General features: G+C 72.0%; 51 protein-coding genes and 1 pseudogene (1 of these 52 cut by a window edge). 23 read left to right on the forward strand and 29 right to left on the reverse strand.

Annotation, left to right across the window (positions count from 1 at the left end):
- Nucleotides 1-404, reverse strand: a 404-nt coding sequence (locus tag AXK61_RS26020; protein WP_414929972.1) for a transposase, incomplete at its 3' end; no start/stop codon positions are given.
- On the reverse strand, nucleotides 289-684 hold the full coding sequence (locus tag AXK61_RS25595) for an IS5 family transposase (RefSeq protein WP_068743160.1): 396 nt from the start codon (nucleotides 682-684) through the stop codon (nucleotides 289-291). The genes AXK61_RS26020 and AXK61_RS25595, both read right to left, overlap by 116 nt.
- 49 nt (nucleotides 685-733) lie before the next feature.
- On the opposite strand from AXK61_RS25595, the pseudogene AXK61_RS00015 reads away from it, so the two are divergent.
- Together AXK61_RS00015 and AXK61_RS00020 are read left to right on the forward strand one after the other, a co-directional pair.
- A pseudogene (locus tag AXK61_RS00015) lies at nucleotides 734-949 on the forward strand (SRPBCC family protein); the annotation flags it as partial.
- Complete coding sequence (locus AXK61_RS00020; protein ID WP_068569759.1) at nucleotides 946-2190, forward strand: APC family permease; 1245 nt, start codon at nucleotides 946-948, stop codon at nucleotides 2188-2190. The pseudogene AXK61_RS00015 and the gene AXK61_RS00020, both read left to right, overlap by 4 nt.
- Here AXK61_RS00020 and AXK61_RS00025 read toward each other — a convergent pair.
- From AXK61_RS00025 to AXK61_RS00055, 7 genes are read right to left on the reverse strand one after another with little or no spacing between them, the layout of a single operon-like run.
- On the reverse strand, nucleotides 2162-2731 hold the full coding sequence (locus AXK61_RS00025) for a YdcF family protein (RefSeq protein WP_068569758.1): 570 nt from the start codon (nucleotides 2729-2731) through the stop codon (nucleotides 2162-2164). The genes AXK61_RS00020 and AXK61_RS00025 overlap by 29 nt on opposite strands.
- Complete coding sequence (locus tag AXK61_RS00030; RefSeq protein ID WP_068743162.1) at nucleotides 2716-4299, reverse strand: alpha/beta hydrolase family protein; 1584 nt, start codon at nucleotides 4297-4299, stop codon at nucleotides 2716-2718. Before AXK61_RS00030 ends, AXK61_RS00025 begins: the two co-directional genes overlap by 16 nt.
- Nucleotides 4286-5281 (reverse strand): CgeB family protein, encoded by a 996-nt coding sequence (locus AXK61_RS00035; RefSeq protein ID WP_068743164.1) that lies wholly within the window; start codon nucleotides 5279-5281, stop codon nucleotides 4286-4288. Before AXK61_RS00035 ends, AXK61_RS00030 begins: the two co-directional genes overlap by 14 nt.
- Nucleotides 5278-6498, reverse strand: a complete 1221-nt coding sequence (locus tag AXK61_RS00040) for a lipopolysaccharide biosynthesis protein (RefSeq protein ID WP_231855326.1) — start codon at nucleotides 6496-6498, stop codon at nucleotides 5278-5280. Before AXK61_RS00040 ends, AXK61_RS00035 begins: the two co-directional genes overlap by 4 nt.
- Entirely contained in the window at nucleotides 6495-7634 is a 1140-nt protein-coding gene (locus tag AXK61_RS00045) for a glycosyltransferase family 4 protein (RefSeq protein ID WP_068743165.1), read from the reverse strand. Before AXK61_RS00045 ends, AXK61_RS00040 begins: the two co-directional genes overlap by 4 nt.
- A complete protein-coding gene (locus AXK61_RS00050; protein WP_231855328.1) occupies nucleotides 7631-8695 on the reverse strand; it encodes a glycosyltransferase family 4 protein in 1065 nt (354 codons plus the stop codon). Before AXK61_RS00050 ends, AXK61_RS00045 begins: the two co-directional genes overlap by 4 nt.
- Nucleotides 8692-9645 (reverse strand): amino acid--[acyl-carrier-protein] ligase, encoded by a 954-nt coding sequence (locus AXK61_RS00055; RefSeq protein WP_068743168.1) that lies wholly within the window; start codon nucleotides 9643-9645, stop codon nucleotides 8692-8694. Before AXK61_RS00055 ends, AXK61_RS00050 begins: the two co-directional genes overlap by 4 nt.
- Nucleotides 9646-9787: 142 nt before the next feature.
- Between AXK61_RS00055 and AXK61_RS00060 the strand changes: the two genes are divergently transcribed.
- The 3 genes from AXK61_RS00060 to AXK61_RS00070 are packed head-to-tail and all read left to right on the forward strand — an operon-like array spanning nucleotide 9788 to nucleotide 11520.
- Nucleotides 9788-10024 (forward strand): acyl carrier protein, encoded by a 237-nt coding sequence (locus tag AXK61_RS00060; RefSeq protein ID WP_068569753.1) that lies wholly within the window; start codon nucleotides 9788-9790, stop codon nucleotides 10022-10024.
- Nucleotides 10025-10030: 6 nt separating this feature from the next.
- Nucleotides 10031-11137 (forward strand): glycosyltransferase, encoded by a 1107-nt coding sequence (locus AXK61_RS00065; protein ID WP_068743169.1) that lies wholly within the window; start codon nucleotides 10031-10033, stop codon nucleotides 11135-11137.
- The gene (locus tag AXK61_RS00070) at nucleotides 11134-11520 is read left to right on the forward strand and encodes a holo-ACP synthase (RefSeq protein WP_068569751.1); all 387 of its coding nucleotides are present in this window, start codon (nucleotides 11134-11136) and stop codon (nucleotides 11518-11520) included. Before AXK61_RS00065 ends, AXK61_RS00070 begins: the two co-directional genes overlap by 4 nt.
- Here AXK61_RS00070 and AXK61_RS00075 read toward each other — a convergent pair.
- The gene (locus tag AXK61_RS00075; protein ID WP_068569750.1) at nucleotides 11517-12887 is read right to left on the reverse strand and encodes a sugar transferase; all 1371 of its coding nucleotides are present in this window, start codon (nucleotides 12885-12887) and stop codon (nucleotides 11517-11519) included. The two genes, AXK61_RS00070 and AXK61_RS00075, sit on opposite strands and share 4 nt — an antisense overlap.
- 110 nt (nucleotides 12888-12997) lie before the next feature.
- Here AXK61_RS00075 and AXK61_RS00080 point away from each other — a divergent pair, with 110 nt between their 5' ends.
- Together AXK61_RS00080 and AXK61_RS00085 are read left to right on the forward strand one after the other, a co-directional pair.
- On the forward strand, nucleotides 12998-14422 hold the full coding sequence (locus tag AXK61_RS00080) for a condensation domain-containing protein (RefSeq protein ID WP_068743171.1): 1425 nt from the start codon (nucleotides 12998-13000) through the stop codon (nucleotides 14420-14422).
- Nucleotides 14423-14481: 59 nt separating this feature from the next.
- Entirely contained in the window at nucleotides 14482-15342 is an 861-nt protein-coding gene (locus tag AXK61_RS00085) for a class I SAM-dependent methyltransferase (RefSeq protein ID WP_068743173.1), read from the forward strand.
- A 25-nt stretch (nucleotides 15343-15367) separates the two neighbouring features.
- On the opposite strand, the gene AXK61_RS00090 is transcribed toward AXK61_RS00085, so the two are convergent.
- From AXK61_RS00090 to AXK61_RS00105, 4 genes are all read right to left on the reverse strand, one after another.
- The gene (locus AXK61_RS00090) at nucleotides 15368-15979 is read right to left on the reverse strand and encodes an LGFP repeat-containing protein (protein WP_068569747.1); all 612 of its coding nucleotides are present in this window, start codon (nucleotides 15977-15979) and stop codon (nucleotides 15368-15370) included.
- 64 nt (nucleotides 15980-16043) lie between these two features.
- Entirely contained in the window at nucleotides 16044-16811 is a 768-nt protein-coding gene (locus AXK61_RS00095) for a thioesterase family protein (RefSeq protein ID WP_068743175.1), read from the reverse strand.
- Nucleotides 16812-16948: 137 nt separating this feature from the next.
- Nucleotides 16949-19228, reverse strand: a complete 2280-nt coding sequence (gene katG / locus AXK61_RS00100) for a catalase/peroxidase HPI (protein WP_082789154.1) — start codon at nucleotides 19226-19228, stop codon at nucleotides 16949-16951.
- A 105-nt stretch (nucleotides 19229-19333) separates the two neighbouring features.
- The gene (locus AXK61_RS00105) at nucleotides 19334-20617 is read right to left on the reverse strand and encodes a serine hydrolase (protein WP_068743179.1); all 1284 of its coding nucleotides are present in this window, start codon (nucleotides 20615-20617) and stop codon (nucleotides 19334-19336) included.
- Nucleotides 20618-20645: 28 nt separating this feature from the next.
- Here AXK61_RS00105 and AXK61_RS00110 point away from each other — a divergent pair, with 28 nt between their 5' ends.
- On the forward strand, nucleotides 20646-21341 hold the full coding sequence (locus AXK61_RS00110) for a lysoplasmalogenase (protein ID WP_068743181.1): 696 nt from the start codon (nucleotides 20646-20648) through the stop codon (nucleotides 21339-21341).
- 48 nt (nucleotides 21342-21389) lie between these two features.
- The gene (locus AXK61_RS00115; RefSeq protein ID WP_068569951.1) at nucleotides 21390-22217 is read left to right on the forward strand and encodes a MerR family transcriptional regulator; all 828 of its coding nucleotides are present in this window, start codon (nucleotides 21390-21392) and stop codon (nucleotides 22215-22217) included.
- Between the two features lies 1 nt (nucleotide 22218).
- Here the strand turns inward: AXK61_RS00115 and AXK61_RS00120 are convergent, their stop codons facing one another.
- On the reverse strand, nucleotides 22219-23157 hold the full coding sequence (locus AXK61_RS00120; RefSeq protein ID WP_068569742.1) for a DUF808 domain-containing protein: 939 nt from the start codon (nucleotides 23155-23157) through the stop codon (nucleotides 22219-22221).
- A gap of 157 nt (nucleotides 23158-23314) precedes the next feature.
- Between AXK61_RS00120 and AXK61_RS00125 the strand changes: the two genes are divergently transcribed.
- Nucleotides 23315-25552, forward strand: a complete 2238-nt coding sequence (locus AXK61_RS00125; RefSeq protein ID WP_068743183.1) for an NADP-dependent isocitrate dehydrogenase — start codon at nucleotides 23315-23317, stop codon at nucleotides 25550-25552.
- A 52-nt stretch (nucleotides 25553-25604) separates the two neighbouring features.
- Here the strand turns inward: AXK61_RS00125 and AXK61_RS00130 are convergent, their stop codons facing one another.
- Nucleotides 25605-26210 carry a TetR/AcrR family transcriptional regulator gene (locus AXK61_RS00130; RefSeq protein WP_068743185.1) on the reverse strand — a complete coding sequence of 202 codons (606 nt, stop codon included), beginning with the start codon at nucleotides 26208-26210 and terminating at the stop codon, nucleotides 25605-25607.
- 139 nt (nucleotides 26211-26349) lie between these two features.
- On the opposite strand from AXK61_RS00130, the gene AXK61_RS00135 reads away from it, so the two are divergent.
- Nucleotides 26350-27717: a flavin monoamine oxidase family protein gene (locus AXK61_RS00135; protein WP_068743187.1), complete on the forward strand. Its 1368-nt coding sequence runs from the start codon at nucleotides 26350-26352 to the stop codon at nucleotides 27715-27717.
- 4 nt (nucleotides 27718-27721) lie between these two features.
- Here the strand turns inward: AXK61_RS00135 and AXK61_RS00140 are convergent, their stop codons facing one another.
- From AXK61_RS00140 to AXK61_RS00160, 5 genes are all read right to left on the reverse strand, one after another.
- On the reverse strand, nucleotides 27722-28549 hold the full coding sequence (locus AXK61_RS00140; protein WP_068569738.1) for an SDR family NAD(P)-dependent oxidoreductase: 828 nt from the start codon (nucleotides 28547-28549) through the stop codon (nucleotides 27722-27724).
- Between the two features lie 3 nt (nucleotides 28550-28552).
- Nucleotides 28553-29755 (reverse strand): lipase family protein, encoded by a 1203-nt coding sequence (locus tag AXK61_RS00145; protein WP_414929973.1) that lies wholly within the window; start codon nucleotides 29753-29755, stop codon nucleotides 28553-28555.
- Nucleotides 29756-29787: 32 nt separating this feature from the next.
- Complete coding sequence (locus tag AXK61_RS00150; protein WP_068569736.1) at nucleotides 29788-31200, reverse strand: MFS transporter; 1413 nt, start codon at nucleotides 31198-31200, stop codon at nucleotides 29788-29790.
- 77 nt (nucleotides 31201-31277) lie between these two features.
- A complete protein-coding gene (locus AXK61_RS00155) occupies nucleotides 31278-32111 on the reverse strand; it encodes a PaaX family transcriptional regulator (protein ID WP_068569735.1) in 834 nt (277 codons plus the stop codon).
- Nucleotides 32112-32171: 60 nt separating this feature from the next.
- The gene (locus tag AXK61_RS00160; protein WP_068569734.1) at nucleotides 32172-32582 is read right to left on the reverse strand and encodes a RidA family protein; all 411 of its coding nucleotides are present in this window, start codon (nucleotides 32580-32582) and stop codon (nucleotides 32172-32174) included.
- Nucleotides 32583-32709: 127 nt separating this feature from the next.
- On the opposite strand from AXK61_RS00160, the gene AXK61_RS00165 reads away from it, so the two are divergent.
- Genes AXK61_RS00165 through AXK61_RS00185 form a run of 5 tightly spaced genes read left to right on the forward strand, consistent with a single transcriptional unit; the run spans nucleotide 32710 to nucleotide 39025 of the window.
- Nucleotides 32710-33540, forward strand: a complete 831-nt coding sequence (locus tag AXK61_RS00165; RefSeq protein WP_068743189.1) for a fumarylacetoacetate hydrolase family protein — start codon at nucleotides 32710-32712, stop codon at nucleotides 33538-33540.
- 31 nt (nucleotides 33541-33571) lie between these two features.
- Nucleotides 33572-34039, forward strand: a complete 468-nt coding sequence (locus AXK61_RS00170; RefSeq protein ID WP_068569732.1) for a cupin domain-containing protein — start codon at nucleotides 33572-33574, stop codon at nucleotides 34037-34039.
- Nucleotides 34036-34950, forward strand: a complete 915-nt coding sequence (locus AXK61_RS00175) for an acyl-CoA thioesterase (RefSeq protein WP_068743192.1) — start codon at nucleotides 34036-34038, stop codon at nucleotides 34948-34950. The genes AXK61_RS00170 and AXK61_RS00175 overlap by 4 nt, the downstream gene beginning before the upstream one ends.
- A gap of 13 nt (nucleotides 34951-34963) precedes the next feature.
- Nucleotides 34964-36619 (forward strand): AMP-binding protein, encoded by a 1656-nt coding sequence (locus AXK61_RS00180; protein WP_068743194.1) that lies wholly within the window; start codon nucleotides 34964-34966, stop codon nucleotides 36617-36619.
- A gap of 33 nt (nucleotides 36620-36652) precedes the next feature.
- On the forward strand, nucleotides 36653-39025 hold the full coding sequence (locus tag AXK61_RS00185; RefSeq protein WP_068743518.1) for a bifunctional salicylyl-CoA 5-hydroxylase/oxidoreductase: 2373 nt from the start codon (nucleotides 36653-36655) through the stop codon (nucleotides 39023-39025).
- A gap of 72 nt (nucleotides 39026-39097) precedes the next feature.
- On the opposite strand, the gene AXK61_RS00190 is transcribed toward AXK61_RS00185, so the two are convergent.
- Nucleotides 39098-39865 (reverse strand): cyclase family protein, encoded by a 768-nt coding sequence (locus AXK61_RS00190; RefSeq protein ID WP_068743196.1) that lies wholly within the window; start codon nucleotides 39863-39865, stop codon nucleotides 39098-39100.
- 164 nt (nucleotides 39866-40029) lie between these two features.
- Here AXK61_RS00190 and AXK61_RS00195 point away from each other — a divergent pair, with 164 nt between their 5' ends.
- On the forward strand, nucleotides 40030-42204 hold the full coding sequence (locus tag AXK61_RS00195; protein WP_068743198.1) for a thiamine pyrophosphate-dependent enzyme: 2175 nt from the start codon (nucleotides 40030-40032) through the stop codon (nucleotides 42202-42204).
- Entirely contained in the window at nucleotides 42204-43853 is a 1650-nt protein-coding gene (locus AXK61_RS00200) for an indolepyruvate oxidoreductase subunit beta family protein (protein WP_068743200.1), read from the forward strand. The genes AXK61_RS00195 and AXK61_RS00200 overlap by 1 nt, the downstream gene beginning before the upstream one ends.
- A gap of 80 nt (nucleotides 43854-43933) precedes the next feature.
- On the opposite strand, the gene AXK61_RS00205 is transcribed toward AXK61_RS00200, so the two are convergent.
- The 3 genes from AXK61_RS00205 to AXK61_RS00215 are packed head-to-tail and all read right to left on the reverse strand — an operon-like array spanning nucleotide 43934 to nucleotide 47922.
- A complete protein-coding gene (locus AXK61_RS00205; RefSeq protein ID WP_068569722.1) occupies nucleotides 43934-45538 on the reverse strand; it encodes a phytoene desaturase family protein in 1605 nt (534 codons plus the stop codon).
- On the reverse strand, nucleotides 45535-47106 hold the full coding sequence (locus tag AXK61_RS00210) for a flavin-containing monooxygenase (protein WP_068569721.1): 1572 nt from the start codon (nucleotides 47104-47106) through the stop codon (nucleotides 45535-45537). Before AXK61_RS00210 ends, AXK61_RS00205 begins: the two co-directional genes overlap by 4 nt.
- A 12-nt stretch (nucleotides 47107-47118) precedes the next feature.
- Nucleotides 47119-47922, reverse strand: coding sequence for an SDR family oxidoreductase (locus AXK61_RS00215; protein ID WP_068569719.1), 804 nt, complete (start codon nucleotides 47920-47922; stop codon nucleotides 47119-47121).
- Between the two features lie 192 nt (nucleotides 47923-48114).
- On the opposite strand from AXK61_RS00215, the gene AXK61_RS00220 reads away from it, so the two are divergent.
- Together AXK61_RS00220 and AXK61_RS00225 are read left to right on the forward strand one after the other, a co-directional pair.
- Nucleotides 48115-49077 carry an AraC family transcriptional regulator gene (locus tag AXK61_RS00220; protein WP_068569718.1) on the forward strand — a complete coding sequence of 321 codons (963 nt, stop codon included), beginning with the start codon at nucleotides 48115-48117 and terminating at the stop codon, nucleotides 49075-49077.
- A 37-nt stretch (nucleotides 49078-49114) separates the two neighbouring features.
- A complete protein-coding gene (locus AXK61_RS00225; protein WP_068743202.1) occupies nucleotides 49115-49741 on the forward strand; it encodes a LysE family translocator in 627 nt (208 codons plus the stop codon).
- Here AXK61_RS00225 and AXK61_RS00230 read toward each other — a convergent pair whose 3' ends face one another.
- Together AXK61_RS00230 and AXK61_RS00235 are read right to left on the reverse strand one after the other, a co-directional pair.
- Nucleotides 49742-50620, reverse strand: a complete 879-nt coding sequence (locus tag AXK61_RS00230) for a 3-hydroxyacyl-CoA dehydrogenase family protein (protein ID WP_068743204.1) — start codon at nucleotides 50618-50620, stop codon at nucleotides 49742-49744.
- A gap of 15 nt (nucleotides 50621-50635) precedes the next feature.
- Nucleotides 50636-51550 carry a hypothetical protein gene (locus AXK61_RS00235; protein WP_068743206.1) on the reverse strand — a complete coding sequence of 305 codons (915 nt, stop codon included), beginning with the start codon at nucleotides 51548-51550 and terminating at the stop codon, nucleotides 50636-50638.
- Between the two features lie 84 nt (nucleotides 51551-51634).
- Here AXK61_RS00235 and AXK61_RS00240 point away from each other — a divergent pair, with 84 nt between their 5' ends.
- Complete coding sequence (locus AXK61_RS00240; RefSeq protein ID WP_068569711.1) at nucleotides 51635-53179, forward strand: 5-oxoprolinase subunit B/C family protein; 1545 nt, start codon at nucleotides 51635-51637, stop codon at nucleotides 53177-53179.
- 17 nt (nucleotides 53180-53196) lie between these two features.
- On the opposite strand, the gene AXK61_RS00245 is transcribed toward AXK61_RS00240, so the two are convergent.
- Both AXK61_RS00245 and AXK61_RS00250 read right to left on the reverse strand, forming a co-directional pair.
- Nucleotides 53197-54066: a short-chain dehydrogenase/reductase gene (locus AXK61_RS00245; RefSeq protein ID WP_068569709.1), complete on the reverse strand. Its 870-nt coding sequence runs from the start codon at nucleotides 54064-54066 to the stop codon at nucleotides 53197-53199.
- 20 nt (nucleotides 54067-54086) lie between these two features.
- Entirely contained in the window at nucleotides 54087-55586 is a 1500-nt protein-coding gene (locus AXK61_RS00250) for a flavin-containing monooxygenase (RefSeq protein WP_231855332.1), read from the reverse strand.
- Between the two features lie 66 nt (nucleotides 55587-55652).
- Here AXK61_RS00250 and AXK61_RS00255 point away from each other — a divergent pair, with 66 nt between their 5' ends.
- Nucleotides 55653-56249, forward strand: coding sequence for a TetR/AcrR family transcriptional regulator (locus tag AXK61_RS00255; RefSeq protein WP_068743210.1), 597 nt, complete (start codon nucleotides 55653-55655; stop codon nucleotides 56247-56249).
- Between the two features lie 47 nt (nucleotides 56250-56296).
- Nucleotides 56297-56515: the 5' portion of a hypothetical protein gene (locus tag AXK61_RS00260; RefSeq protein WP_156485506.1), read on the forward strand. 153 nt of this gene lie beyond the right edge of the window; only the first 219 of its 372 coding nucleotides appear in the window; its start codon is at nucleotides 56297-56299; its stop codon lies off the right edge, out of view.

The following is a 56515-nucleotide window of genomic DNA, read 5'->3' on the forward strand; positions in this document are numbered from 1 at the left end:
TGTCCCTTCTGGTCGTCGGGTTCGGGGATGACGGCCTTGATCCCGCGCGCTCGCAGGTGAGCACGGATCGCCCGCGATGAGTAGGCCTTGTCGCCGCGGACAGCGTTCGGGCGGGTGCGTGGCCGGCCTCGCGTCCGGCCGACACGCAGCAGGTTCATCAATGGCAGGAACATCGGTGAGTCACCGGCCTGACCGGCCGTGAGCAGAGTGACCAGCGGCAGTCCGTTACCGTCGACGAGCTGGTGGATCTTCGTCGAGAGCCCACCGCGAGAGCGGCCGACCGCGTGATCAGGCGGCTCGATTCCTGGATTCGTGTAATTCGATCCAGCCCCCTGTGAGGCGCGTGGTGTTCGTCGCGTGCTGATGAGCGCGGGCGATGGTCGAGTCCACCGATAGTGACCAATCCACCAGTCCCGCAGCATCTGCGGCAGCGGTCAGCTTGGCATGCACCTGATCCCAGGTGCCCGTCTTCGCCATCCGGTGATGCCACGTCCACACCGTCTGCCACGGCCCGAAGGTCTCCGGCAGATCACGCCAGGCGATGCCGCATCGATACCGGTAGATGATCGCCTCGACCATCGTCCGCGCGTCCGAGAATGGGCGCCCCTGCCGACCGGTCCGCGCCGGCAGCATGCCCTCGATCAACGACCACTGAGCATCCGAGAGCACCTGAAACCGCGACATGAAATCAGCGTCTCAGGAACCGACCCCGATCATTGTCAGACACGCCCTAGTCGCGTGGCGGCCGGCACCCGTCGGCGAGCCCGCACCGGGGCACCTCTGGCGCTGGGAGCTCGCGCCGTTGGCGGACGGCGGCACCCGCGTCACGCACACCTACGACTGGACGCAACTGCACGACGAGCAGCGCCTGCCCCGCGCCCGGGCTACCACCGCGGACCGTCTGGCTGCGTCGCTCGACCGGCTCGCGACGCGCACCGAGAACGGGTGACCGATCCGGTTCTTCGTCGCACGCTGGGCATCGGCGACGCCGTCGTCGTCGGCCTGTCGGCGATGGTCGGGGCCGGTGTCTTCGTGGCCTTCGGGCCCGCCGCCGCCGCGGCAGGGGCCGCGCTGCCGGCCGGGCTCGCGGTCGCGGCCGCTCTCGCCTACTGCAATGCGAGCAGCTCCGCGCGGCTGGCCGCGCTGTATCCGCAGTCGGGCGGCACGTACGTCTACGGGCGGATGCGCCTCGGTCCGTTCTGGGGCCATCTCGCCGGCTGGAGCTTCGTGGTCGGCAAGTCCGCGTCCTGCGCCGCGATGGCCCTGACGGTGGGCCACTACGCCTGGCCCGAGCACGCGCACGCCGTCGCGGTCGGCGCGGTGGTCGCCCTGACCGCGGTCAACGTCGCCGGGGTGGAGCGGTCGGTGCGCGTCGCCCGCCTCGTCGTCGCCGGCGTGCTCGTGGTGCTCGTCACCTTCGCCGTCCTCGCACTCACCTCCCACGGTGCGGACCCGTCCCGCGTCGTCGACGGTGCCGACGGCGGCCCGTTCGGGGTGCTCCAGGCGGCCGGCCTGCTGTTCTTCGCGTTCGCGGGGTACGCCCGGATAGCCACGCTCGGCGAGGAGGTCCGGGACCCCGCGCGCACGCTGCCCCGGGCGATCTTCGTCGCGCTCGGTATCGCACTGGCGGTCTACGCACTGGTCGGCCTCGCGTCGGTCGCGGTCCTGGGGGTGGACGGGCTCGCGCGGTCCACCGCGCCGGTCGCCGACGCCGCCCGCGCGGCCGGGCTCCCCGTCGCCGTCGTCACGGTCACCGCCGCCGTCGCGGCCCTCGGATCGTTGCTCGCGCTCATCCTCGGCGTCTCCCGCACCACGCTCGCCATGGCGCGCGACGGGCACCTGCCCCGGGTGCTCGCGGCGGTCGACGAGAAGCGCAGGGTGCCGGTGCGCGCCGAGCTCGCCGTCGGAGCCGTCGTCGCGATCGCCGCAGCCACCGTCGATCTGCGTGCGGCGATCGGCTTCTCCTCTTTCGCCGTGCTCGTGTACTACGCCGTCGCGAACGCCTCCGCCTGGACGCTCGATCGCTCGGTCCGGGCCCGGATCGTGCCCGGTCTGGGGCTCGCCGGATGCCTGCTCGTAGCGCTGTCGTTGCCGGCGGGCTCGGTCGCGGGCGGCATCGTCGTGCTCGCGGCCGGCGCCCTGGCCTATTGCGCGACCCGGGCTAACACCCCGTCTGGTACAGCGCCTTGAGCCAGCCCGCGCTCTGGTACCCCCAGCCGAAAACCGTCTCGGCGGTGCCGCGGTGTTCGGGGAAGTCGGTCATCTGCAGGGCGGCGCCGTAGCAGCGCTCCAGGATGAACCGCGCGCGCTCGACGTGCGCCGTGGTGGTGACCACGATGATGTCGGTCCAGCCCCGGAGCTCGGCGAGCCGTTTGATCTCCTGCGCCTCCCCGCGGGTGGTCCACGGCTTGGGTAGGAAGCACATGACGTCGACGCCGGTGATCCGCCTGGCGCACAGGTCCTGCATGCGGGTGTCGGTCTCGCCGACCGAGTTGGACAGCACGACCTGCGATGCGAGGCCCTGCTCGGCGAGCCGGAGGCCGTACTCGAACCGGTCGTAGGGGTTGCCGCCGAGCACGACGATCGCGTCCGCGTGCTGGAGCGAGCGGTCCACCTGGGGCTGCACGTAGGCGCGTTCCACGGTGAGCCCGACGGTGACCAGCAGCACGAGCGCGACCACCGCCGCGAGGACGCGACGCGTGCGCCGCTGTCCGCTCACCGCTGCCTGCACCAGTCCAGTATCGCGGTTGCAACGACCCGTCGCACCTCGGGGTGGTGGCCGGGGTGGTCGCCGGTGGGGATCCGGACGGTACGGGCGGTACCGGCGGACCGTCGGCGCGCGAGCGCGGCCATGCCCTCCGGGCCGCGCTGATCGTCGAACCAGCCGGCGTCGGGGGGCGAGAGCACCAGAACCGTGTCCGTGCCCCCGTCGACCACGGGCCGCAACAGAACCTCCGGGACCTGGGTGACGCCCCGTCGGCCGAGGCAGCGCCAGCCCGGGTACGGGAGGCGACGGCGCAGCAGATGCTTGAGCCGCCCGCGCGCACTCTGCGTGAACGCGGGGTCCGACCGGGGCGTCCCGAGGTCCTGCCCGGGGTCCTCGGCGACGGCGGCCTTGAGCCGCCAGGAGTACAGCACGGAGTTGACCAGCACCGTCGCGTCGGCGCGGACGGCCCGCGCGGCGTGCGCCGCGAACCACGACCCCGAGCACAGTCCGGCCGTGAGCAGCGGCCCCGCGCAGCTGTGGGCCGCGGCCACCACATCGTCGATCCCGGACTCCGGGAACAGGGGCACGACCTCGCCGACGGTGACGGGGCCGGACTCGCCCGCGCCGCGCCGGTCGAACCGCACGGCCTCGCCGCCGAGCGCCCCGATCTCCCGGGCCAGCGCGACCCACGCGCGGTTCGGGCCGTGCCGGGTGTCGTTCGCGGTCGCGCACAGCACCACGGACCGCGCCGGCGCACCCTCGGCGGGCAGGGTCCGCACGGCGGTCGCGCCCCCGAGGTCCTCGAGGCGTTCCTCCACGCCGCCGAAGCGTGCCCGGGTGCGGATCACGGGGTCGACGGTGACCGGCGTCCGGTCCGGCAGGGCGTCCGACAGCCAGGCGGCGATGTCGGCGACCGCGGGGTCGGGGATCCGGACGAGGTGCGTCCCGGCCTCGAGGAAGTCCGGCATGCCGTCCACCGTGAGGTGGTCGGCGTCCGCGGCGCGGACCGGCTCGGCGCCGGGCCGGGCGGCGACGAGCGTGCGCGGCGCGGCGAGCGCGTCCGCGGACAGTCGCGAGAGCTCGGCGACCGCGTCGGCGTGCACGTCGAGGCCGATCCAGGTGCCGGGTCCGGCGCCGACCGCCATGCGCGCGAGCGCCGCGCGGGAGCGGGCGAAGGCCCGGCCCCCGATGGGGTCCCAGAGCACCGCGGCGGGAGGGGTCAGCCCGGCGGCGCCCGCGAGCGCGGACCCGGCGCGGACCGCGACGACCGCCGGGGCACCCGCGCCGAGCGCGCGCAGGTACGCATCGGCGGTACGCACGGAGTCGATCCACATCTGTACGGCGTCGGCCCGGCCTGCGTCCCCGGCGGAATCGCCGGTCCCGGCGTAGTCGAAACGCAGGACCGCGAAGCCGTCCTCGGCGAGCACGCCGGCCAGTCGTCGCAGCCCGCGCAGCGCGTCGTGCTGCTCCTTCGCGAGGGGCGGCACGATCAGCACCGCGCCGCGGACCGACCGGGACGCGGGCAGGTGCAGCGCACCGTAGAGCGGCGCCGTCTCGGCACCGAAGTAGGTGCGGATCTCAGTCGAGGGCATCGATGATCTCCCTCGCCCGGTGCTCGTAGGTGTGCCCGCCGCGGGTGATCGCCGCGTGCCCGGCGGCGGCGACCCGCGCGGCTGCCGCGGGGTCGGCCGCCACCCGCGCGACGATGTCGTCGATCTCCGCGGGGTCGTCGTACAGCAGCGCGTCCCGGCCGTCGGCCAGCAGTGCCGCGTGCTCGACGGTCCGCGGTCCCACGAACAGCCCGCCCGCTGCCGGCACCTCGAAGGTGCGGCAGGTGTGCGTGTCCCGGTTGTCGGAGTTGAGCAACACCAGGTTGGCGCCGATCGCCGCGATCGCCGCGGACAGGTCGGTGCCGTACTGCGGCCCGCGCACCGTCGCACGCGTCGAGCGCAGGCCGGGGCGGCGCCGCCAGCCGTTCCCGGCCAGGTAGAAGTCCTCACCCTGCGTGCGGGCGAGGCCGGTGAGCAGCTCCACGCGGTCCGGGCGGGCGTTGCCGACGAAGCCCGCGGCGTACCGTCGGGCCGTCCGGGGCGGGACCGGACGGTGCCAGGCCGGGTCGTACGCGCTGAGCACGTGGACCACCCGGCGTGCGCCGCGGGCGACGAGCTCTGGCACGTTGTGCGCCTTGGTCGTCACGATCGCGTCCCACCCGGGCTCGGCCGCGAGGTAGGCGGGCGTGGTGTTGACGGGATGGGACACGTCGTCGGCGCTGTAGTGCACGCGCCGCGCCGCGGGCAGCGCGAGCAGCCGCTCCTGGTCCAGGTGCACCGCGGTGTAGCAGAACAGCAGGTCGGGAGCGGGCCGGGACTCCAGCGCGCGGTGCACGGCGTCGACGGTGCCGGGCGCGCGCCGCCCGGTCCGCTTGGCGTACCACCAGGCGGGGGACAGGCGCTGCGGCAGGGTCACGGGCGTGGTGTCGACGACGTCCACGTCGTGCCCCGCCCGCCGGAAGCCGTTCGCGAGGGAGCGGGCGTTGCTGCCGTACCAGTCGTCGCCGGCGAAGAGGATCCTCATGCGCCGGCCGCCTCGAGCCGCCGGACCCGGAGCACCGAGAACCCCGCCGCCGCGGTCTGCGCCGCGACGACGCCGAGCACCACGGTGAGCGGGTCGTGCGTGCGCAGCGCCACGAGCAGGGCGACCGCGATCACGACGGCACCGACCGCGCCGACCAGCAGCACGCCCCGCGCGTCGTCGCGCACCGGCAGCACGGCCGTGGCCACGAAGGACGCGACGGCCAGGCCCGGCAGCGCCCACGCCTGGACCTGCAGGAGGGGGACGGCACCGTCGAACTCCGCTCCGAAGACGAAGGGCACCACCCACGGCGCGAGCACCGTCGCGGCGACCGCGAGGCCGACACCCCCGGCCGCGACCACGACGACCGTCCGCCGGGCGACCGCCCAGAACTCGCTCTCGGCGCGGCGCGCGAGGCGGGGGAGCAGGCTCATGCCCACCGCGTCCAGCAGCGACCCCGCGGCCTGCACGGGACGGTCGCTCGCGCTGAACAGGCCGAGTGAGTGGGGGCTCAGAGCGGGGGAGAAGACGGTCGCGGCGCTCGGCCCGTAGGTCGAGGAGAGCAGCCGGGCCGCGAGGACGGGCGCACCGGTGCGCAGCAGTGCCACCGGCGGCCGGGGCCGGGCGGGCCGCCCGTAGTCGCGGACGGTGCGCGCCCACGACCACGTCACCGCGACCGCGCCGCCGGCCAGGAGGCAGGCCATCGCGGTCTCCGGGGTCCGCACCTGCGGCAGGACCGTGACCAGCAGTACCAGGTAGACCACGCGTCCCGCGGTCTGCTGCAGCACGACGGCGCCGAAGCGCTGCGCGCCGATGAGCACCCAGTCCTCGCCGGACGCGCTCACCGATCCGACGACGAGCCCCAGTGCGGCCATCTCCACGCCCCGCGGCACCGGCAGCACGACGGTCAGCGCGAACAGCGCCGTGAACGTGCAGAGCGCGGCGCACCGCAGTCCCGCGTAGTCGCCGCGCAGCCGATCGAGGCCGGGGCGCCCGACGCGCGCCGCGGTGAACGCGGTGATGCCCAGGTCCGTGCACAGCGCGCCCAGGAAGTAGGTCGACATGGCGACGGCGAGCAGGCCCATGCCCGCCGGGCCGAGCACCCGCGCGCACAGCGGGATCGTCACCAGCGTGATGGCGTACTGGCCGTACCGGCCCGCCGAGACCAGCGCGACATCGCGCACGACGCCCGCGGATCCGCGGAGCCGGACCGGGGTCATCGCCCGTCCCGCGCCACCCGCGCCAGCAGGGAGTCCGCGATCGCCGCGGAGGTCTTCAGGTCCAGGTCGCGGCCGCGGTCCGCCGCCGCGGCGGCGAGTTGCTCGCGCAGCTCCCAGTCCTCGATGAGCGCGTCCAGCGCGACCGCCAGTAGATCGGGCCGGCGAGGCGGCACCAGCACACCGTTGCGTCCGTCGTCGATCAGCTCGGTGGGGCCGCCCGCACCCGCCGCGACGACGACTCGCCCCGCGGCCATCGCCTCGGCGACGACCTGCCCGAAGGGCTCGGTGAGCCGGGAGTAGTGCACCACGAGGTCGGCCGCGGCGGCCTCCGCGAGGGGGTCCGGCACGTGGCCGGTGAACTCGACCCGGTCGGTCAGTCCGAGGCGCCCGACGAGTTCCTCGAGCTCGGCGAGGTAGGCGTCGTCGCCGTCGAAGTGCGCGCCGCCGACGAACCGCACCCGCGGGGCGGATTCCATCTGCGCCAGGGCGCGCAGCACCAGGTCCTGCCCCTTCCAGGGCGTGATCCGCGCGATCATCGCGATCTTCACGTCCTTCGGCGGTCGCTGCGGAGCGGGCGCGGGGACCGTCGTCATGTCGACGCCCGGAGGGCACACCGCGGTCGGGCTGCCGCCGGTCGAGATCGTGGCGAGCGTGCCGCGGGAGTTCGCGAGGTACCCCGCGGCCGCGACCCGGCCCAGCACCCGGAGGGGGAACCGCTTGCCGCCGAAGTACTCCGCGCTCACCCGGTCGTGGACCTGCCAGACCAGAGGAATCCCGGCGCGTCGCGCGGCGACCGCCCCGACGAGCAGCGACCTGGTCGACTGCGCGACCAGCACGTCGGCGTCGTAGGCGCGCAGCAGCGGCGCGATCCGCCGGCCGTCGCGCAGCATCCCGACGGCGCTGCGGGCCACCCTGAGCGGCCCCGAGCCCCGGCGGACCTTCGCCGCCCGGCCCCGGACCACCGTCACCGGCACGCCGTCGGCCTCGAGGACGTCGGTGAGCGGACCCGCGGTGAGCAGCACCACGGAGGCGGGAACGCCGCGGCGCCGCAGCTCGCCCGCGAGCCGGGCGAACGCCAGCTCGGCCCCCGACGGTGCCGCGGTGTGGCCCAGGAAGACCGGGCGCTCCGCGCTCATGCGGCCACCGCCCGGTACAGGCTCGCGTGGCGCTCCGCGGCCGTGTCCCAGTCGAAGCGTTCCGCGTGCGCGCGACACGCGGCCACGGCCGGTCGGTCGCCGTCGAGTGCTGCGGCCAGACGGTGCGCGAGCGCCTCGGCATCGGCGGCGGGGACCACGAGACCGGGCTCGAGGCCGCGGACCGCGTCGGGTAGCCCGCCGACATCGGTGACCACGGGCGCGCGGCCGGCGGCGAGCGACTCGAGCGCCACCAGGCCGAAGCCCTCCCACGACCGCGAGGGCACGACGGTGACCGTCGCCGCGGCGTACCTGCGCGCGAGCTCGGCGTCGTCGATCGGACCCACGAAGGTCACCGTATCCGCAACGCCGAGCTCCGCTGCGCGTTCGGCGAGGTCCCCGCGCAGCGGACCGTCGCCGACCACGTCGAGCCGCGCCTCGGGATGGCGGTCGAGGACGCCGCGCCACGCGTCGAGCAGCACGTCGATGCCCATGCGGCGCTCGAGCCGGCGCACGCAGAGCACGCGGGGCGGACCGTCGGGCACGGGCGCCGCGGCGAACCGCTCGAGGTCGACCCCGGGTGGGATGACCGCGACGGTGCCGCGGTCGGCCGCGTAGCGCTCGACCAGGACATCGGCGAAGGCCTGCGAGAGCACCACGAAGCGGTCGCTGCCGCGGTACCGGGCGCGCTCGACCAGGGCCTTGAGCGCGACCGCGGCGCGACCCTCGCCGGCGGCGGCGCTCTCCTGCGCCCACGGTCCGTGGAAGTGTGTGACCAGCCGCGCACCGCGCGGTGCGGGGCCGAACAGCGCGAAGTGCCTGTCCAGGACGCGCGTGCCCGACGGTGCCGGATGCCGCGACGCCCGTACCCGCGCGAGCGTCGACCCGGCATCGGGTCCCCACGAGCCGCCGCCGGCCTCGGGCGCGCCGAAGGCGGCCGCCGAGACGTCGAGGTCCGTCCGGCGTCGCAGCGCGCCGAACAGGCCAGCGAAGTAGCGGGGGAGTCCGCCGGGCCCGGCGGACGGCCACTGCGCCCCGGTGAGGTGGACGGGCAGCCCGGTCACAGCTGCGCGTTCACGGCGTTCGGCCAGGACCGGCGGTCCAGGCCGTGCGCGGCGAGCAGCGCGAGGGCGATCCGTTCGATCCCGAAGCCCAGGCAGGCGCTGTGGGCGGGCGCGCCGTCCACGGTGGTGATGTCGAAGTGCACTCCGAAATGATCGCGGTGGTAGTTGCTCGAGGCGACGGCGACCCCCGGCATGTCGTCACCGTAGAGGGGGACGAGCAGTTCGGTCTTGAGGTTGTCCGCCGACTGGCTGGCCGCGAGCATGCGGCCACCGCGCCCGAAGAACGGGTCGGTCGCGGGCGCGCGCTGGACCCGCAGGTCCAACTCGGCGAGCAGATCGGCCGCGCGGGCGGCCCAGGTGTCGCGGTGGGCGACGGCGGCGCGGTCGGAGCCGACGCGCACGATCTCCCGCATCCGGAAGGCCTGCATGCGCGCCGGGTCGATCGAGGGCTCCCTGCGGTAGCAGTGGCCCGAGACGTCGATCCAGGCGCCGTCCCGCGGCAGCTCGCCGGTGAGGGTGGGGTACACGGAGTGGCAGGCCGACGGCACCAGTGCTACGTCGCTGGCGCGGAAGTGCCCACCCCAGTCGTGGCCGGCGGCGCGCCCGGCGAGGAGCAGGCGGTGCTCCGCGTCGCCTCCCGTGTACGTGGACACCGCGCCGGCGAGCTGCGGGAACGACGCGATGTAGTCGGTGCGGTCGAGGACCTCGCGCGGCATGACGGGCGGGAAGGACAGGACGGTGGCGGCGCCGCCGTGCACCTCGCGGACCGCGGCGGCGACGAGCGCGTCGATCGCGGAGGTCAGCTCCGTGAACTCGGCACCGTGGCCGTACACACCATCGACACCCGTGGGGATGAGGAGGCCCGCGTCGAAGAGGGACGCGCGGAATCCCTGCTGACGGCTGTACAGCTCAGTAAAGTCGACTACACGTGCTGTCGCGGCCCGGGTCATTCGGCCTCATCTCCGGCGGTGGAACTGTTGTCACTGCAACACGTTACCAGGCTAGGGTGTACGGCGGCGGCGCACATGTCGTGAACGCAAAGCGTGTGCGCACTCCGTGGGTCTGCGGGTGCGCCGCAGGTGAGGAGACCGCGTGGAAGAGTCGATCCGGGAGATCGTGGCCCGCCACGGCCGGTTGACCAGGGCGATCTCGGAAGTTGCGGGTGGTGACGATCTGTATTCGCTGGGGCTCACCTCCCACGCTGCGGTGAATGTCATGCTGGCGATCGAAGACCGATTCGCGATCGAGTTCCCAGATTCGGATATGAGCAAGAACACTTTCGGCACGATGGATTCGATCGTCGCGACGGTCCACCGGCTCGCCGGCTGACCGGCGATGACCCGCATCGCCGTCGTCCACGAACGCTGGACGGAACAGGGTGGCTCCGAGAACGTCGTGCGCGCGCTCGCCGAGGAATGGCCCGATGCCCGCGTCCACGTGGCCTTCGCCGACCCGCGCTCCGTCCCCCCGGAGCTGCGCGACCGGATCGCGGTCACCGGGCTCGACCGCGTGCACCGCGCCGTGGGACGTCGCGCGCACGCCCCGCTCATCCCGCTCGCCCCGGCGGCGTGGGGCCGGCACCCCGCCGATCCCGACGTCGACGCGGTCGTCATCAGCCACCACGCCGTCGGCGTCTCCGCGGCGCGCGCGTGGGCCGGCGTCCCCGTGATCGCCTACGTCCACTCGCCGGCCCGGTGGGCCTGGATGCCCGAGCAGCGTTCGGTGGAGTCCCACGGCCCCGTCGGGCGCCTGGCGTTGGCCGCGCTCGCGGCCCGGACCCGCGCCGTCGAGACCGCTGCGGTACCCCACCTGTCCGTGGTGGTCGCGAACTCGACGGCGGTCGCGCACCGGATCGAGCGGTGGTGGGGCGTGCCCGCGCGGGTGGTCGCGCCCCCCGTCGACGTCGATCGGTTCACGCCCGACGGTGCCGCACCCGGTGGCTACTTCCTGGTCGCGGGCAGGCTCGTGCCCGCGCGCCGCGTCGACCTCGCGATCCGGGCCGCACAGCGTGCGGGCGTGCGGCTTGTCGTGGCCGGCGAGGGGCGGCACGACGCGGCCCTGCGCGAGCTCGCCGGGCCGGAGACCACCTTCCTCGGGCGGGTCTCCGACACCGAGATGGTGCACCTGCAGCGCGACGCGATCGCGACGATCATGCCCGCCGAGGAGGACTTCGGCATCGTGCCGGTGGAGGCCATGGCGTCGGGGACGCCCGTCATCGCCCGCGCGGCGGGCGGGGCGCTCGACACCGTCGTACCGGGCACCTCCGGGGTCCTCGTACCCGACGGTGTCGACGAGGACTTCGTGGCCGCCCTCGCGGGGGCGATCCGGGACTTCCGCCGCGGCGACTTCGACCCGGCGCTGCTGCGTGCCCACGCGGAGCTCTACTCGGCGCCGATGTTCCGGCTGCGGATGCGCGAGGTCGTGGACGGCGTGGCCGGATGAACCGCGTCGGGCTGGATCTCGCGGCCGTCGCCGACGTCGAGGACTCGCTCGCGACCTTCGGCACCCGCTTCACGGACCGCGTCTTCACCCCGGCCGAGGTCGCCGACTGCGCCGGTGATCCGCGGCGGCTCGCGGCGCGCTGGGCGGCCAAGGAGGCGGTGGTCAAGGCCCTGCGACTCGGCCCTGACGACGCGGCGCCGCCCCGCGAGGTCGAGGTGATCGCCGGCTCGCACGGCCCCGAGGTGCGCCTGCACGGCGGCCTCGCGGAGCACGCGCGGCGAGCGGGCTGGCGCCGGATCGAGGTGTCGCTGACGCACACCGACTGCCACGCCGCCGCGGTGGTGCTCGCCGAAGTGGAGGCGCCGCCGTCCGGGGAGGTCTAGCCGCCGCCCCGGCCGAACAGCACGGTGCCCACGGACATGAGCACGATCTTGGCGTCGAGCCACAGGCTCCAGTTCTCGATGTAGTAGTTGTCGTAGGACGCGCGGTCCTTGATGTCCGTGTCGCCGCGCAGCCCGTGGATCGCGGCCCATCCGGTCAGGCCCACCTTGACCCGGTGCCGGGACTGGTACGCGGGGATCTCCTGGCCGAACCGGTTGGCGAAGTGCGGCCGCTCCGGGCGCGGGCCCACCACCGACATGTCGCCGCGCACCACGTTCCACAGCTGCGGCAGCTCGTCGATCGAGTGCCGGCGCAGGAACCGGCCGAGTCGGGTGATGCGGAGCGACTCGTCGGTCCAGTCGCGGTCCGACTCCTCGTCCGGCACGGGGCGCATCGTGCGGAACTTGTACAGCGAGAACAGCCGTCCGTCCTGCCCGACGCGTGTCTGCCGGAACAGGATGGGCGCGTTCGGCTCCTGGATCTTGATCGCCAGCGCGACGGCCGCGAGCAGCGGCGAGAAAAGCACGAGCCCCAGGAGCGAGGTGGCCAGGGAGGTGACGCGCTTGATCCGCCAGTGGCTGGTGCGCAGGGCGAGCCGGCGCACCAGGACGAGCGGCGTGGTGTGGATCCGGTCCATGTCCCGGTCCTGGTGCACGAACTCGTAGAGCCGCGGCACGACGTAGATCTCGCAGTCCAGGTGGTCGCACTCGCGCAGCGGTTCGACCAGCGTCGAGTCGCGGTCGCGGGAGAAGGCCACGATGACGGTGTCGATCTCGCGTTCGCGGATCAGCGCCGCGAGATCGGAGCGGCGCGGGATCACCTCGACGGGGAACACGGTGGCGTCCAGCGGGTCGTCGTCCATCACGAGCACGGGCCGCAGCCCGTAGACCGGGTATTCGAACATCGAGTTCACCAGCTCGCCGGCGACCTTGCCGCCGCCGATCACGAGCGTGCGCGAACCGCATTCGGGGCGGCGCTCGCGGTAGCGGCGCACGGTCCAGTAGTAGACGACCCGCACGCCGAACAGCGCCAGCCAGCACAGCGCCGCGTGGAGGAACCGGGCGTGGTCGTCGTTCCACAGTGAGATCACGGCGAACGGCCACAGCAACAGCCCCGCGATGATGAGTTGCGGCGCACCGTCGAGCGCGCTCAGGGTGATCCGGGACCGGTAGAGCCCGAACAGGTACAGCACGGCGACCGTGATCGCGGCCGCCAGCAGGATCCGGACGGGAGGCGGGGCCGGTACGCCCCGGATCAGGTCGTTGGCCACCACGAAGGCCACGACGATGACGAAGTCGAGGATCGCGAGCACCCACGTGTGCCGACGCGTGCGGCGGCCGCTGCCCGCGGGGACTCCGATCGTGGTCATGCGCTGCTCGGATCCCTCCCGGTGTCGGTCCGTCGATCGCATACTAGGTCACACCGGTTTCCGGAATACAACGTCAGCAGTACGACGCCCGGCGCGGGTAAGGTATCCGGGTGCTTCCGCTCCCGTCCCAGCTCGCGATGCTGCGTCTGGAGGCGCAGAACCCGGGGTCGGAGGCACTCCGCATCGAGGCGGCCTGGCGCACGTCGCAGCGGGTCGACGAGCACGCGTTGGTGCGCGCCGCCGCGGGCACCCTGGACGAGACGGAGGTCGCCGGCCTCGGGATGATCCACGACGGCGACGGCGCTGTCGGCCTCGTCCCCGCCGAGCGCGCCGCGATCGACGTCCGCGCCTTCGACACCGAGCACGAGTACCGGGCCTGGCGCGAGCTCCCGGCCCCGATGTCCGACGGTGCCGCGCTCGTACGGATCGCCGTCGCGCGCGTCGGCGCGGAGTACGTGTTCGTGATCCGCGCGCACCACGCGCTGCTCGACGGCTACGGGCTCGAGCTGCTCGCCCGGCGCGTCGTGGAACGGTATCCGCGCGAGGCCGCGGGCCTCCCGTTGCCGCACGCCGGGCTCGGGAGCCTCGCCGCCCTCGCCGCGCAGGTCGCCTCGCCCCTCGTCCCGGACCTCGCGTTCTGGTCGGGCGCCACGGAGGGGGTCGGGCAGCCGGGCCGCGAGATCGCGTTCACCCCGCGCTCCGCGCCGCCGGCGGCGCGACCGCTGCTGCACCGCGAGAGCATCCGGATTCCGGGCCTGCACGAGCGCGCGGCGTGGCCGAGCGAGGCCGTGGGCACCGTCGGCGCGTACACCGCGCGGTACCTCGGCACGACCGACGCGCGGATCGGCGTGGTGTCGGCGCTGCGCCGCACGCCCGCGCAGCGATCGACGCCCGTGCAGTGGATGGCGGTGGTGCCGCTCCGACTCGAGGTGTTGCCCGACTCGACACCCGCCGGCCTGGGCGGGCGGGTGACCCGGTGGCTGGCGGCCGCGGGGGAGCGGGTCGCGGCCGGGGAGCGCCCTGAGGAACTGCTCACGGCGTTGCCGGCGGCGTGGCGCACCGGCCGCCTGTACGGCCCGGCGGTCAACGTCCTGCCCTACGTGCGTCATGAGGGATGGACCGTCGACGTGGGGGCGTGGGGCCCGGTGGAGGACTGCCTGTTCAACATCTGGCCGGGCCCGGACGACGAGGTCGTGGTCGAGGGGGCCTTCCACCCGGATCTGTACACGGCGGAGCGGGCCCGGGGCCACGTCGAGGCGTTGACCGCGCTGCTGACCGTGTCCCTGGCGTCGCCCTTCCATCCGTTCGCGGTGATCCCGAAGAAGCCGATCGCCGCCGACCGGATCGCCGTCCCGGGCGGGTGGATCTCGCCCGCCGAGCTGCAGGGCGCTCTTGCAGATGCCGGCTTCACACCCGACGAGACGGAACTCCTGACGACGGAGCCGGTCACCGTCGTGCTCCGGGGGGTGGCGCCGCACCGGCTCCTCGCGGCGCGGGCGGTGCTGCCGCCGGGCGTGCGCCTGCGCGTCCGCTGAGTTTGCCGGAACGGCACGACGACTTGCCGGATGTTGCCGCGGTGCGCCACGCTGGACCCATGGCACACCACGGACACGGACACGAGCACGCCCACCACCCCGACTGGTCGGCCCTCGCGGCCGAGATCGAGGCCGAGGGCCTGACCCTGGCGCCGTACGTGCTCCAGGCTCTCGACGTGATCGGCGAGCGTGTCGCCGCGCCGCGCACGATCCTCGACGTCGGCGCGGGGCCGGGCGTGTTCACCGCGGTCCTGGCCGCGCGGTTCCCGTCGGCCCGCGTGATCGCCGTCGACGGTGCCGACCCCCTGCTCGAGCGCGCCCGGGCCCGCGGGGTGGAGCAGGGCACGCCGGTCGACGTGCTCCGCGCGGACCTGCCGGGCGGGTTCGTCGAGCTGCCCGCCGCGGACCTGATCTGGACGGCGCAGACGATGCACCACCTCGGGGATCAGCACGCGGCCGTGGCCGCGCTCGCCGGGCGGCTCGAACCCGGCGGCGTGCTCGCGGTCGCCGAGGGCGGCCTGCCCTCGCGGTTCCTGCCCCGCGACATCGGGCTCGGCCGGCCCGGTCTCGCCGACCGACTGGATGCGCTGCAGGCGGTGGGGTTCGGCGAGATGCGGGCCGCGCTGGACGGCACCGTCGACGTGCCGGAGGACTGGCCCGCGATCCTGCGCGCAGCGGGCCTGCGCGATGTCCGGGCGTACACCTTCCTGGTGGACCTCCCGGCCCCGCTGGACGAGGACGCCCGGCGCGGCGTCGCGCACATGCTCGGTCGTTATCTACGGATGGCGGACCGGCTCGACCCCGACGACGCGGCGGTCCTGCGCCGGCTCATCGATCCGGAGGACCCGATGAGCGTGCAGCGCCGCCCCGATGCGTTCGTGCTGGCGGCACGAACGGTGTACATCGGGACGGCGCCGTGAGCGGGTCTTCCGGGGATGGAACGACCTAGGAGACGGTGGCCTTGCCGTCGGCGAAGGTGATCGTCCCGTGCTGGAAGGTCTGCTTGATCGTCGACCCCTCGGCGGTCTCATCGCTCGTCGGGTAGCCGAGCTTGCCGGCCTCGTGGCCCGCCTCGCCCCACTTCGTGCCGATCACGCCGTGGACGACGTGCGCGCCGGTCGCCTCCGACCAGTAGATGGTCCCGCCCTTGAGGGTGAGGAACTTGCCCTTGTGGTCGGGCAGCGCGGCGACGGGGCCGAGCGGGGCGCCGAGATGTCCCTTGTCGTAGCCGTACTTGGCGTACTCCGCGAGGATCGGGGCGTCGGTGATGGTGACCTCGGCGCCGCCCGCTGACCGCAGCGTCGTCGACGGTACCGCCGGCTTCGCCTCGGGGCCCCCGTGGCCCGCGCCCGCGGCATTGCTCGCCGCGGCACCGGCGGCGGACGTCGCCTGTCCGGCGGCGTTCCCTGCGGCCGAGGTGGCGGCGGCTGCGGCGCTGCCCGCGGCGGAGGTGGCGGAGTCCGCCGCGTCCTTCGCCTTGTCGCAGGCGGCGAGACCGGCGGTGAGGACGGTGGCGGCGGCTATTGCACCGATCGTCCGAGTGATCCGAGCGTTCATGTCAGTGTCCCTTCGACAGGGTGAATTCGAACGCTCGGTATGTAACCACACTATCGACGTCTTTTCAGCGTGGACGCACCGTTTGGATCTGATCGACCGTTCCGACCGGTCCCTGGATGTCGTGAATGACCGAATGCGTCAGACCTGCACCGTCGGGTCCGGTCGACACGCGCGTGTCGAAGCCGAGTGCGTCGCCCACGGGGTCGCGGAAGAGGTGCGCAGTGAGATCCAGGTTGGGATAGGCCACCTCGCCCGGTGCGAAACGAGCCGTCATGCCGTTCGCGATGTCGAAGAATCTGGCCGCGCGGGCCACCGGACCGGAGGGCTCGTCGAGGAGCGCGACGGGCGAGTCGACCCAGTACGCGGCGCGACCCGGGCGGGTCTGGACGCGTCGGGCTCGGGCGGAGGCGATGTAGCCCCCGGGCCAGACGGTGCTCGGGTCCCATGCGGGCATCTCCGCGGCGGGCGGGATCGCGTCGAACTCGGTGCCGGACACCGCGGCGGTGTCGCGGTGGTCGAGCAGCCAGGCGCGCAGTACGAGGGCCGCGCGCCCGCCGTGGTGCAGTGTCGCCTCGACGAGTTCGATGGTCCGGCCCGGGCGGACGGTCCGTACCTCGACCTCGACTGTGTCCATCGGCAACGTCCCGAGGATGTCGTAGCTCAGGCGCGCGAGACGCAGACCGTCGTCGCGGCGGGCGTCGCGATCCTGCTCGACGACGTGGGCGAGGAGCGCCATCGGCGGTGCGATGTGTTGCTCGGCGGTGTTCCAGCCGCCGGAGACGTGCTCGGTGGGGCGGAACGCGGTGGCGGAGACCCGGTCGAAGTACGGCATGGGGTGAGCGTACGCGGCCGACCGGCGGATATCTCCACAAGGGTTAATTCTGACTAACTGAAATGGACGGCTCCAACGCACGCGCCCCGCACACCCGGGGGTGTGCGGGGCGCGGCGGCCGGGGCGAGTGAAGAGGATCAGGCCTTCACGTCGAACCGGTCGGCGTTGGCGACCTTCGTCCACGCCGCGACGAAGTCCTGCACGAACTTCTCCTTGGCGTCGTCGGCCGCGTAGACCTCGGCGAGCGCGCGCAGGATCGAGTTCGAGCCGAACACCAGGTCGGCGCGGGTCGCGGTCCACTTCTTCTCGCCGGTCGCGCGGTCGGTGCCCACGTAGGTCGAATCGTCGTCGCCCGCGGGCGCCCACTTCGTCGACATGTCGAGGAGGTTGGCGAACCAGTCGTTGCTCAGGGTGCCGGGACGGTCGGTGAACACACCGGCCTCGGAACCGCCGAAGTTGTTGCCCAGCACGCGGAGACCGCCGATGAGCACCGTCATCTCCGGCGCGGTGAGGCCGAGCAGGTTGGCCTTCTCCACGAGCAGGTACTCCGAGGGCATCGGGGCGCCCTTGGCGACGTAGTTGCGGAAGGCGTCGAACTTCGGCTCGAGCACCGAGAAGGACTCGACGTCGGTCTCCTCCTGGGTCGCGTCGCCGCGGCCCGAGGTGAACGGGATCGCGACCTCGACGCCGGCGGCCTTCGCCGCCTGCGCGACACCGGCGTTGCCCGCGAGCACGACGACATCGGCGAACGAGACCGTCTTGCCGGACTCGGCGCTCCACGCCTGCGCCACGCCCTCGAGGGTGCGGACGACCTGCGCGAGCTCGTCGGGCTCGTTGACCTCCCAGCCGGCCTGCGGCTGCAGGCGCAGGCGACCGCCGTTGGCGCCGCCGCGCTTGTCCGAGCGGCGGAACGAGGAGAACGCCGCCCAGGCGGTCTTGACCAGCTGTGCGGTGGTCAGGCCGGTGGCCAGGATCTGCTCGGTGATCGCGGCGGCCTCGGCGTCGTCGAGGACGGTGCCGGCCGGGATCGGGTCCTGCCACAGCTGCTCGGTCTTCGGGACCAGCGGGCCGACGTAGCGCGACGACGGGCCCATGTCGCGGTGGAGGAGCTTGAACCACGCCTTGGCGAAGGCGTCGGCCAGCTGCTGCGGGTTGTCGAGCCAGCGCTTGGTGATCTCCCCGTAGATCGGGTCGAACCGCAGCGACAGGTCGGTGGTGAGCATCGACGGGTGGGTCTTGCCGGTGCCGAAGGCCTCCGGGACCGAGTTCGCCCAGCCGCCGTCCTTCGGCCGCCACTGGTTGGCGCCGGCGGGGCTCTGGAAGAGCTCCCACTCGTTGCTGTAGAGGATCTCGAGGAAGCTGTTGTCCCACTTGGTGGGGGTGTGCGTCCAGATGACCTCGATACCGCTGGTCACGGCGTCGATGCCGACGCCGGTGCCGTTGCCGCCCTTCCAGCCCAGACCCTGCTGCTCCATCGGGGAGGCCTCCGGCTCGGGGCCGTTCTCGACGGGGCCCGCGCCGTGGGTCTTGCCGAAGGTGTGGCCGCCGACGATCAGCGCCGCGGTCTCCTCGTCGTTCATCGCCATGCGGCCGAAGGTCTCGCGGATGTCGTCCGCGGCGGCGATGTAGTCCGGAACGCCCTCGGGGCCCTCAGGATTGACGTAGATCAGGCCCATGTGGGTGGCGCCGAGGGGCTGCTCCAGGTCGCGCTTGCCGGAGAAGCGGCCGTCGGAGCCGAGCCAGGTGTGCTCGGGACCCCAGTAGACGTCCTCGGGCTCGTAGACGTCCGCGCGGCCGAAGGCGAAACCGGCGGTGGTGAAGCCCATGTCCTCGAGGGCGACGTTGCCAGCGAACAGGATCAGGTCGGCCCAGGACAGCTTGCGGCCGTACTTCTGCTTGACGGGCCACAGCAGGCGGCGCGCCTTGTCCAGGCTGACGTTGTCGGGCCAGCTGTTGAGCGGCGCGAAGCGCTGCAGGCCGGCGCCGCCGCCGCCACGGCCGTCCGTGGTGCGGTAGGTGCCGGCGGAATGCCACGACATGCGGATGAACAGCGGGCCGTAGTGACCGAAGTCGGCGGGCCACCAATCCTGCGAGTCGCGCATGAGGGCGATGAGGTCGGCGCGGACGGCGTCCACGTCGAGCGTCGCCACCTCGGCGGCGTAGTCGAAGTCGGCGCCCAGGGGGTCGCCCTCGGCGGGGTTGTTGGCGAGCACCTTGAGATCGATCTCGTCGGGCCACCAGTCGCGGTTGCCGCCGCCGGCCACCGGCGGGCGCAGCGAACCGTGGGCGACGGGGCAGCCGCCGCTGGTCTGCTCTTGGGGGGAAGTGGTCTGATCCTCGGACACGGCGTTCCTCTCAGTACGGAAGATGTGTTCGGCTGTAACAGCGTTGCGGCCCGTGCTGACGGGGCCGCGCATCACCCACCATACGTGCGCTCGCCCACGGAATCCAGCTTTTCTGGAATTATTCAAGATATTCCTGAAAGGCCAGGTGGACGGTCCTATTGCACTGTTAGGCGGCCCCTATGGAGCGTCGGTCCCACGCCGCGCGAACGCGCGCGCGATCGCGTCCAACAGGACCGTGTAGCGCCCCGCCTCGGGGTGCGATCCGGGCTTGCCGCTGGAGACCACGGCCGCCGCCAGGTCCCGTTCCGGATCCGCCCACATCGCGATCTCCGTGAGCCCCGTGTGTCCGAAGGCGCGGGGCGCGTCGCGCCCGAAGGGGCCGAACCGCTCGGAACCGAGCATGTAGCCGGTGCCCCAGCGCAGCGGCGCGCCGCCGGTGGCGAAATCGGGGCGCAGCCGCCGAGCCTGGACCGTCGCAGCGGCGAGGGTCTCCGGGCGGAGCACGCGGACACCGTCGAGCTCCCCGCCGCGCCGGAGGATCTCGGCGAACCGGGACAGCTCGGCGGCGTTCGAGACGAGATTGGACGAGGGCACGATCCCGGTGAGGAAGGGTGCCGAGTTCGACATCGGCACGATCTGCTGCATGGTCCCGCCCACCACCTTGCGGAAGGCGGCCTCGATCGCGGCGGGGGCCGGTGCGCCCGTCGCGTAGCTCAGCCCGACGGTGCCGACGTCCTCCGGCGCGACGCCGAAGTTGGTCCAGCGGAAGCCCAGCGGGTCGAGGATCTCGGTCGCGGCGATCTCCCGGATCGTGCGGCCGGTGGCGGCGAGGACCAGCTCGCGGACGAGCGGACCCCAGGTCAGTGCGTGGTAGAAGTGCAGCCTGCCGGGGGAGTAGACGGGCTTGATGTTAGCCAGCATCTCGCGCGTGTAGGCGCTGTCCTCGGACCGCCGGAGATCCGGCCGCGGCCCGGTGTTGATCGGGATGCCCGCGCTGTGGGTCAGCACGTGCCGCACCGTGATCCGGTCCTTGCCGTCGGAGACGAACTCGGGCATGTAGTCGCAGACGTGCGCGTCGAGCGCGAGGTCGCCCCGCTCGATCAGTCGGTGCAGCACCGTGACCGCCACGCCCTTCGCGGTCGAGTACGTGCAGAAGGGCGTGTCGACGGTGACCGGAACCGGCTCGGTCGCCTCGTCCCGGTTCGACGGGAGATCGGGGCCGTTGCCGCGAGCGTGTCCGATGGCCCGGTTCAGGACGATGCGGCCGTGCTGCCGGACGCACACCTGGATCGCGGGCTGCATCCCGGCGGCGTACCACGAGCGCGCTGCGAGCCACACCCGCTCGACGGCCCGCGGATCGACGTCGCCGTGGTCCTCGGGTCCGATGTCGGTGATCGGATCCAGGTCGCGCGGCACGCGGATGCGCCCCTTCGCGGATGCGTCGACGGTGCGGCTGCTCACGGCACGAGCTTACGGATAGATTTGCGCGGTGACCCGTGCCAGCACCGTCCTCAAGCTCGTCTACGCCGCGCTCGCCACCGTCGACACGACCCTCTCGGCGTCGTCGGAGCCGTCCCGCCACCACGCCCGGCGGTTCACCAAGCCGCTGCTCCTGCCCACGCTGGCCGCGTCCTTCGCCGCCGACCCCCGCTCGCGGCGCTCGCCGTTGCGCGCCACCACGCTCGCCGGGCAGGCCGCGGGATGGGTGGGCGACGTGGCGCTGCTGCGCGACGAGCCGAAGGACTTCGCGCTCGGCGCGACCGCCTTCGCCACCGGCCACGCCGCATACATCAGCGGGCTGCTCGCCCAGCGGGATCCGGACGCCTCGCTCGCGAAGCCGGCCGCGGTCGGCGCGGCCTGGGCGGTGGGCGCGCCGCGCACGCTGCTCGCCGCGTACCGCACCGCACCCGCGCTCGCGCCGGTGCTGGCGGTGTACTCGGCGATCCTCAGCGGCACGGCCGCCTCGGCGGCGGTGCTCGGCCCGCAGATTCCGGCGGGCGCGCGTCGCGCGACCCTCGCCGGCGCGGGCCTGTTCCTCGTCAGCGATTCGATCCTGGGGCTCCGGAAGTTCGTGCTCGCCGATCCGCCGGCGTGGCTCGAGGGCGCGGTCATGGCCACGTACTGCGGCGCGCAGTTCCTCCTCGCGGAGGGCGCGGCCCGCGCCGGGGCGCCGGCGGCTCCGTGACGGGCCGGGCTTGACCCTCACACCGTGTCAGGCGACAGAGTGGTTCCCGTGACCGACACCCCGGACCTCATGCCGATCGGCAGGTTCTCCTCGCTGAGCCGGATCAGCGTGCGCATGCTGCGCCACTACGACACCCACGGTGTCCTGGTGCCCGCGGCGGTGGACGCCGCGACCGGCTACCGCAGTTACGACGGAGGGCAGCTGGCCGATGCCGCCGCCATCCGCAGGCTGCGGGACGTGGGCTTCGGCGTGTCCGCCATCGGTGCCGTGCTCGCCGTCCGCGGAACCCCGGCGTACGACGAGGCCCTGCGTGCGCAGCGCCTCGAACTCGCCGCGGCCGCGGAGCAGGCGGCGGCCCGCCTGACCCTCATCGACACACTGCTCCAGGAGCCCACCATGACCGAGATCGTTTCCGAGATCACCCTGCCCGCACGGACGCTCGTCTTCCTCCGCGGCACCGTCCCCGATTACGCCGGAGAGGGCCTGCTCTGGCAGCGCTTCCTGCCCGCGCTGCAGCAGCAGGGCATCACCGCGGGCGAGACCGGCGGGTGCATCGAGCACGACGACGAGTTCCGCGAGTCCGACGTGGACGAGTCGGTCTTCCTCGAGGTGCCCGACGGCACCGTCGTCGCGCCGCCGCTCGGCGTGCTCGTGACGGGCCCCCGCCGGGCCGTCGCCGCCACCGTCGACGGGCCCTACCCGGTGGCCATCGGCCGGGCGCACGAGCTGATCGGCGCGTACATCGCCGAGCACGCTCTGGTGCTCTCCCGCACGCCCGAGGATCCCGCGACGCACCACTTCAACGTCTACCTCAACGATCCCTCGACGGTGCCCGAGGCGGAACTGCGGACGCAGGTGGTCGTGCCGGTGCGGTAGATCAGTGCGCCGCGGGGGCGCCGCGGAGCCGCTGGACCAGGTGCACGACGGCCACGACCACGGCGCCCACCGCGAGCCCGAACACCGCCGATGCGAGGGTGTTCGCGAGCCAGCCGATCACACCGCCGACGGCGGCGATCAGGTCTCGCGCCCACACCTCGAAGTGATGCACCACCGAATACGGCCAGTGCCACCCGAGGTCGTCGAGGCCCACGAGCAGGATGTGCCCGCCCACCCAGCACATCGCGATCACGCCGACCGTCGAGAGGGTGCTCAGCACCACCGGCATGGCCTTGACCAACTGCCGGCCGAGGGCGCTCACGGCGGGCGAGGACCGCTGCGCGAGGGCCAGGCCCACATCGTCCATCTTCACGATGGCCGCGACCACGCCGTACACCAGCGCGGTGATCGCGAGCGCGACCACGACCAGCACCACCGCCTGCTCCCAGAGCACGACGCCGGCGATCTCGTTGTAGGCGATCACCATGATCTCTGCGGAGAGGATGAAGTCGGTGCGGATCGCGCCGCTCACCACGGTGCTCTCGTCCACCGGCCCGTCGGAGCCCGACGGTGCCTCCTCGTGCCCGGAGACCCACTCCCAGACCTTCTCGGCGCCCTCGAAGCAGAGGTAGGCCCCGCCGAGCATGAGGATCGGGGTGAGCAGCCACGGGGCGAACGCGCTGAGCAGCAGGATCGCGGGCAGGATGAAGATCAGCTTGTTACGGATCGAGCCCTTGGCGATCCGGGCGATGATGCCGAGTTCGCGTTCGGGGCGCACGCCCTGCACGTACCGCGGGGTGACGGCGGTGTCGTCGACGACGACGCCGACGGCCTTCGCGCTCGCCTTGCCGGCGGCAGCGGCGACGTCGTCGACGGACGCCGCGGCCATCCGCGCGAGGGCGGCGATGTCGTCGAGAAGTGCTGCGAGTCCTCCGGCCATGGCGACAGCGTAGCCGCGCGGACGTCCCGCGTTTGCCGGAGTGCCGCCGCACAGCCGCCGGTGTGGGGGAGGATACTGGGTGAGCCGTTACATGGAGACGTCCGAGCCCTTCACACACGGGGCGGAAGACCAAGACATTCGGGAGAAGCAAACACACATGAGTGCGCAGCAGCAGACCATCATCTACACGCTGACCGACGAGGCCCCCCTGCTGGCCACCGCGTCGTTCCTGCCGATCATCCGGGCCTTCGCGGGCCCCGCCGGCATCGACGTGCAGACCAGCGACATCTCGGTCGCGGCTCGCATTCTGGCGACCTTCCCGGAGCGCCTCACCGATGCGCAGAAGGTGCCGGACAATCTGGCGGCGCTGGGTGAGCTGACGCTCGACCCGGCGGCGAACATCATCAAGCTGCCCAACATCAGCGCCTCCGTCCCGCAGCTGCTGGCCGCCATCTCGGAGTTGCAGGACAAGGGCTACGACATCCCGGACCTCCCCTCCGAGCCGAAGACCGACGAGGAGCGCGACATCGCCACGCGCTACTCCACGATCCTCGGCAGCGCCGTGAACCCGGTCCTGCGCCAGGGCAACTCGGATCGCCGTGCTCCGCGCGCCGTCAAGGAGTACGCCCGCAAGAACCCGCACAGCATGGGCGAGTGGTCGATGGCCTCGCGCAGCCACGTCGCGCACATGAAGCACGGCGACTTCTACCACGGCGAGAAGTCCACCACGCTCGACCGCGAGCGCGATCTGCGGATGGAGCTCGTCACCACCGACGGCCAGACCCACGTCCTCAAGAAGAGCGTGCAGCTCGGCGCGGGCGACGTCATGGACTCGATGTTCATGAGCAAGCAGGCGCTGCTGGAGTTCTACGAGGAGCAGATGCAGGACGCCTACGAGACCGGCGTGATGTTCTCGCTGCACGTCAAGGCCACCATGATGAAGGTCTCGCACCCCATCGTGTTCGGTCACGCCGTCAAGGTCTTCTACAAGGACGCGTTCGCCAAGCACCAGGCGCTGTTCGACGAGCTGGGCGTCAACGTCAACAACGGCCTCGGCGACCTGTACGACAAGATCGCCACGCTGCCCGCCAGCAAGCACGAGGAGATCGTCAAGGATCTGCACGCGTGCCACGAGCACCGTCCGGAGCTGGCGATGGTCGACTCCGCGCGCGGCATCTCCAACTTCCACTCGCCGTCCGATGTCATCGTCGACGCGTCGATGCCGGCCATGATCCGCGCCGGCGGCAAGATGTACGGCGCCGACGGCCGCACCAAGGACACCAAGGCCGTGATGCCGGAGTCCACCTTCGCGCGGATCTACCAGGAGATCATCAACTTCTGTAAGACCAACGGCGCGTTCGATCCTCGCACCATGGGCACTGTTCCCAATGTCGGCCTGATGGCGCAGAAGGCCGAGGAGTACGGCTCGCACGACAAGACCTTCGAGGTGCCGGCCGCCGGTACCGCGAACATCGTGGACAACGCGACCGGCGAGGTGCTGCTCACGCAGCAGGTCGAGGCGGGCGACATCTGGCGCATGTGCACCGTCAAGGACGCGCCCATCCGCGACTGGATCAAGTTGGCGGTCAACCGTGCCCGCAACTCCGGGACGCCCGTCCTGTTCTGGCTGGACCCGTACCGCCCGCACGAGAACGAGCTGATCAAGGCCGTCAAGGCGGAGCTGAAGAACTACGACACCGAGGGTCTGGACATCCAGATCATGTCGCAGGTGCGCGCCATGCGCTACACCCTCGAGCGGGCGTCGCGCGGCCTCGACACGATCGCCGCGACCGGCAACATCCTCCGCGACTACCTCACCGACCTGTTCCCGATCCTCGAGCTCGGCACGTCGGCGAAGATGCTCTCGATCGTCCCGCTCATGGCGGGCGGCGGCATGTACGAGACGGGTGCCGGCGGCAGCGCGCCGAAGCACGTCAAGCAGCTCGTCGAGGAGAACCACCTGCGGTGGGACTCGCTCGGCGAGTTCCTCGCGCTCGCAGTGAGCTTCGAGGACATGGGCATCAAGAACGACAACGGCGCGGCCAAGATCCTCGCCACCACGCTGGACGCCGCCACCGGCAAGCTGCTCGAGAACAACAAGGCCCCGTCCCGCAGCACGGGCGAGCTGGACAACCGCGGCAGCCAGTTCTACCTGGCGCTGTACTGGGCGCAGGAGCTGGCCGCGCAGTCCGAGGATCCGGCGCTGGCGGCCACCTTCGCGCCGCTGGCCGAGAAGCTCGCCGCCGACGAGTCGGCGATCGTCGAGGAACTGCGCGCGGTCCAGGGGGAGTCGGCCGACATCGGCGGCTACTACCTGCCGGACCCCGAGAAGATGTCGACGGTGATGCGGCCGAGCGCCACCTTCAACGCGGATCTGGCCTCGCTGGACGCCTGACGGACCTCCCGCTGACGGGCATCGTCGACCACGGTCGACGGTGCCCGTTCTGCTATCGCGGGGAGGGCGCTGCGAGCGCGACGAGCATCTGGATGACGGCCTCGAGGTCCTGCTCGGACCGCGCGCCGTCGGGGTCCGACACCTGCTGCAGGATGAGCCCGTCGACGGCGGCCACGAGCACCCGGGCGAGCCGATCGTAGGGAACCGCGCTGCGCTCGTGGGATCGGTCGGCGGCCTCCGTGCACCACTGCTGCACCACCTCGGCGTAGCGCCGGTACTGCATCCGCGCGAGGTCCTCGAGGCCCGGTGTGCGCAGGGCGTGGGTCACGAGCTCGTACTGCAGCACCTGTAGCCCGCGGTGCCCCTCGACCAGCGTGGACCAAAAGTTCCGTAGCCCCTGCGCGATCGCGTGCGCCAGACCGGATTCCGTGTCGGCGGCGCTCCGGAGGACCTCCGAGATGTCGTCCACGACCTGCTCGATCACGGCCTGCAGCAGCTGCTGCTTGCTGGGGAAGACGTGCTGCAGGGTTCCGAGCGGGATGCCGGCCTCGCTCGCGACGGCACGCAGGCTGGTCTTGGCCACCCCGTCTCGGATGAGGACCGCGCGTGCGGCCGCGACGATCTGCGGGCCGCGGACCGCGGATTCGACGTAGGGCATCAGGCCTCCGGCTCTCTCGATTCGCCCTCCAGCAAATCACACCCGATTTTCCCGAAGCCCTCGACACGAGGGTGTGATGGGGCTTACAGTGCATCAAGTAAGTCATACAACTGACTGAGACTGATCGAAGGAGCGGGATATGGCGGATGTGAACGTGATCGTGGTGGGTGCGGGGCTCGCGGGGTTGTCGGCGGCGCGCCGTCTGGTGGCCGCGGGCAAGTCGGTGCGGGTGCTCGAGGCACGGGACCGCGTCGCGGGCCGCAATCTGGGTGGCTTCCTGAGCAACGGCGTGCCGGTCGAGCTGGGCGGGCAGTGGATCGGGCCCGACCAGACGGCGGCACTCGAGCTGGTCGCCGAACTGGGCCTCGAGACCTTTCCGTCCTACGACGACGGTGACGCGATCACCTTCGTCGGCGCGCGGGCGATGCGCTACGCCGACGAGACCTACGGTCTCGACGAGGTGTCGCTCACCGAGGTGGGCCGGCTCTGGGAGACCATCGAGACACTCGCCGCCGGTGTCGATCCGGCGCAGCCCTGGGCGGCCGAGGGGGCACAGGAGCTGGACCGGCACAACGTCGACACCTGGGTCACCGCGAACACCGACAACGAGATGGCGCGCGCCTTCTACCGGATCATCGTGCCGGCGGTGTTCTCCGCGGAGACGGCGGAGCTGTCCTTCCTGCACTTCCTCACCTACATCCGCTCGGGCACGAGCCTGGAGATGCTGCTGACCACCCGCAAGGGCGCGCAGGACTCCCGGGTCGTCGGCGGCACGCATCAGATCTCGGAGCGGATGGCCGCGCAGCTGGGCGACGCGGTCCGGCTCGGCGCCGTGGTGCGCACGATCACCCAGGACGCGACCGGCGTCACCGTCGCCTACGAGAACGCCGACGGGAGCCCGGGCGGCGTGCTGACGGCCGACGAGGTGGTCGTGGCGATCCCGCCCACCCTCGCCGGGCGCATCCGCTACCTGCCGGCCCTGCCGTCGGCCCGCGACGGGCTGACCCAGCAGATCCCGGCCGGCGCGGTGATCAAGATCCAGGTCGGCTACGACCGCCCCTTCTGGCGCGAGGACGGCCTCAGCGGCTTCGTCATCAGCCTCGACGACGCCTTCAACGTCGTGCTCGACAACTCCCCGAACGACGCGAGCTGCGGCGTCCTCGTCGGCTTCCTCGAGGGCGCGCACGCTCGCTCCGCCGAGCGGCTGTCCGCGGCGGAGCGGCGCGAGCTGGTCCTCGGGGCCCTCGTGAAGTACTTCGGCCCCGAGGCCGCGACGCCCTTCGACTACGTCGAGATGGACTGGTGCGCCGAGGAGTTCACCCGCGGCTGCTACGGCGGACGGCTCGGTTCCGGTGTGTGGACGCAGTACGGCCACGCCCTCTCCGCACCGGTCGGCCGGATCCACTGGGCGGGGGCGGAGACGGCGAGCCGCTGGAACGGCTACATGGACGGGGCCATCAGCTCCGGCCGCCGCGCCGCGGACGAGATCCTCGGCGCCCCGGCCTGAGACATCAGATGAACCGGGCCTGCTGACCGTCGACGAAGGCCATGAGCCGCTGGTAGCCGGAGCCCGTGACGCGGACGATCAGGTCCAGGGCCACGGCGTCGGGTCCGATCAGGATGCGTGCCCGGTTCTTCTTCACCCCGTTCAGGATGGTCCGCGCCGCGGAATCGGCGCTGGTCCGGGCGAGGTGCTTGTTGAAGAAGTCCGCGAACGCGGCCTGGTCCTGGCCGTCGGCGACGGTGGCGTTGTTGCAGATGTCGGTCTTGATGCCGCCGGGGTGCACGCAGGACACCCCCACGGCGTGCCCGCTCGAGAGCATCTCGATGCGCAGCGCCTCGGTGAATCCGCGCACGGCGAACTTCGCTGCGTTGTAGGCACTCTGGCCGCCGACACCGAACAGCCCGAAGATCGAGCTGGTGTTCGCGATGTGGCCGTCGCCCGAGGCGATGAGATGCGGCAGGAACGCCTTGCTGCTGTTCACCACGCCCCAGAAGTCCACGTCCATCATGCGGTCGTAGTCCTTGAACGAGGTCTTCTCGACGGACGCGTGGTGCGCGATGCCGGCGTTGTTGAACACCAGGTTGACCACGCCGTAGTGTTCGACGACATCGTCGGCGTACGCGAGGATCTGCTCGCGCTCGCCCACGTTGACCACCTTGGTGTGCACCTCGGCGCCGAGCGCGCGGGCGGCCTCGGCGGTGTTCTCGAGGCCGGCGGCGTCGTAGTCGCACAGCGAGAGCTTCGCGCCCTGGCGGGCCAGCTCGAGCGCCAGCTCGCGGCCCATGCCGGACGCGACGCCGGTGACGACGGCGACCTTGCCGTGGAAGTCCTTCATGTGTCAGTTCTCCTCGTGTTCCATGACCCGCGCGAGGAACTCGGCGGCGTCGTCGGCGGCCGCGTACACGGTGCCGAAGTGGTCGGTGGGGTAGAGCTTGAGGGTGAGCGGCTGCCGGTGACGCGCCAGCGCGGCCGCGAGCGAGAGCCCCGACGCCACGGGCACGTCGATGTCGGTGAGGCCGTGACCCAGGAAGACGGGCCGGTCGTAGCCCTCGACGGGGGTGCCCATGTGCTCGTGCAGGGCGTCGTAGATCCCGGGGATCGAGCGCAGCGGCGCGGTCACCCAGCTGGAGATCCGGGCGCCGCGCACGGCATCCCGCGTGTCGTAGAGGCTCAGGCGCTCGGCGAGGTCCACGACTCGTCGGCCCTCGTCGCTGAGTAGCCCGTCGATGCCCAGGTCCGGCCGGGCGTCGCGGATGCCCGCAAGGATGTACGCGGCGTAGACGGTGGTGAGCGGCGGCAGCGCCACCGGAGGGAACGACGGCCGGAGGAACTGCACGACCCGCTCGATGTTCGCCGGCGTGCCGGTCGCGATCACGCCCCGCAGGTCCAGGTCGTACCCCGCGCCGAACTCGCGGGCGTACCGGGCGCCGTTCATCGCGGCCCCGGCGCCCTGCGACTGGCCGACGAGGGCCCACCGTCGGGACAGGGGGAGCCCCAGCTGCCCTGCGGCCCGGACCGAGTCGATCAGGTTGTGCGCCTCCACTTTCCCGTTCAGGTAGCTCATCAGGCCCGGCGTGCCCATGCCCGCGTAGTCCGTGGCCACGACGGCGTACCCGTGCCGCAGCCAGTGGCCCAGGTAGAACTGCTGTCGCTCGGACTGGGGCTGGGCCGACGGGGTCGCCTCGTCGCACAGCCCGACGGTGCCGTGCGCCCACGCGACGACGGGCCAGCCGCCGGCCGGGGCGTCGCCCTCGGGCAGGAACAGCGCGGCCGTGCTGACGGCGTCCGGCCCGTACTGGTTGGCCGTCGCGTACAGGAAGCGGTACGCCTGCGCGGCGTCGTCGAGGCCGAGGGCGGGCGCGAGCGGCACCCGGTCGATCGGGGAACCGGCCGCCGGCGCGGGCCCGGTGTACTCGCGGGCGTCGAGGCCGGACCAGTCCGGCGGGCCGATGGGCGTGATCGGGTCGGGCGACGCGAGACCCCGCAGCAGCCCGGCGGCGCGATTCGACAGCGCGCGGGGGAGCGCGGTCAGCGAGGTGATCGGCACCACGCCAACCTAACAGTCCGGCCGGATCACAGCGCGGGGCGACGCTTCGGGATCGCGAGTGAACACACCACCGCCACCACGCACACCGCGAGACTGATGAGGATCGTCGCCTCGTAGGCCCCCGCGGACGGCGTCCGGACCGGACCCGCGGAGGTCGCGGTGACCACGGTCGCGCCCGTCAGCACCATCCCGACCACGGCGGTCGCCATCGACGTGCCCACCGAACGCATGAGGGCGTTGACGCCGTTCGCCTCCCCGGTCTGGGACACGGGGACCACGGACATGATGAGCGCCGGCATCGCGGAATAGGCGATGCCGAGGCCGGCCCCGACCAGGGCGCTCGCTGCGAGGATCCAGACCCAGGTGATGCTCCACGGCCCGGCGAGGCCGATCAAGAGGACGAGGTAGCCGCCGCCGATCACGACCGCGCCGACGGCCAGCGAGACCCGGGCACCGCGCCGGTCGGTGATCCACGAGCTGACATAGGAGAACGCGAACATCACCAGGCCGCTCGGCATGAGCACGAGACTCGCCGGCACCATGTCCAGGCCGAGTCCCGCGGGCGACTGTTCGGGCGCCATGAGCAGCTGGATCGGCATCATCTGCATCGCGTAGAACGCGAATCCGGTCGCGACGGAGGCGATGTTGGTCAGCAGGATCGGCCGGCTGACCAGGGTGTGCACGTTGATGAGGGCGTTCGGGACGCGGAGCTCGTAACGCCACCAGGCGATCGCCGACACCACGAACGCGGCGAACAGGCCGAGCGTCCACGGGTCGGTCCAGCCCCAGTCGGAGGCCTTCGACAGCGGCAGGAGGACGAAGGAGAGCACGGCCGTGAGGCCCACGGTGCCGACGAGGTCGAATCGCCCGCCGGACTCGTACGGACCCTCGGGGACGAGTCGGAGGATCGCGGCAGCGCACGCGACGGCGGCGGCCGCGCAGATCCAGAACAGAGCGTGCCAGCTGATGTGTCGCGCGATCGTGGCGGCGAAGGGCAGGCCCAGCGCGCCGCCCACGCCCAGCGACGCACTCATCGCGCCCACCGCCGACCCGAGCTGCCGGGCGGGGACGATGTCGCGCAGGATGCTGATCCCGACGGCGATCGCGCCGATGCCGAGTCCCTGCATCCCGCGCCCCACCAGGAACGGGAGCAGCGCGCTGGAGAGGGCGCACACCGCGGACCCGGCGGCCACGGCCGCCATGTTGCCCAGCAGCACGCGGCGCTTGCCGAACATGTCCCCGAGCCGTCCTGCGATCGGCGTGCCGACGGCGCCGACGAGCAGGGTGATCGTCAGCGTCCACGATGCATTGGTGGGCGTCGTGCTCAGGAGACCCGGCAGCTGCGGGATGAGCGGCACGATGATCGTCTGCATGAGCGCGACGACGATCCCGGCGGCACAGAGCACGGCGATGGCGGCGCGGGAGGCGGGTTGGGACAGGGGAGTGCCTTCGTGATCGGCGGTGGCTGGGTAGTGATCCTACCAATGCGTGGTATGGCCGCGGACTCCTCGCACGGTCAGTGGCGGCGCTCCAGATCGGGGTGTCCCGCGAACCTGGCCGCGGGTCCGGCCAGGGCGCCGCGCAGGTGCAGGAACAGGGCCCGCGCATCGGTGCCGGGCCAGTCCGCGGGCAGTGCCTCGACCGGCAGGCCGGGGTCCCGGTAGGGGAGGTCGCGCCACGCGGTCACCAGGCGGAGGTGGTCCGCGAAGGCGTCCGCATCCTGCTCGGGGCCCGACGGTGCCTCCCCGGCCCACCGGTCGCGGACCGTCCGGAACTCGGTGAGGAAGCCGCGGTACTCGTCGGCGATCGCGTCGAGGTCCCACCACTGCTCCGCCTCGGTGCGGAGCCGTTCGACGGACGGCGGGTGCAGGTCGAACCACTCGACGTATCCGTCCAGGGCGAGCAGGGCCAGCCTCGCCCGCGCCTCGTCGCCGATGCCGGACGGGGCGATGTACACGCTGGCCCCGACGACCCCGAACCCCATCTCGCTCAGGGTCTTCTTGAGCAACACACGGCGGGCGCGTTGTGATTCGGGCACCGAGAAGACGGCGAGCGACCACGGGGCGGTGGGGTCGTACGGGTGGTCGCCGAAGATGCGGGTGTCGCCCGCTTCGAAGGCGGCGGTGCGCAGGCCCGCAAGTCGGTAGTACCCGGGTGTCCCGGCGTCGAGCAGGCCGCGGGACTTCATCCGGGAGACGCTCGAGCGCACCGACTGCTCGTCGGGTCCCGCGGTGCCGATCAGGGCGATGATCTGCGAGATCGGCAGGGGTTCGGTGCCGCGGCCGTACAGCCCGAACAACGAGACGATGAGGTCGCGGACCAGCGGCTGCGAGCGAACTGCGTCCGTCATCGGCCTGCGGCTCCCTTCGTCGGCGGGCGGTGCGGCGAACCGTACCGGCTCTGCAGGAGGCTACTCCCGCGCGCCGGACCCGATCTCCGCGATGCCCGAGATCTCGATCATCGCCTCGGGCTGCCACAGCTCGCTGATCCCGATCCCGGCCATGGCGGGGTAGTGATCGCCGGCGAGCTCGCGCCAGATCCGGCCGATCTCCCTGCCGTTGCGCTGGTAGTCCTGGACATCGGTGAGGTAGATCGTCACCGACACCAGGTCGTCGGGCGTGCCACCCGCTTCGGCCACCGTGGCGAGCACGTTGGAGAAGGCGCGCCGGAACTGCTCGACGATGCCGCCCGGAACGATCCTGCCCTCGGCGTCCATGGCGGTCTGCCCCCCGAGGTGCAGGGTGTCGCCCACGCGGGTGCCGTGGGCGAAGCCGCGGGGAACGGCGAGCTGTGGCGGGTTGACGGTGACCTTGGCGGGCATGGGGATTCCTCTCGGACGGTGGCGGATCGGTGCTGTGCAGGGTCTGGTCCGACCGTGTGATCCGTGCTACATTCAGCCTATCTGACGGACGTCAGAAAGGCTACATAGAACTTTCGGAGGCCCTCTCGTGAGGCTCGCAACCCATCAGCTCGACGGCCGAACCATCGCGACCGCCGACAGCGGATCCGGTCCGCGGTGCACCGGCGCGGCGAGCGTCGACGATCTGCTGCGCCAGGCGGATTGGCGCGACACGGCCCGCCGGGCGGCGGAGCAGGGGGAGCCCGTGCCGGAGTCGGCAGGCATCGTCGCGCCGATCCGCACGCCCGCCAAGGTCCTGTGTTGCGGCCTGAACTTCCGTGCGCACATCGAGGAGATGGGCCGCGGAGTGCCCGCTGTTCCCACCTTCTTCGCCAAGTGGGCCGACACGCTGACCGGCCCTGCCGCGGATATCGACCTCGAACCCGGAGACACCGCGCAGTTGGACTGGGAGGCCGAACTCGCCGTGGTGGTCGGCGCGGACCTGCGTCGCGCGTCGGTGGCGGAGTGCGCCGACGCGATCGCCGGCTACACCGTGAGCAACGACCTCTCGCTCCGCGACCGGCAGTGGGCCACCACCCAGTGGTTGTCCGGGAAGGCGTGGGACGCGACCACTCCCGTGGGCCCCGTCGTGGTGACCGCGGATGCCTTCGACCCCGCCGAGCACACGGTCACCTGCCGGGTCGACGGCGAGACGGTGCAGCACGCCCCGCTCGACGACCTGCTCTTCCCGCCCGCCGAACTGCTGCACCACGCCTCGATGTTCACCCGGCTGCGCCCCGGTGATCTCGTGCTTACCGGCACTCCCGCCGGTGTCGGCGCGGGCCGCGACCCGCAGCGCTTCCTCGCCGACGGCCAGGTTCTCGAGACCGAGGTCTCGGGGATCGGGCTCCTGCGCAACACCATCCGTATCCGATCCTGACCACATCAACCATCACCAGGAAGGCGAACCCATGTCCCCTTCGACGTCCTCAGCGACCCCGAACCCCGCCGAGCTCCCCACCGGCGATGTCCCTGTGATCACCCGCCACGGCGAGGAGAGCACCGACACCGCGCAGTCCGGCGACTGCGTCCGCGTCTCCGGCGTCAGCATCCAGCACACCCCCGCCACGAAGCTCTGGTACGGACAGGTGCGCAACAAGCCCGGCTACCGCTCCCTCCCGCACCACCACGGCGAGGCGGAGACCGGCGGCTTCGTGCTCTCCGGTCACGGTCGTATCTACTACGGCGAGAACTACTCCCAGTACACCGACATGACCGAGGGTGATTGGGTCTTCGTGCCGCCGTACATGCCGCACGTCGAAGCCAACATGTCCGTCACAGAGGACCTGGTGTGGCTCACCTGCCGCACCCCGGAGAACATCGTCGTCAACCTCGACGAGGTCGACGACGCCGCCCTCGAGGGGTACCGCCGCGCATGAGCACCGTGAACGGATTCGACACCAACGTCGCCGACTCCACCCGCTTCCTCGACGCCGTTCGCCTGACCGAGCAGGACGACGCGCCCGACGGACACCGCGTCTTCACCGCGACGACCCAGTACGTCCCGTGGCCCAAGGCCTACGGCGGTGACATGGTCGCCCAGGCGGTCGCTGCGGCGTGCGCCACCGTCCCGGACAAGGCGGTGCACTCCGCGCACAGCTACTTCCTGCGTCCCGCCGAGATCAGCGGTGACGTCCGGTACGAGGTCGAGATCCTGCGCGACGGACGGGGATACGCCACCCGGCACGTCCGCGGACTGCAGGGCGGCAAGGTGATCTACACCTGCTACGCGTCCTTCGCCACGGCCGCGGACGGTGCGGAGATCCCGGGTGCGCCGCTGCTCGGCGCGGCCGCGGCCGAGGGCCTCGTCGGGGTGCCGGATCCCGAGAGCCTCCCCACTTCCGCAGAGGCGTTGGCCGGCCGCGACGGTGCCGACGCCGACTACTGGTCGCACGGGCGCAGTTTCGAGATGCGGCACGTGCCGGACCCGATCTACCTCCCCGGTGATCGCGAGCGCCTGCCGCGACAGGCGGTGTGGATCAAGGCCTTCTCCGACCTGCCCGACGATCGGACCGTGCACGACATCGCGCTCGCGTACTGCTGCGACTACACGATCCTCGAGCCCTCGCTGCGGGCGCTGGGAGCCTCCTGGTCCGACGACGGGCTGCGCACCGCCAGCCTCGATCACGCCATGTGGTTCCATCGCCCGGCCCGCCTCGACGACTGGGTGCTCTACTCCCAGGAATCGATCAACGTCGGATCCTCCCGCGGCCTCAACACCGGCCGCTTCCACGACCGGAAGGGCACCCACCTGGCCACCGTGTGCCAGGAGGGCCTGCTCGCGCAGTGACGGAGGGAACGCGATGACGACGACACCGTCGGCGAGCGCGCACGAGGACACCTTCGCGCGTGATCACCTTCCGCCGCGAGAGCAGTGGCCGACACTCGAATTCAGCCTGCCGGAGCTGCAGTACCCCGACCGGCTCAACGCCGCCGTCGCCCTGATCGACGAGGGTGCGCAGCGGTACGGCGACCGGCCCGCGATCCGCACGCCGGACGGGCTGCTGTGGACCTACGCGGACCTGCGCCTGCAGTCCGACCGCATCGCACAGGTGCTCGTCGACGACCTCGGCGTCCGCCCGGGCAACCGGGTGCTGCTGCGCGAGGGCAACACGCCGTGGCTCGTCGCCGCGTGGCTCGGTGCGCTCAAGGCCGGCGCCGTGCTCGTGACGACGATGCCGATGCTCCGCCCCGCCGAGCTGGAGGACCTGATCGAGCGCACCGGGCCCACCGTCTGCCTGAGCGGCGCCGCGGTGGCAGCCGATCTCGCGGAGGCCCTGGAGCGCAACGGCTCCGGCGCCGGCCTCGTGCTCATCGGGGGCGACGGTGTCGACCGCCTCGAGGCGCGCGCTGCGCGGCACGACGGCGTCTTCACCCCCGTCGAGACGGCGGCCGACGACGTGGCCCTGCTCTGTCCGACCTCGGGTAGTACGGGGCGGCCCAAGATCACCATGCACTTCCACCGCGACGTGCTCGCCAACGCCGATACCTTCGCGCGGCACGTCCTGGCGCCGAGCCCTGACGACGTGTTCGCCGGCTCGCCGCCGCTCGCCTTCACCTTCGGCCTCGGCGGGCTCGTGGTCTTCCCCCTGCGGTTCGGGGCCTCGACGGTGCTCACGGAGCGGGCGACGCCGCTGCAGCTGGCCGAGGTCGTCGCCACGCACGGCGTGACGGTGCTGTTCACGGCCCCGACCGCGTACCGCGCGATCATCCGGGGCGGCGGGGCGGAGCCGCTGCGCGGCGTGCGGGTCGGCGTGTCCGCCGGCGAGGACCTGCCCGAGGAGACCTTCGACCTGGTCCGCGAGGAATGCGGTATCGAGCTCGTCAACGGCATCGGGTGCACCGAGCTGCTGCACGTCTTCCTCTCGACCGCGCCCGGGCGCACCGTCGCCGGCGTGCTCGGTACGCCCGTCCCGGGCTACCGCGCCACGGTCCTCGGCCCGGACGGTGCGGAGGTCGGCGCCGGGACCGCCGGACGGCTCGCCGTCATCGGCCCCACCGGCTGCCGATACCTCGACGACGACCGACAGCTCGGCTACGTCGTGAACGGGTGGAACGTCACCGGCGACACCGTCGTCCGCGACCCCGACGGGGCCTTCCGCTTCCAGGCTCGGTCCGATTCGATGATCGTCTCGTCCGGGTACAACATCGGCGGCCCCGAGGTCGAGGCCGCGATCTGTGCCGACGGTGCCGTGGTGGAGGCCGCCGTCGTCGGCCGGCCCGACCCCGAGCGCGGCGCCGTGGTCTGTGCCTTCGTAGTGCTCCGCGTTGGCACTGATGCGGGCCCCGAGATGGTGCGTCGCATTCAGGACGGAGTCAAGGCCCGCCTCGCTCCCTACAAGTATCCGCGCGATGTCCGGTTCGTGGTTGCGCTGCCGCGCAACCCGTCGGGCAAACTCCAGCACTTCCGACTCCGCGAACAACTGGCCCGCGAAGCCGCGGCCGCCGTCCGCGGCTGACCGTCGCCCCACTCAGCACGAAGGATGACCATCATGAAGATCGCAGTGATCGGCGGCGGCCCCGGCGGCCTCTACTTCTCCGCCCTGATGAAGCAGCTCGACCCCCGACACGAGGTCACCGTCTTCGAGCGCAACCGGGCGGAGGACACGTTCGGGTTCGGCGTCGTCTTCTCGGACGAGACCCTCGGCGGTATCGAGAACGCCGACCCGGTGATCTACGGGCAGATGGAGTCCCACTTCGCCCGCTGGACCGACATCGACGTGCACTACCGCAGCCGCTGCAACACCGTCGGCGGCCAGGGGTTCGCCGCGATGAACCGGCACGACCTCCTCGCGCTGCTGCAGCGCCGGTGCCTCGACCTCGGCGTGGACGTGCGGTTCGCCACGTCCGCCCCGGACGTCGAGGAACTGATGGCGACCCACGACCTGGTCCTCGCCGCCGACGGGCTGAACTCCGCGGCCCGCAACCGCTTCGCCGAGGGCTTCGAACCCGACCTGGACCGGCGCCGCTGCAAGTACATGTGGCTGGGCACCGACAAGGTCTTCGAGGCGTTCACCTTCATCGTGGAGGACACCGAGTGGGGGGTCATGCAGATCCACGGATACCCCTACTCGGACCAGGGCAGTACCTTCATCGTCGAGATGGCCGAGGACGTGTGGCGGCGCGCCGGGTTCGACGCCACGGAGGGCCGGGCCTTCCGGCCCGGCGAGAACGACGACGCCGCCATCGCCCGGATCGCGGAGATCTTCGCGCCGTACCTGGGCGGGAGCACCGTTCTGGCGAACAACTCGCAGTGGATCACCTTCACCACCGTCCGCAACACCAGCTGGGTGCACCGGAACCTGGTGCTGCTCGGCGACGCCGCGCACACCGCGCATTTCTCCATCGGTTCGGGCACGAAACTCGCGATGGAGGACGCACTCTCGCTCGCCGCGTGCCTGCACGAGAACGGAGACCTCGGGACCGCGCTCAAGGTCTACGAGGAGGAGCGGCGCCCCGTCGTCGAGTCCACGCAGCGCGCGGCGCAGGCCTCGCTCGAATGGTTCGAGACCATCGGTACGTACCGCGAGCAGGACCAGGTGCAGTTCACCTTCAATCTGCTCACCCGCAGCCGCCGCATCACGTTCGACAACCTGCGCCTGCGCGACGCGGACTTCGCCGACCGCGTCCTGCGCTCCTTCAGCGCCGACACCGAGGCCGGCCCGGAGACCCCGGCCATGTTCCACCCCGTCACGATCGGAGGCCTGCGCCTGAGGAACCGGATCGTGGTCTCGCCCATGGACATGTACTCCGCCGTCGACGGCGTGCCGAACGACTTCCACCTCATGCACCTGGGTTCGAAGGCGCTCGGCGGCGCCGGGCTGGTGATGACCGAGATGGTGTGCGTCTCCGACGAGGGCAGGATCACCCCCGGCTGCACCGGGATGTACACCGACGAGCAGTACGAGGGATGGCGCCGCGTCGTGGACGCCGTGCACGCGGTCTCCGGCGCGAAGATCGGCCTGCAGATCGGACATTCGGGCCGCAAGGGCTCCACCAAGCTGATGTGGGAGGGCATCGACGACCCGCTCGACGAGGGCAACTGGGAGGTCATGGCACCGTCGGCGTTGCCCTACGGCCCGAACAGCCCCGTGCCCCGGGAGATGAGCCGCGCCGACATGGACCGCGTGGTCGGGGAGTTCGCCGCCGCCGCCCGGCGGGGCGCGGACGCCGGCTTCGACCTGCTCGAGTTCCACGCCGGTCACGGCTACCTGATCTCCTCCTTCCTCTCGCCGATCTCCAACACCCGCACCGACGAGTACGGCGGGAGTGTCGAGAACCGGCTGCGGTTCCCGCTCGAGGTCTTCGACGCCGTCCACGCCGCGTGGCCCGCCGATCGTCCGGTGTCCGTGCGGCTCTCCGCGACCGACTGGATCCCGGACGGCAACGACATCGACGACGCGCTGCAGATCGCCCGCGCCTTCTGCGAGCACGGCGTCGACCTGATCGACGTCTCCACCGGCCAGATCGCCAAGCACGAGCGGCCCGCGTTCGGCCGCAGCTATCAGACGCCGTACGCGGACCGGATCCGCAACGAGGTCGCCGGACCCGCCGGGGTGACGGTGATCGCCGTCGGTGCGATCTCCTCCTACGACGACGTCAACTCGATCCTGCTCGCCGGGCGTGCCGACCTGTGCGCATTGGGTCGTGCTCATCTCTACGACCCGCAGTGGACGCTGCACGCCGCAGCGGACCAGGACTACGCCGGCCCGGGAGCGGAGTGGCCGGATCAGTTCCGGGCGGGCAACCGCAAGCCGCCGAGCGCCCGTACCGACGCCGTGCGCCCGCGCCTCGCGCTGTTGCGTGAAGACGAGCAGGGCCTGCCCGCGCACGTCCGGTGGACGCCTGGATCAGCCGTGCACTGACCACCACCGACACGGTGAAGGGGCGCCACCGGATCGGTGGCGCCCCTCTTCGTGGTGCGGTGCGTGACTGCGTCAGCCCTCGACGAGTGCGAACACGCGGGCGGGGGAGCCGGTGCCGCCGACGATGGGCAGCGGAGAGACCACGATCACGGCGCCCTGCGGCGGCAGCTGCGCCAGGTTCCGCAGACTCGTCAGGCCGTACTTGTCGGCGCCGAGCAGGAAGTTGTGCGCGGGGAAGGGCGGTTCGAGCGCAGCCGCGTTCCCCGCGTCGATGCCGACCGTCTCGACGCCGAAGCCGGAGATCGGGACCTGTTCCGCGAGCCAGCGCGCGCAGGCCGCGGTGATGCCCGGCGTGTGTGAGCCCTTCTCGTCGAGCCCCAGGAAGCGCTCCCGGTCGCCGCCGTACCGGTCCCAGCCCGTTCGCAGCAGCAGCCACGCGCCCTCCGGGACGGAGCCGTGCTCCGCGATCCACCCCTCGACATCGGCCACGTCGAGCAGCCAATCGGGATCGGCGGCGGCGCGCTCGGCGAAGTCCATCACGCACGCCGGACCGACGAGCCGGGCCGCCGGCAACCGGCTCACGTCCGCGCCGTCGCGGCCCGTGATCCAGTGGCAGGGAGCGTCCACGTGCGTGCCGATGTGCTCGCCCGTGTGGATGTTGTTGTGCTGCCACGCGGGAGCGGTCGGCTCGAAGGCGGCGACGCGCTCCAGGCTGAAGTCGATCAGGTTGACGAAGGGCTCCGGCAGTCGGAGAGTCGGGGTGTCCGCGGACAACGGCGTGGTCAGGTCGATGACGCGGACGTCTCCTGAGGCCAGGGCGGTGGCGAGTTCGGTGAGCATGACGCCGACCGTAGGACGTGCGGTGGCACCCGGCTATCCAGATCGCGACGACGGTCTGTCCCGATCGGCGCGGGCTGTGCTCCGCACCCTTCAGCGGGGCCGCGCCCGGCGCTAGCGTGATGGCATCACACGGCCCGTGATGCGAGCGGAAGGCGGGTGGGCTCATGGCTGAGCGCTCCTTTGCGAAAGAGGTCCTCAAACTGCGGCAGGAGCCGGGTACCCGGTTCGAGGGGGAGGGCATCCTGGCGGTGACGAAGGCCCTCCTCCAGTCGGGCGTCGCGTACGTCGGCGGCTATCAGGGCGCACCGATCAGTCACCTGATGGACGTCCTCGGCGACGCTCGCGAGATCCTCGACGAGTACGGCGTGTACTTCGAGAACAGCGCCTCGGAGGCGACGGCCGCTGCGATGTTGGCGGCCTCGGTGCACTACCCGCTCCGCGGCGCGATCACCTTCAAGTCGACGGTGGGCACCAACGTCGCCTCCGACGCGCTCGCGAACCTCTCCAGCGGCGGCGTGACGGGTGGCGCCCTCATCATCGTGGGCGAGGACTACGGCGAGGGCAGCTCGATCATGCAGGAGCGCTCCCACGCCTTCGCGATGAAATCGCAGATGTGGCTGCTGGATCCACGGCCCGACCACACCGCGATCGTCGACGCCGTCGAGCACGGGTTCGCCCTGTCGGAGGCGTCGAACACCCCGGTGATGCTCGAGCTGCGGCTGCGCTCGTGCCACCTGCACGGCACCTTCACCACCCGCGAGAACCGCCGACCGCAGATGACGGTGCAGGAGGCGATGGAGAACCCCCAGCGCGACGTGAGCCGTGTCGTGCTGCCGCCCGCGAGCTTCCTGCACGAGCAGGAGAAGATCGCCCACCGCTGGCCCGCGGCCGTGGAGTACATCCGCGAGAATCGGCTCAACGAGACCTTCGGGCCCGCCGACGGCCGGATCGGCCTCATCGTGCAGGGCGGCCTGTACAACACACTCAACCGCGCGCTCGAGCTGCTCGGCTGCTCGGACGCCTTCGGCGACACCGCCGTCCCGCTGTACGTGATGAACGTGACCTACCCCGTGATCGACGAGGAGATCGTCGAGTTCTGCGCCGACAAGGACGCGGTGCTGCTGCTCGAGGAGGGACAGCCCGACTACATCGAGCAGAACCTCAACGCGATCCTGCGCCGTGCCGGGCTCGACACGGCGCTGCACGGCAAGGACCTGCTGCCGAAAGCGGGGGAGTACACCCCGATCGCGGTGACCACGGGCGTCGCCGCGTTCCTGGGTCGGTACGCGCCCGACCTGGTCACCGGTGACCCGGCGGTGCTCGCCCCGGTCGGGGACCCGCGCAGTCCGTTCACGGAACGGGTCGACGGCCGCGCCGTGCAGCCGCGGCCGCCCGGCCTGTGCACGGGATGCCCGGAGCGGCCCATCTTCTCGGCGCTCAAGCTCGCCGAACGGGAGACCGGCGTCGAGCATCACGTGAGCGCCGACATCGGTTGCCACCTGTTCGCGATCAACGAGCCCTTCAACCTGGGGGCGACCACGATGGGCTACGGCCTCGGCTCGGCCGGCGGTGCCGCGCTGAGCAGCAAGGACGCCGGGCGCCGCGGCATCGCGGTGATGGGCGACGGCGGCTTCTGGCACAACGGCCTCACCTCGGGCGTCGGCAACGCCGTGTTCAACGAGTCCGACCAGCTGCTCGTGGTGGTGGACAACGCCTACGCCGCCGCCACCGGCGGTCAGGACCTGCTCTCCTCCCGCGCGATCCTGCCCGACCGCAGCACCAACAACCCGATCGAGCGGGCGGTGCGCGGGGTCGGCGTGACGTGGGCGAAGACGATGCCCGACACCTTCGATGTGGCGAAGCTGCGCGATGTCTTCATCGACGCCCTCACCAGTACGAAGAAGGGCCCCAAGGTCATCGTCGCGCAGAGCGAGTGCCAGCTCAACAAGCAGCGTCGCGAGAAGCCGGAACGCGCCGCGGCGGTCAAGGCGGGCAAGCGGGTCGTCACGCAGCGGTTCGGCGTGGACGCCGAGACCTGTACGGGCGATCACGCCTGCATGCGGATCTCCGGCTGCCCGTCACTGACCATCGCGCCGAACCCCGATCCCATGCGCACCGATCCCGTCGCACACGTCACCGACACCTGCGTCGGGTGCGGGGTGTGCGGCAACAACGCGCACGCAGCCGCGCTCTGCCCGTCGTTCTACCGCACTGACGTCGTCACCAATCCCACCCGCATCGACCGGCTCCGCGACCGCGTGCGCGGCGCCGTGTCGGAGCGCCTCGGCCGCGGGCTCGAATCCCGCGCCGGCCGCTACGAGTCCACGGAGGCCTTCTGATGAGCTGGACCACCGGGCAGCGGCCCATCACCGTCGCGGTGCTCGCGATGGGCGGCGAGGGCGGCGGCGTCCTCGCCGACTGGATCGTCTCGCTCGGCGAGGACGAGGGCTGGACCGCGCAGAACACCTCCGTCGCCGGCGTCGCGCAGCGCACCGGCGCCACCGTCTACTACGCGGAGCTGTTCCCGCCGGACGTCGCGCACCGCAGCGGGACCGGGCGCGCCCGCGACACCCCGATCCTGTCGCTGATGCCCACGCCCGGCGAGGTGGACGTGCTCATCGCCTCCGAACTGATGGAGGCCGGCCGGGCCGTACAGCGCGGCTTCGTCACCCCCGACCGGACCACCCTCATCACCTCCCTCAACCGGGTCTACTCCATTCTCGAGAAGTCCACGCTCGACGACGGCCGGGTCGACTCGGGTGCGCTGCTCGACGGTGCCGTCGCCGCGGCGAAGACCCTCATCGCCGGTGATTTCGCCACCCTCGCTCGGGACAACGGCAGCGTCATCAGCGCCTCCCTGTTCGGCGCCCTCGCCGGCAGCGGCGCCCTGCCCTTCCCCCGTGCGGACTTCGAGGAGGCGATCCGCCGCGGCGGGAAGGGCGTGGAGACCTCGCTGGCCGCGTTCGCCGCGGGGTACGAGCGTGCGCGGGAGAGCCTGGCCGAGTCGGACGGTGCGCCGTCCGTCGCGCCGCGCCCGGCGAGCACCCCGGTGCCACTCACCCTGCAGGTTCGGCGACCCAAGACACCGGAGGAGCTCAAGGCCGAGCGCGAGGAGGAACGGAACGAGATCGCCGTCCGGACACCGGAATCACTGGTGGGTCCTGCGCTCGCCGACCGCGCCCGACGCGTCGCCCGCTCCTTCCCCCGCGCGGCCGCCTCGATGCTGCTGCACGGTCTCGAGCGCACCGCCGTCTACCAGGACCTCGCGTACGCCGACCGCTACCTCGATCGGGTGGCTCGGATCAGCGCGCTGGACGCCGACCACGAGGGCGCGGCCCGTCTGACCGTCGAGGCGGCCCGGCACATCGCGCTCTGGATGAGCTACCAGGACACGGTGCACGTCGCGCTGCAGAAGGTCCGGGGGCGGCGCATGGACCGGGTGCGGTCGGAGGTGCGGCCCGACGACGAGCAGGTGATGCGGGTGCACGAGTACCTGCACCCGCAGGTCGACGAGATCACGGACACCCTACCCACCGCGCTCGGCCGGGCGCTGGAACACAACCGTGCCTTCGCCAAGGCGGTCGACACGGTGTGCCACCGCGGCTTCGTCATCAACACCACCTCGGTGTGGGGTTACGCCACGCTGTCCACCCTCGCCCGGATGCGTCCGCTGCGCACGCGGTCGCTGCGCTTCGGCCGCGAGCAGGTGTTCATCGACACCTGGCTCGACACGGTGACCTCGGTCGGCCGTACCGATCCGGCGCTCGCGACCGAGGTGGTCGTCGCCGCGCGGGTCCTCAAGGGCTACGGGCGGACCCACGCCCACGGCGTCGACAGCTTCGGCCTCCTGATGGAGGGGCTCGAGCTGGTCCGGGGGCGGCCCGACGCCGCCGACCGGATGCGTCGCCTGGTGGACGCCGCTGTCGCGGACGAGGACGGCGGCGCGCTCGGCACCGCCCTCGCGGCCCTGCGCGGTGCCGCCGCCTGACGGCACCGTCGGAACACGAGAAAGGGGGCGAACCGGAATCCGGTTCGCTCCCTTTCGTGGTGGAGATCCTCGTCGAGCGTTCAGCGGCCGAGCAACCGGCGGACGCGGGTGAGCGGGCCGTCGTCGCGGCGGATCAGCTCCTGCGCCACGAGGTGCCCGGAGCCTCCGCCGAGGCCGGGCCCCGGATGGGTGGCCGCGCCGATGTGCCACACACCGTCGACCGCGGTGCGGTGGCGAGCCGTGAGCGGCCCGGGGCGCCAGAAGATGTTCTGGTCGAGCTCCGCGGAGCCGCAGTACGGATCGCCCTGCACCGCGTTCGGATTCGCGGCGGCCAGTTCGACGGGGCTGATCGCCTTCACCGCGAGGATCGCATTGCGCGTGCCGGGCGCGGCTTCCTCGACGAGGTCCAGAACGCGGTCCACGTAGCCGGCGATCAGCTCGTCGGTCCAACCGCCTGTCACGTCGAGCAGGTTCGCCGCGTCGCCGACCGGGGCGAACGGGACCTCCTGCAGCTGCAGCCACAGCATGCCCTTGCCGTCGGGCACCCGGCTCGGGTCGATGAGCGCCTGCTGGCCCACCACCACCGTCGGGCGGGCCGGCAACAGTCCGGCCTCGGCCTGCGCGCAGGCCACTCCCACCGAATCCGAGCCCGCGGTGAGGTGGACCAGCGGCGCACCGTCGAGGGCGTCGTCGGACCACTGCAGTGGCTCGTCGAGCGCGACGTGGATCTGCATCGCGGCCCGCCCGTACTGGTATCCGCGCGCCTCGGCGCGCACCGCCCCGGACACGGCGGACTCCGGCAGCAGATCGCAGTAGAGGGCCGTCGGCGTGACGGAAGCGAGGACGGACTGCCGGGCGTCGACGCGCCGACCGTCGACCTGCACGCCGGTGGCCCGGCCGGACTCGACCAGGATCCGTTCCACCCGGGCGCCGGTCATGACCCGCACCCCGCGCTCGGCGAGCAACGACTCGAAGGCCGCGAGGAAGGCCCGCTGCCCGCCGACGGCCACGGGCAGGCCCGCACCGTGCATCGTCGCTGCGAACACCGGGATCATCAGCCCGCCCGACGCGCTGTCCGGGGACAGGCCCGCGTGCAGCAGCCACGGCACCCACAGCTGATCGACCTCGGGGCCCTCGAAGGTCCTTCGGCCCCAGCGGCGCCCGCTCGCGGCGGCGTCGCGGACCCAGCCCTCCGTACGGCCGAGGCCGCGGCGCAACATCGCCGCCGCATGCCCGAGCACCCCCGGGGTGCGGGTCTCGTTGCCCAGCAACCCGCCGATCACGTCCAGGTCCCCGCCGATCCGGTCCAGCATCGCGAGGTAGGCGGCACCGTCGGCGTCCGAGAACTGTTCGACGGTACGCGCCGGGTCCCGGTGCGCGACCACCGCGCGGCGGTCGCCCGAAACGGATCCGGTGACGACGTCGTCGGCGTTCGCGTACTCCAGCCCGTGCCGGTGCAGGTCCGCGCCGAGCGCCGCGTACGCGCCACCGGTGACGAACAGCGGGTGCCACGAGGAGTAGGTGTCGTGCAGGAAGCCCGGCAGGGTGAGCTCGTCGCTCGCGAGGAAGCCGCCGAGCCGGTCGGACTGCTCGATCAGGCACACCGACCGGCCGGAGCCCGCGAGCTCGGCCGCGGCGACGAGGCCGTTGATCCCGGACCCGATGACCACGACATCGGCCGTCACGCGGCGCGCCTCGGGCTCGCCCCGGACCGCGCGACCGACGTGGCGGCGCGGGGACGACGGGCGAGCAGGCGCCTGGTCACCCAGCGGTAGTCCGCGGGCTTCGGCGGAAGGAGCCACTCGCGCACTCGCTGGCGGCGGGGGAGCGTCAGGCCCATCTCCTCGATGATCTCGTCGATGTTGTGCATGGAGAACGGGATCAGGTTGGTGCCGCGGGCGTGGTGCCCCTCGGTGCGGCCGCGCATCCATGCGAGCCTGGCCGAGACCTGTTCGCGCCGTTCGGGAACCGGCGGCAGATGTGCCGCGCCGTCCAGCACGTGCGCGACGTACAGCGAGGCCATCTCCGCCGACAACGGCGAGAAGAACGACGAGTTGTAGCCGACGAAGGCCAGGCCGGGAACCTCGTGCGGAAGGATGAAGCGGTACAGCTCGAAATCGCCGTTCGCGTCCGTGAGCCGGGCCTGGACGTCGGCGTCGAGGAAGGGCACGTCCTGCCGCCACCCGGTGGCGGCGATGACGACCTCGGCGGGCACCGTCGAGCCGTCCGACAGGCGCGCTGCCGGCTTGCCGTCCGCCACCACGAGCTCGGCGATCTCGGTGTCGCGGCGCACCGCGAGGCTCCCGTCCTGCACGGCCTCGAAGAAGCCCTCGCTCACCAGGGAGACGGTGCTGCGGGCGATCCGCTCGAAGTCGCCGTCCGGGACCAGCCCGTGTTCCTTCAGCTTGAGCTGCTTGGTCGCGACCGATTGCAGGCTCGCGAGCATGCTGTTCCGCACTGGCTTGCCCGCACCGTGCAGGAAGGCCTCGACACCCTGCAGGCGCTGGTACTCGAAGAGTGCCTCGCCGAGACGGGTGAGCATGAGGAACTTGTAGTTGACGACGCCCGCGAGACGGCGGGGCATCTTCCACAGGAGCTTGCGCGCGATCACGGTCGCGCTCGCCGTCACCGGCGCGATGGCGGACGCGACATCGCAAGCCGACTTGCCGTATCCCACCACCAGCACGTCGCGGCCGGCGACCTCGTCGAGGGAGTGCACGTCGCCGGGTGCGCAGATCCGTCCGCCCGCGGCCTCGAAGGCCTCGCGGCCCGGCCACGCGGGGATGGACGGCGCCGAGAAGATCCCGTTGGCGCCCACGAGGTAGTCGTATTCCTCGGTGCTCACGCCCTGCGGGCCCTCGGCCGTCACCGACCAGGTGACCGGTCGCAGTGCCGGATTCGCCGTCACATCGCCCGACGGTGCCGCGGCGGGCTCGGCCAGCTCCGCGGAGATGACGGTGGTGGACGTCCGGAATCGGTCCCGCAGCCCGAACCGGTCCACGTAGGTCTCGAGGTACTCCTGGACCTGGGCGCCCTCGAGCCACTGCGGGTACTGACCCGGCATCGTCAGGTCCGAGAGGCAGTAGGTGCCCTTGTTGTTCTGGGTGCGCAGGCCCGGGTAACGGCGGGACGCGCTCCAGACGCCGCCGATGTCCGGGGCCTTCTCGTAGACGGTGACCTCGTGCCCGAACTGGGTGAGGACCTTGGCGGCGGAGACCCCGGCGAAACCGGCTCCGATCACGGCGATACGCATGGCTGTGTTCTCCTATTCGGTGCCCGCAGGGGCCAACAGGGGGATCGCGGGGGCGGCCTGCTCCGGCCCCATCGCGGAGTAGCCGCCGTCTGCGGCCCAATCTGCGCCCGTCACGACGGACGCGGCGTCGGAGCAGAGGAAGGCCACGACGCGGCCCACCTCGATGGGATCGGCGACCCGGCCCGTGAGGTGGAAGGGCGCCGCGACGGCGTCGGTGTGCGCACGGTCGTGCCCGGAGACGGTGTCCATGATCTTCGACCAGGTCCAACCGGGGCTGACCGAGTTCACCCGGATCTTCTCGGCGGCGTAGTCCATCGCCATCGACCGGGTGATCTGCACGAGTGCCGCTTTGCAGGCGGGGTAGACCCAGCGCCCGGTCTGCGCCACCGAGCTGGAGATCGAGGTGAAGTTGATGATCGATCCGTGGCTGCTCTCGGCGAGCGCGGGCCGGGCGGCGTCCGCCACGCGCACGGCGCTCGCGACGTTGACGTCGAAGGCCGTGAGCCAGTCCGCGCGCGAGGTGTCGGCACCGTCGTCGAGGTAGGTACAGGCCAGGTTGACGACGATGTCGAGCGCGCCCAGGTCGCGGACGGTGCCGGCGACGAGGTCGGCGACCTGCGCGTCATCGGTGATGTCGACGGTGCGCGCGTGCACGCGATCGCCGAGTCGGTCGGCGATCTCCTGCGCCCCGACGACGTCGATGTCGGCGACGACCACCGTCGCACCCGCATCGTGCAGCGCCTCGACCACGCCGTGACCGACCAGGGTCGCCCCGCCGGTCACGATCGCTGTACGCCCGTCCAGATTTCCTGTCATCGTTCCCGCCTCGCGTCGTTCCGTGGCGCCGCGCGGGCGCCGGATGCGACAGGACGGTAGTGACGCAGGTCATAGGCCCGCTATCCGGTTCTTCGACGGCGCTATCCACTTCGCGGTATCGCGCCTGCTTGACGACAGGCAGGAATGCAGCACATGATGGACGTCAGTGATCCACGCCACAGGGAGGCACACGTGACCGCACCGACGATCCTCAGGACGCGGGACGTCGACCTCGCCCGGGCGCGGGTCGCCGGCTTCTTCTGCGACCACCGGCTCGACCCGGTCGGCCGCGCGCACGCGATCGACATGCGGCTACGGATCGACACCGTCGGCTCCATGGGGCTGGTGCACCTCGACTACGGCGAGCCGGTGCAGATCCGGCCCGGGCCGCTGTCGACCTTCTACCTCGTGCAGATCCCGCTCGCCGGCCGCGCTCTCGTCGAGCACGGCGCCACGCGCGTGCAGTCCTCGCCGCACCTCGCGAGCGTTCTGTCGCCCACTGCGCCCACTGTCATGACCTGGCAACGGGGCAACCCTCAGCTGTGCGTCCGGCTGCGGCGCAGCACCGTCGACCGAGAGCTCATGCGCAGGCTCGGTCACGAGATCACCACGCCGCTGCGCTTCGACGTCGGCATGGACCTGCGCCGGCCCGATGTGGCGTCCTGGGTCCGGATGGTGCGCTTCCTCGGCGACGAGGCCGTGCGCGGCGCCTCCTCGGTCGGCGGCGCGGACTGTTCGGAGTACCTCGCCCGCGGCGTCGTCAACCAGCTGCTCGACGTGCAGCCGCACAACTACAGCGCGGCGCTGGCCGCGGCTGCGGACGGCGCGGCCACGCTCGGTTCGCGGATGACGGCGCTGATCGACGACCATCTCGCCGACTCCCTCGGACCGGATTGGCTCGCCGCGCGGCTCCGAGTCAGCGTCCGAGCCCTCCGCGAGGCGTGCCGGACGGAGCTGGGCTCGACGCCGACCGCGGTGGTCAAGGAGCGCCGCCTGCTCGCGGCCCGCGCGCGGCTTCTCGACGCGATGCATCCGGGCCGGACGGTGACCGATGTGGCTCTCGGCGTCGGCCTGACGCATCTGGGCCGGTTCGCCGTGGACTACCGGGCGCGGTTCGGCGAGTCGCCGAGCGAGACCGCCGCGGCGCGGTCGTGACTTCCGCGTAACCGCGGGTACCTGCTTAGATCATCGAATGCTCATCGCCCTGCTGTCGTTCACCGCTGCCGCCGCACTCATCGTGGTGCTGCCGGGTCCCGACACCCTCGTCGTGGTGCGCGGCGTGGTCCAGGGCGGCCGCGTCGCCGGACTGCGCACCAGCCTGGGAGTGCTCAGCGGCCTCGTCCTGTGGGTGCTCGCCGCCGTGTTGGGGCTCTCGGCGATGCTCAAGGCCAGCGAATACGGCTACACCGCACTGAAGTTCCTCGGCGCCGCGTACTTGATCTACATGGGCGCCCAGTCATTGCGCGCGATGATCCGCGGCGCGGCGCTGGGGGAGCAGCCGACCGTCCCGCAGGCGTCCTCGTGGCGCAGCGGTGGCTTCACGGCGGGTTTCCTGACCGATCTGCTCAACCCCAAGATCGGGGTGCTGTTCGTGAGCCTGCTCCCCGGCTTCGTGCCCGCGGGCCATTCGGTGACCGGGACGACGCTGCTGCTCGGCGGCGTCTTCATCGCGCTGACGGCCGTCTACTGCGGTGTGCTCATCGCCGCTGCGGGCACGGTCACCTCCTGGATGCAGACGCCGCGCACGCGGCGCCTCCTCGACGGCATCGCGGGCGTCGCGCTCATCGGCTTCGGGGCGAAACTCGTCACGGAGCGGTAGTCACGGAGCGGCAGTCGGCGGGTAGGCGTAGAAGCCCTCGCCGGTCTTGACTCCCAGCTTGCCGGCGTCGACGTACTCGTGCAGCAGTCGGCGCGGCCCCTCGGGTAGGTGCGGGTTCTCGGCCGCGTAGTGGTCCTCGATGTCGAGAACCACATCCAGGCCCACGCTGTCCATCATCTGGAACGGGCCCACGGGCATGTGCCAGTTGAGGCGGAACATCCCGTCGACGTCCTCCGGCCGCGCGACACCCTCCGCGACCACGGCCAGCGATTCCCGCTTGATGGCGGCCCAGACGCGGTTGAAGATGAAGCCCGTGCTCTCCCGGCGCGCCTCGAACGGGTGCACGTCGAACTCGGGCAGCACCGTCAGCAGCGTGTCGACGACCTCGCGCGCGGTCTCGCCGTCCGACATCACGTCGGCCGCGTTCGCCGTGGGAGGCATGTAGAAGTGCAGATTGCAGAAGCGGCTCTTGTCGCGGATGTTCTCGTTCATCAGGCGGGACGCGTACGACGAGGAGTTCGTGACGAAGATCGCGTCCGACGGTGCCACGGCGTCGATCCGGCCCCACAGCGGGATCTTGATGTCGAGCCGCTCCGGCACGGCCTCGACGACGAGCCAGGCACCGTCGAGCGTGGACGACAGGGAGTCGTGCGCGGTGGCGGTCCCGGCCTCGCCGGAGCCGCGCCGGGCGAGGAGGTCCGGCAGGGCGTCGGTCACGTACCGCACCGCGGCCCGGGCCTGGTCGGCGTTCGGGTCGTGGATCCGGGCCTCGCCGCCGCGGCTCGCGAACATGAGCGCGATGCGGCGGCCGAGCGTGCCCGCGCCGATGATGGCGACGGGACGCCGCCGGATGTCCTCGAAGGTGAAGGCGTAGGTCATGGAACGCTCCGTTCGTCAGTGGATTTCGGTGTCCGCGGGGACCCCGCAGATGCCCGACACGGGGGTCCCCAGGTCGACGAGGATCTCGGGTTCGCCTCCGTCGAGCCGCACCCGCCAGATCCGGCCGCCGAGGTCGGAGACGTAGGCGAGGCCCGACGGGGCGTCGACCGCCAGGCCGATCGCCTCGCCGAAGCCCCGAGCGAGGATCTCGGGCGCCGTGCCGCGAGCACCGGGCGCGGGCAGTGGGGCCCGGTTGAGCGAATTGCCGTCGGGCGCCGCGCCGCGGTCGGTCCAGTACAGGGTGCCGTCGACGATCTCCAGGTCGATCGGCTCGGGCAGCCCGTCCCAGAGCGTCTCGATGTCGGGGCGGTCCTCCGGTTCCGCGCCGGCCGGAAGATCGAGTTCGGCGCGCAGGATGCGGCCGCGGCCACCCTTCGCGGGGCCCTTCTGCGTCCAGTACAGGTGCCCGTGACCGGGATCGACGGCGACGCCCACGCACTCCGCCAACCGATCCGGTGCGGGCCCGTTGACCACCAGGTCGCGTAGGCCGGTCCCGTCGACGCGGATCGAGCTCACCCGTAGGCCCTCCCGGTCGCCCCAGTACAGCCGGCCGGCACCATCGGTCGTGAGCTGCTTGCCGGTGGTCATCGCGCCCGGGACCACGAGGTCGCGCACGTCCGAGCCGTCGGGGAGCATCGAGTGCACGCCGCCGGTTCGTGCCGAGTAGTCGAGTCCGGCCTCGCCGGACCGGGCGCCGTCGCGGACGGGGCGGCCCATCGTCGTCCAGAAGATCCGCCCCGCGGTGACGACGACGCCGTCGGGGGAGGAGCCGGCCGGGCCGGTGTGGAGCGTCTCGACGGTGCCGTCCACGGTCGACACGCGGAGCACGGCTCCGGTGCGGATACCGAGCGCGAGAAGTGCTTCGAACATATAAATAACTGTACGACCGTCGGGCGGGTGTGCGCAGGCCGTGCGGCTGTGATCTTCGAGACCCGCGCGCCTAGGGTGTGCACCATGCGACAGGTCCGTAGTCTCGGTGCCCGCGCGGTCCGGGTGCGCGTGGTGCCGGACATCGTCGAGGCGCTCCGGGCCCGCCTCGAGGCCGAGCCGCTGCCCGGGCAGCGCGAGCTCGTGCCGGGCGGGGACACCGTCACCATCCTGTTCGACGGTCCGCGGTCCGCCGCCGACGGTGCCCGACTCCTGTCCGCCATGGCCGAGCCCGAGCCCGTCGCCGTCGCGGGCCCGCTCGTCGGGATCGACGTGGTCTACGACGGGGAGGACATCGGCGCCCTCGCCGAGCTTCTGGGTACCGACGCGGACGGCGTCGTGCGGATGCACACCGGACGGGAGTGGCACGTCGGATTCCTCGGCTTCGCACCGGGATTCGCCTACCTGCGCTCGGCCGAGGCGGGTCCGGAGATTCCGCGCCTCGCCGCGCCCCGCGTGCGCGTGCCGGCGGGCAGCGTCGCGCTGGCGGGGGAGTACAGCGCCGTCTACCCGCGCGTCTCGCCCGGCGGGTGGCGCCTGATCGGCCGCACCGACGCCGAGCTGTGGTCGATCGACCGCGACCCGCCGGCGCTCCTCGTCCCCGGCGCCCGGGTGCGGTTCACCGCGGTCCGGGATCGGGTCGTCGCTGCGGTACCCCCGGCCTCCGCGCCGACGGTGCCGGCGCCCGGCCGCGGATTCGTCGTGCAGAACCCTGGGATGCAGGCCCTCGTGGAGGACCTGGGCCGCCCGGGCCTCGCCGCGCTCGGGGTCACGAGATCCGGCGCGGCGGACCGCGGCGCCCTGCGCCGGGCCAACCGGCTCGTCGGCAATGCCGAGGGCGCAGCTGCGATCGAGAACGCCGGGGGTGGAATCGAACTCGTGGCGGTGGGGGACCAGGTGCTCGCCGTGACCGGCGCCGACGCGGACCTGATCGTCGAGGCGCCCGACGGGCGGTGGCGCACCGTCGAGCGGGGACGGCCCTTCGCCCTCGACGACGGTGACCACCTCGAGATCGGCCCGACGGTGGCGGGCCTCCGTGTCGTGATCGCCGTCCGCGGCGGCGTCGACGTGCCCGAGGTGCTCGGCAGCCGCAGCGCCGACACCCTCGCGCGTCTCGGGCCCCCGGCCCTCGCGGCCGGTGCGGTCCTGCCCGTGGGCGCGCCGCCCCGCACGGCGGTCGGGTTCCCGGAGACCGAGCCCGCCGTGCCCGACGGGACGCGCCCGACGGTGCTCGAACTGCTGCCGGGTCCCGACGCGGACCTGTTCCCCGACACCGCCTTCGGCGACCTGCTCGACGGCGCGTGGACGGTGACATCGAGCAGCGACCGCATCGGCGTGCGCCTGACGGGGTCGCCTCTCGCCCGCGCGGCGGGAGGGGTGCAGAGCCAAGCCCTGGTCCCCGGTGCGATCCAGGTACCGCCGTCGGGGGAGCCGGTGGTGTTCCTCGTCGACCATCCGACGACGGGCGGCTATCCCGTGATCGCCGTCGTGGCCGATCGGCACCTGGATCTGTTGGCGCAGGTGCCGATCGGCGCCGAGGTCGGGTTCCGCCGCGCGACGCCCCCTGAGTGAGAGGGGCGCTCCGGGTGTCAGTCGACCCGGGAGCCGACGGCCTGTCGCGCGGCCGCGGACCGGGCGTCGAGAGCGTGGATCAGCTCGACGGCGGGGCGGTACTGCGCGGTGACGATGTCGAGAAGCGGGTTGATCACGCCGCGCAGCGTGCTGTACACCGCCCACCGGGCGGGGGTGATGGTGCGGGCGGCCCGTCGCTCGATGCCGCGCACCGTGTCCTCACCGGCCTGATCGGGGGAGATCCGGTTGCTCAGGAACGAGGGGAGCAGGTCCGGCACGCCGGCGGTGAGCGGGTCCTCGTCGAAGCCGGCCCGCACCATCTCCGTGTCGACGAAGCCGTAGTACACGGCGCCCGCCGTGGCGCCGTACGGCGCCAGCTCGACGCGCAGCGCGCGACTGAGCTGCTCGACGCCCGCCTTCGCGACGGCGTACGGGGAGACACCGACGCCGTTCATGAAGGCGTACACCGAGGACGTGAGCAGGAGATGTCCCCGCCGCTCGAGGATGTGGGGCATCGCGGCGAGCACGGTGTTGTAGACGCCGTGCAGGTTCACGGCGAGCACGCGGTCGAACTCGGCGGGGTCCATGCCCTGCACCGTCGCGCCCCGCGGTGCGATGCCGGCGTTGGCGACGACCACGTCGATGCCTCCGAGTCGCTCGGCGACGACGTCGAAGGCGAGGGCGAGGGCGTCCCGGTCGGTGACGTCGACCGCGATGCCGATTGCGCCGCCCTCCAGCTGGGCCGCAGCACCGTCGGCTTCGTCCTGCCGCAGGTCGAGCACTGCGACCTTCGCGCCGCGCTTCGCGGCGGCCTTGGCGGTGCCCAGGCCGATGCCGCGTGCCGCACCCGTGATGACCACCGTCTTGCCGGCGAGGTCGAGTGTCATGTCATGTCTCCCTTGTGTTGTCAGTTCGAGAATGCGTAGTCGGAGAGCGGGAACCGGCGACTGTGCCACGCGGCTTCCAGCGTCGTGGACGCCCGGAACGGGACGTCGCCGTTCTTGGTGAAGTAGTAGCTGTTGGCGCTCGCACAGGTCGGATTCGAGAACACCTGCAGCGGGCCGCGCGCGAGGATCGACTCCATGTAGGCGTCCTGCGCGGTCGTGGTCACCTCCGCGGTGATCGCGTCCCGGCGCCGCGCCTCGTCCAGCACGCGGACGATGTGGGCGGCGCTGTTCTCGACCAGGGTGAAGAAGGAGGCGCCGTTGTAGCCGTACGGCCCGAAGACGGTGAAGAAGTTGGGGAACCCGGCCGTCGCGACGCCCTGGTAGGACCGGAACCGCTCGGACTCCCAGTGGTCCGCGAGATCGGTGCCGTCGGCGGTGGTCAGCCGGTAGGTCGGGAGGGCGTCTTTGTCTGTCACCTTGAACCCGGTGGCCAGGATCAGCACGTCGAGCGGGTGCTCGGTGCCGTCGGTCGTCCGGATGCCCGTGGGCGTGATGGCCTCGATGGACGTGGTCTCCAGGGCGACATTGGGCCGGTTGAAGGTCGAGAGGTACGAGTTGTGGAAGCTCGGGCGCTTGCAGCCGAGCGCGTAAGCGGGGGTGAGCTTGCCGCGGGTCGCCGGATCGGAGACCTGGGAGCGGATGTAGCTGCGCGCGGCGACCTCGAGCGCGTCGGTGCCGGGGATCCAGCGGTGGAAGTGCGCGAGTACGGGGAAGGTCGCCTCGACGAAGGCCTGGCTGGCGAGCCGCGCGGCCTGTCGCATTCCCGGGATCGCCGCCAGTCCGGCGCGGCCGACCCGGCCGAGCGGGAAGTCGGGCTTGGGCAGGCACCAGATGGGCGTGCGCTGGAACACCGTGAGGTGTGCGGTGTCGGCGGCGATCTCCGGGATGACCTGGACGGCTGTGGCTCCGGTGCCGATGATCCCGACGCGCTTGCCCGCGGTGCTGACCTCATGGTCCCACCGGCTGGTGTGCATCGTGTCGTCGGTGAACGAGTCGATGCCCTCGATGTCGGGCAGCTTGGGCTGGCTCAGTGGTCCGCCGGCGTGGATCAGCCAGCGCGCGGTGATCTCGCCCGTGCTCGTCGCGATCGTCCACAGAGACGTCGCCTCGTCGAACGACGCCTCGTGCACACGGGTGTCGAACCGCATCTTCGGTTCCAGCCCGTACTCGTCGACGATCTGCTCGGCGTAGTCGCGCAGCTCCCGGCCCGGGGCGTAGCTGCGCGACCAGCCCGACCGCTGGGCGAACGAGAACTGGTAGCTGAAGGAGGGGATGTCGACGGCGACGCCCGGGTAGGTGTTCCAGTGCCAGGTGCCTCCGGGCCCCGCCGCGTCGTCGACGAGGAGGAGGTCGTCGAATCCGGCCCGAATCAGGGCGATCGCCGTGCCGATGCCGGAGAAGCCGGCGCCGACGATGACGATCTCGTGGTGCGGAATGAAGGCGGGGGATGCATCGGGCACGATCGACATCTCATTTCAGATACAGGCAGTATTCGAATGCACACTGTATCCCGCTAGGATGTCGATATGCAACGACTGTCGAGGGCGGAGGCGCAATCGCGGACGCGGGGTCGCATCGTGGCGTCGGCGACCGAACTGTTCCTCCGCGACGGGTACACGGCCACCTCGCTCGAGGCCGTAGCGGCGCACGCGGGATTCACGCGGGGCGCGGTGTATTCGAACTTCGCGAGCAAGGTCGCCCTGGGTACCGCGGTGATCGACGAGCTGTACGACCGGGAGATCGGTCGCGTCCTCGAGCTCTCCGTCTCGGCCGCCGATCAGGGCCTGGCCGGTGTGATGGCCTCGCTCGATGAGTGGGGGCGGACCATCGTGGGCGACCGCGCGTGGTTCCGGCTCGAGATGGCGGTCACCGCGAGCAGTGAGCACGACGGAGAGCTCATGGCGGCCACCGCATCCCGCTACCAGCGGATCCGCGCCGCGACCACGAGGCTGGTCGAGGAACTGGAAGTGGCGCACGACCTGGAGCTCCCGGTCGACGCGGAGACCCTTGCGCTGGGCCTGTTCAGCCTGATCCTCGGGCTCGGCATGCAACGCGCGGTCGACCCGTCCGTCCCGACCGACGTCGCGGCGGTCGTCGTGGGGCGCTTGCTCGGCGGCGTGTGAAGGGTCTACGACGATAGATACGCTGTGTCGGGCACGAAGGAGGGGCGTTGATCGACCATCACGTGTACCTGTGGACGGACGGTGAGGCCGTTCTGTACGTCGGTCGGGACGGCGGCTTCTACGACTTCCGCGTCTTCCTCGGACGCCTGGGCGAGCCGCTGCGCGAGATCGAGGCGCGGCCGGCAACGCGCTACCGAGACGGCGGCACCACCTCCATCCCCACCGTCGAGGGGGAGTTGTTGGCGCCGAGACCGGCCACGTTCTCC

Origin of the sequence: Tsukamurella pseudospumae, assembly GCF_001575205.1 — a bacterium.
Lineage (GTDB): Bacteria > Actinomycetota > Actinomycetes > Mycobacteriales > Mycobacteriaceae > Tsukamurella > Tsukamurella pseudospumae.

What these genes read in the sequence shown, in the direction of transcription:
- AXK61_RS00235 (WP_068743206.1), bottom strand. Translation starts at nt 51,550, where the DNA reads ATGTTCGAAGCACTTCTCGCGCTCGGTATCCGCACCGGAGCCGTGCTC.
- AXK61_RS00120 (WP_068569742.1), bottom strand. Translation starts at nt 23,157, where the DNA reads ATGGCCGGAGGACTCGCAGCACTTCTCGACGACATCGCCGCCCTCGCG.
- AXK61_RS00140 (WP_068569738.1), bottom strand. Translation starts at nt 28,549, where the DNA reads ATGAAGGACTTCCACGGCAAGGTCGCCGTCGTCACCGGCGTCGCGTCC.
- AXK61_RS00065 (WP_068743169.1), top strand. Translation starts at nt 10,031, where the DNA reads ATGACCCGCATCGCCGTCGTCCACGAACGCTGGACGGAACAGGGTGGC.
- AXK61_RS00045 (WP_068743165.1), bottom strand. Translation starts at nt 7,634, where the DNA reads ATGAGCGCGGAGCGCCCGGTCTTCCTGGGCCACACCGCGGCACCGTCG.
- AXK61_RS25595 (WP_068743160.1), bottom strand. Translation starts at nt 684, where the DNA reads ATGTCGCGGTTTCAGGTGCTCTCGGATGCTCAGTGGTCGTTGATCGAG.
- AXK61_RS00180 (WP_068743194.1), top strand. Translation starts at nt 34,964, where the DNA reads ATGACGACGACACCGTCGGCGAGCGCGCACGAGGACACCTTCGCGCGT.
- AXK61_RS00085 (WP_068743173.1), top strand. Translation starts at nt 14,482, where the DNA reads ATGGCACACCACGGACACGGACACGAGCACGCCCACCACCCCGACTGG.
- AXK61_RS00160 (WP_068569734.1), bottom strand. Translation starts at nt 32,582, where the DNA reads ATGCCCGCCAAGGTCACCGTCAACCCGCCACAGCTCGCCGTTCCCCGC.
- AXK61_RS00035 (WP_068743164.1), bottom strand. Translation starts at nt 5,281, where the DNA reads ATGAGGATCCTCTTCGCCGGCGACGACTGGTACGGCAGCAACGCCCGC.
- AXK61_RS00130 (WP_068743185.1), bottom strand. Translation starts at nt 26,210, where the DNA reads ATGCCCTACGTCGAATCCGCGGTCCGCGGCCCGCAGATCGTCGCGGCC.
- AXK61_RS00215 (WP_068569719.1), bottom strand. Translation starts at nt 47,922, where the DNA reads ATGACAGGAAATCTGGACGGGCGTACAGCGATCGTGACCGGCGGGGCG.
- AXK61_RS00195 (WP_068743198.1), top strand. Translation starts at nt 40,030, where the DNA reads ATGGCTGAGCGCTCCTTTGCGAAAGAGGTCCTCAAACTGCGGCAGGAG.
- AXK61_RS00090 (WP_068569747.1), bottom strand. Translation starts at nt 15,979, where the DNA reads ATGAACGCTCGGATCACTCGGACGATCGGTGCAATAGCCGCCGCCACC.
- AXK61_RS00175 (WP_068743192.1), top strand. Translation starts at nt 34,036, where the DNA reads ATGAGCACCGTGAACGGATTCGACACCAACGTCGCCGACTCCACCCGC.
- AXK61_RS00255 (WP_068743210.1), top strand. Translation starts at nt 55,653, where the DNA reads ATGCAACGACTGTCGAGGGCGGAGGCGCAATCGCGGACGCGGGGTCGC.
- AXK61_RS00200 (WP_068743200.1), top strand. Translation starts at nt 42,204, where the DNA reads ATGAGCTGGACCACCGGGCAGCGGCCCATCACCGTCGCGGTGCTCGCG.
- AXK61_RS00125 (WP_068743183.1), top strand. Translation starts at nt 23,315, where the DNA reads ATGAGTGCGCAGCAGCAGACCATCATCTACACGCTGACCGACGAGGCC.
- AXK61_RS00185 (WP_068743518.1), top strand. Translation starts at nt 36,653, where the DNA reads ATGAAGATCGCAGTGATCGGCGGCGGCCCCGGCGGCCTCTACTTCTCC.
- AXK61_RS00055 (WP_068743168.1), bottom strand. Translation starts at nt 9,645, where the DNA reads ATGACCCGGGCCGCGACAGCACGTGTAGTCGACTTTACTGAGCTGTAC.
- AXK61_RS00030 (WP_068743162.1), bottom strand. Translation starts at nt 4,299, where the DNA reads ATGCCCTCGACTGAGATCCGCACCTACTTCGGTGCCGAGACGGCGCCG.
- AXK61_RS00095 (WP_068743175.1), bottom strand. Translation starts at nt 16,811, where the DNA reads ATGCCGTACTTCGACCGGGTCTCCGCCACCGCGTTCCGCCCCACCGAG.
- AXK61_RS00225 (WP_068743202.1), top strand. Translation starts at nt 49,115, where the DNA reads ATGCTCATCGCCCTGCTGTCGTTCACCGCTGCCGCCGCACTCATCGTG.
- AXK61_RS00240 (WP_068569711.1), top strand. Translation starts at nt 51,635, where the DNA reads ATGCGACAGGTCCGTAGTCTCGGTGCCCGCGCGGTCCGGGTGCGCGTG.
- AXK61_RS00155 (WP_068569735.1), bottom strand. Translation starts at nt 32,111, where the DNA reads ATGACGGACGCAGTTCGCTCGCAGCCGCTGGTCCGCGACCTCATCGTC.
- AXK61_RS00230 (WP_068743204.1), bottom strand. Translation starts at nt 50,620, where the DNA reads ATGACCTACGCCTTCACCTTCGAGGACATCCGGCGGCGTCCCGTCGCC.
- AXK61_RS00245 (WP_068569709.1), bottom strand. Translation starts at nt 54,066, where the DNA reads ATGACACTCGACCTCGCCGGCAAGACGGTGGTCATCACGGGTGCGGCA.
- AXK61_RS00135 (WP_068743187.1), top strand. Translation starts at nt 26,350, where the DNA reads ATGGCGGATGTGAACGTGATCGTGGTGGGTGCGGGGCTCGCGGGGTTG.
- AXK61_RS00070 (WP_068569751.1), top strand. Translation starts at nt 11,134, where the DNA reads ATGAACCGCGTCGGGCTGGATCTCGCGGCCGTCGCCGACGTCGAGGAC.
- AXK61_RS00190 (WP_068743196.1), bottom strand. Translation starts at nt 39,865, where the DNA reads ATGCTCACCGAACTCGCCACCGCCCTGGCCTCAGGAGACGTCCGCGTC.
- AXK61_RS00170 (WP_068569732.1), top strand. Translation starts at nt 33,572, where the DNA reads ATGTCCCCTTCGACGTCCTCAGCGACCCCGAACCCCGCCGAGCTCCCC.
- katG (WP_082789154.1), bottom strand. Translation starts at nt 19,228, where the DNA reads ATGCGCGGCCCCGTCAGCACGGGCCGCAACGCTGTTACAGCCGAACAC.
- AXK61_RS00210 (WP_068569721.1), bottom strand. Translation starts at nt 47,106, where the DNA reads ATGCGTATCGCCGTGATCGGAGCCGGTTTCGCCGGGGTCTCCGCCGCC.
- AXK61_RS00040 (WP_231855326.1), bottom strand. Translation starts at nt 6,498, where the DNA reads ATGACCCCGGTCCGGCTCCGCGGATCCGCGGGCGTCGTGCGCGATGTC.
- AXK61_RS00075 (WP_068569750.1), bottom strand. Translation starts at nt 12,887, where the DNA reads ATGACCACGATCGGAGTCCCCGCGGGCAGCGGCCGCCGCACGCGTCGG.